General features: G+C 67.2%; 55 protein-coding genes (2 of these 55 cut by a window edge). 34 read left to right on the top strand and 21 right to left on the bottom strand.

Annotation, left to right across the window (positions count from 1 at the left end):
- The 3 genes from rapZ to AC1RQG_RS02350 form a co-directional block, all read right to left on the bottom strand.
- On the bottom strand, positions 1-691 hold the 5' portion of the coding sequence (rapZ, locus tag AC1RQG_RS02340; RefSeq protein WP_493127885.1) for an RNase adapter RapZ. Its footprint begins 173 nt before the window's first position; the window shows 691 of its 864 coding nt (coding positions 1-691); its start codon is at positions 689-691; the stop codon falls past the left edge of the window.
- Positions 692-714: 23 nt separating this feature from the next.
- The gene (hprK, locus tag AC1RQG_RS02345) at positions 715-1,650 is read right to left on the bottom strand and encodes an HPr(Ser) kinase/phosphatase (protein ID WP_182151306.1); all 936 of its coding nucleotides are present in this window, start codon (positions 1,648-1,650) and stop codon (positions 715-717) included.
- Positions 1,651-1,716: 66 nt separating this feature from the next.
- Positions 1,717-2,199 (bottom strand): PTS sugar transporter subunit IIA, encoded by a 483-nt coding sequence (locus AC1RQG_RS02350; RefSeq protein ID WP_493127887.1) that lies wholly within the window; start codon positions 2,197-2,199, stop codon positions 1,717-1,719.
- Between the two features lie 86 nt (positions 2,200-2,285).
- Here AC1RQG_RS02350 and AC1RQG_RS02355 point away from each other — a divergent pair, with 86 nt between their 5' ends.
- A complete protein-coding gene (locus AC1RQG_RS02355) occupies positions 2,286-2,696 on the top strand; it encodes a hypothetical protein (RefSeq protein ID WP_493127889.1) in 411 nt (136 codons plus the stop codon).
- Here AC1RQG_RS02355 and queF read toward each other — a convergent pair.
- Positions 2,650-3,492 carry an NADPH-dependent 7-cyano-7-deazaguanine reductase QueF gene (gene queF, locus AC1RQG_RS02360; RefSeq protein ID WP_493127891.1) on the bottom strand — a complete coding sequence of 281 codons (843 nt, stop codon included), beginning with the start codon at positions 3,490-3,492 and terminating at the stop codon, positions 2,650-2,652. The genes AC1RQG_RS02355 and queF overlap by 47 nt on opposite strands.
- A gap of 95 nt (positions 3,493-3,587) precedes the next feature.
- A complete protein-coding gene (ilvA, locus tag AC1RQG_RS02365) occupies positions 3,588-5,123 on the bottom strand; it encodes a threonine ammonia-lyase, biosynthetic (RefSeq protein ID WP_493127893.1) in 1,536 nt (511 codons plus the stop codon).
- Between the two features lie 205 nt (positions 5,124-5,328).
- Here ilvA and AC1RQG_RS02370 point away from each other — a divergent pair, with 205 nt between their 5' ends.
- From AC1RQG_RS02370 to AC1RQG_RS02385, 4 genes are all read left to right on the top strand, one after another.
- Positions 5,329-5,820 (top strand): YqaA family protein, encoded by a 492-nt coding sequence (locus AC1RQG_RS02370; protein ID WP_493127895.1) that lies wholly within the window; start codon positions 5,329-5,331, stop codon positions 5,818-5,820.
- 222 nt (positions 5,821-6,042) lie between these two features.
- Positions 6,043-10,065, top strand: coding sequence for a DUF3683 domain-containing protein (locus AC1RQG_RS02375; RefSeq protein ID WP_493127897.1), 4,023 nt, complete (start codon positions 6,043-6,045; stop codon positions 10,063-10,065).
- The gene (locus tag AC1RQG_RS02380; protein ID WP_493127899.1) at positions 10,062-10,514 is read left to right on the top strand and encodes an HIT family protein; all 453 of its coding nucleotides are present in this window, start codon (positions 10,062-10,064) and stop codon (positions 10,512-10,514) included. The genes AC1RQG_RS02375 and AC1RQG_RS02380 overlap by 4 nt, the downstream gene beginning before the upstream one ends.
- Positions 10,515-10,527: 13 nt before the next feature.
- The gene (locus AC1RQG_RS02385) at positions 10,528-10,956 is read left to right on the top strand and encodes a gamma-butyrobetaine hydroxylase family protein (protein WP_493127901.1); all 429 of its coding nucleotides are present in this window, start codon (positions 10,528-10,530) and stop codon (positions 10,954-10,956) included.
- Between the two features lie 137 nt (positions 10,957-11,093).
- Here the strand turns inward: AC1RQG_RS02385 and AC1RQG_RS02390 are convergent, their stop codons facing one another.
- Positions 11,094-11,285 (bottom strand): DUF1737 domain-containing protein, encoded by a 192-nt coding sequence (locus AC1RQG_RS02390; RefSeq protein WP_493127903.1) that lies wholly within the window; start codon positions 11,283-11,285, stop codon positions 11,094-11,096.
- Between the two features lie 247 nt (positions 11,286-11,532).
- Here AC1RQG_RS02390 and AC1RQG_RS02395 point away from each other — a divergent pair, with 247 nt between their 5' ends.
- From AC1RQG_RS02395 to yjjJ, 21 genes are all read left to right on the top strand, one after another.
- Positions 11,533-13,194 (top strand): ATP-binding response regulator, encoded by a 1,662-nt coding sequence (locus AC1RQG_RS02395; RefSeq protein ID WP_493127905.1) that lies wholly within the window; start codon positions 11,533-11,535, stop codon positions 13,192-13,194.
- A gap of 110 nt (positions 13,195-13,304) precedes the next feature.
- Positions 13,305-14,039: a bifunctional demethylmenaquinone methyltransferase/2-methoxy-6-polyprenyl-1,4-benzoquinol methylase UbiE gene (gene ubiE, locus AC1RQG_RS02400; RefSeq protein WP_493127907.1), complete on the top strand. Its 735-nt coding sequence runs from the start codon at positions 13,305-13,307 to the stop codon at positions 14,037-14,039.
- Between the two features lie 19 nt (positions 14,040-14,058).
- Positions 14,059-15,009, top strand: a complete 951-nt coding sequence (locus tag AC1RQG_RS02405; protein ID WP_493127909.1) for a Tim44 domain-containing protein — start codon at positions 14,059-14,061, stop codon at positions 15,007-15,009.
- Positions 15,010-15,177: 168 nt separating this feature from the next.
- On the top strand, positions 15,178-15,828 hold the full coding sequence (locus tag AC1RQG_RS02410) for a ubiquinone biosynthesis accessory factor UbiJ (RefSeq protein ID WP_493127911.1): 651 nt from the start codon (positions 15,178-15,180) through the stop codon (positions 15,826-15,828).
- Entirely contained in the window at positions 15,828-17,396 is a 1,569-nt protein-coding gene (gene ubiB, locus AC1RQG_RS02415; RefSeq protein ID WP_493127913.1) for a ubiquinone biosynthesis regulatory protein kinase UbiB, read from the top strand. Before AC1RQG_RS02410 ends, ubiB begins: the two co-directional genes overlap by 1 nt.
- Before the next feature lie 173 nt (positions 17,397-17,569).
- Positions 17,570-18,166, top strand: coding sequence for a methyltransferase domain-containing protein (locus AC1RQG_RS02420; protein ID WP_493127915.1), 597 nt, complete (start codon positions 17,570-17,572; stop codon positions 18,164-18,166).
- A gap of 66 nt (positions 18,167-18,232) precedes the next feature.
- Positions 18,233-18,526, top strand: a complete 294-nt coding sequence (locus AC1RQG_RS02425; protein WP_493127917.1) for an FmdB family zinc ribbon protein — start codon at positions 18,233-18,235, stop codon at positions 18,524-18,526.
- A gap of 47 nt (positions 18,527-18,573) precedes the next feature.
- On the top strand, positions 18,574-19,194 hold the full coding sequence (locus AC1RQG_RS02430; RefSeq protein WP_493127919.1) for a DUF502 domain-containing protein: 621 nt from the start codon (positions 18,574-18,576) through the stop codon (positions 19,192-19,194).
- 66 nt (positions 19,195-19,260) lie between these two features.
- Positions 19,261-21,060 carry an aspartate--tRNA ligase gene (gene aspS / locus AC1RQG_RS02435; protein WP_493128226.1) on the top strand — a complete coding sequence of 600 codons (1,800 nt, stop codon included), beginning with the start codon at positions 19,261-19,263 and terminating at the stop codon, positions 21,058-21,060.
- 160 nt (positions 21,061-21,220) lie between these two features.
- The gene (gene nudB / locus AC1RQG_RS02440; RefSeq protein WP_493127921.1) at positions 21,221-21,685 is read left to right on the top strand and encodes a dihydroneopterin triphosphate diphosphatase; all 465 of its coding nucleotides are present in this window, start codon (positions 21,221-21,223) and stop codon (positions 21,683-21,685) included.
- A gap of 159 nt (positions 21,686-21,844) precedes the next feature.
- Positions 21,845-22,660 (top strand): endonuclease/exonuclease/phosphatase family protein, encoded by an 816-nt coding sequence (locus AC1RQG_RS02445; RefSeq protein WP_493127923.1) that lies wholly within the window; start codon positions 21,845-21,847, stop codon positions 22,658-22,660.
- An 8-nt stretch (positions 22,661-22,668) separates the two neighbouring features.
- Entirely contained in the window at positions 22,669-23,832 is a 1,164-nt protein-coding gene (gene clsB / locus AC1RQG_RS02450; RefSeq protein WP_493127925.1) for a cardiolipin synthase ClsB, read from the top strand.
- Positions 23,829-24,212 carry an RNA-binding S4 domain-containing protein gene (locus tag AC1RQG_RS02455; RefSeq protein ID WP_493127927.1) on the top strand — a complete coding sequence of 128 codons (384 nt, stop codon included), beginning with the start codon at positions 23,829-23,831 and terminating at the stop codon, positions 24,210-24,212. The genes clsB and AC1RQG_RS02455 overlap by 4 nt, the downstream gene beginning before the upstream one ends.
- Before the next feature lie 234 nt (positions 24,213-24,446).
- Positions 24,447-25,646, top strand: coding sequence for a GGDEF domain-containing protein (locus tag AC1RQG_RS02460; protein WP_493127929.1), 1,200 nt, complete (start codon positions 24,447-24,449; stop codon positions 25,644-25,646).
- A gap of 258 nt (positions 25,647-25,904) precedes the next feature.
- A complete protein-coding gene (locus AC1RQG_RS02465; protein WP_493127931.1) occupies positions 25,905-26,531 on the top strand; it encodes a TetR/AcrR family transcriptional regulator in 627 nt (208 codons plus the stop codon).
- Between the two features lie 61 nt (positions 26,532-26,592).
- On the top strand, positions 26,593-28,383 hold the full coding sequence (locus tag AC1RQG_RS02470; RefSeq protein ID WP_493127934.1) for an acyl-CoA dehydrogenase C-terminal domain-containing protein: 1,791 nt from the start codon (positions 26,593-26,595) through the stop codon (positions 28,381-28,383).
- Between the two features lie 20 nt (positions 28,384-28,403).
- Positions 28,404-30,803 (top strand): 3-hydroxyacyl-CoA dehydrogenase/enoyl-CoA hydratase family protein, encoded by a 2,400-nt coding sequence (locus tag AC1RQG_RS02475; RefSeq protein WP_493127935.1) that lies wholly within the window; start codon positions 28,404-28,406, stop codon positions 30,801-30,803.
- A 55-nt stretch (positions 30,804-30,858) separates the two neighbouring features.
- Entirely contained in the window at positions 30,859-31,308 is a 450-nt protein-coding gene (locus AC1RQG_RS02480; RefSeq protein WP_492715657.1) for a PaaI family thioesterase, read from the top strand.
- 80 nt (positions 31,309-31,388) lie between these two features.
- On the top strand, positions 31,389-32,585 hold the full coding sequence (locus tag AC1RQG_RS02485; RefSeq protein WP_493127938.1) for an acetyl-CoA C-acyltransferase: 1,197 nt from the start codon (positions 31,389-31,391) through the stop codon (positions 32,583-32,585).
- 76 nt (positions 32,586-32,661) lie between these two features.
- Positions 32,662-33,441: an enoyl-CoA hydratase gene (locus AC1RQG_RS02490; protein WP_493127940.1), complete on the top strand. Its 780-nt coding sequence runs from the start codon at positions 32,662-32,664 to the stop codon at positions 33,439-33,441.
- A 150-nt stretch (positions 33,442-33,591) separates the two neighbouring features.
- Positions 33,592-34,938: a type II toxin-antitoxin system HipA family toxin YjjJ gene (yjjJ, locus tag AC1RQG_RS02495; RefSeq protein WP_493127942.1), complete on the top strand. Its 1,347-nt coding sequence runs from the start codon at positions 33,592-33,594 to the stop codon at positions 34,936-34,938.
- Between the two features lie 6 nt (positions 34,939-34,944).
- Here yjjJ and AC1RQG_RS02500 read toward each other — a convergent pair whose 3' ends face one another.
- Positions 34,945-36,303, bottom strand: coding sequence for a 3-oxoacyl-ACP reductase (locus AC1RQG_RS02500; protein WP_493127944.1), 1,359 nt, complete (start codon positions 36,301-36,303; stop codon positions 34,945-34,947).
- A gap of 84 nt (positions 36,304-36,387) precedes the next feature.
- On the bottom strand, positions 36,388-37,113 hold the full coding sequence (locus AC1RQG_RS02505; RefSeq protein ID WP_493127946.1) for an ArsR/SmtB family transcription factor: 726 nt from the start codon (positions 37,111-37,113) through the stop codon (positions 36,388-36,390).
- A 74-nt stretch (positions 37,114-37,187) separates the two neighbouring features.
- Between AC1RQG_RS02505 and AC1RQG_RS02510 the strand changes: the two genes are divergently transcribed.
- From AC1RQG_RS02510 to AC1RQG_RS02520, 3 genes are all read left to right on the top strand, one after another.
- Positions 37,188-37,535: an NIPSNAP family protein gene (locus AC1RQG_RS02510; protein WP_493127948.1), complete on the top strand. Its 348-nt coding sequence runs from the start codon at positions 37,188-37,190 to the stop codon at positions 37,533-37,535.
- Positions 37,516-37,860, top strand: a complete 345-nt coding sequence (locus AC1RQG_RS02515; protein WP_493127950.1) for an antibiotic biosynthesis monooxygenase family protein — start codon at positions 37,516-37,518, stop codon at positions 37,858-37,860. The genes AC1RQG_RS02510 and AC1RQG_RS02515 overlap by 20 nt, the downstream gene beginning before the upstream one ends.
- A gap of 128 nt (positions 37,861-37,988) precedes the next feature.
- The gene (locus AC1RQG_RS02520) at positions 37,989-40,154 is read left to right on the top strand and encodes a TonB-dependent receptor (RefSeq protein ID WP_493127952.1); all 2,166 of its coding nucleotides are present in this window, start codon (positions 37,989-37,991) and stop codon (positions 40,152-40,154) included.
- 3 nt (positions 40,155-40,157) lie between these two features.
- Here AC1RQG_RS02520 and AC1RQG_RS02525 read toward each other — a convergent pair whose 3' ends face one another.
- The 7 genes from AC1RQG_RS02525 to hisC form a co-directional block, all read right to left on the bottom strand.
- On the bottom strand, positions 40,158-40,550 hold the full coding sequence (locus AC1RQG_RS02525) for a DUF6916 family protein (protein ID WP_493127954.1): 393 nt from the start codon (positions 40,548-40,550) through the stop codon (positions 40,158-40,160).
- Positions 40,551-40,561: 11 nt separating this feature from the next.
- On the bottom strand, positions 40,562-41,083 hold the full coding sequence (locus AC1RQG_RS02530; RefSeq protein WP_493127956.1) for a GNAT family N-acetyltransferase: 522 nt from the start codon (positions 41,081-41,083) through the stop codon (positions 40,562-40,564).
- Positions 41,084-41,089: 6 nt separating this feature from the next.
- Positions 41,090-41,614 (bottom strand): phage tail protein, encoded by a 525-nt coding sequence (locus AC1RQG_RS02535; RefSeq protein WP_493127958.1) that lies wholly within the window; start codon positions 41,612-41,614, stop codon positions 41,090-41,092.
- Between the two features lie 10 nt (positions 41,615-41,624).
- On the bottom strand, positions 41,625-42,164 hold the full coding sequence (locus AC1RQG_RS02540) for a phage tail protein (RefSeq protein WP_493127961.1): 540 nt from the start codon (positions 42,162-42,164) through the stop codon (positions 41,625-41,627).
- A 24-nt stretch (positions 42,165-42,188) separates the two neighbouring features.
- The gene (locus tag AC1RQG_RS02545) at positions 42,189-42,689 is read right to left on the bottom strand and encodes a phage tail protein (protein ID WP_493127963.1); all 501 of its coding nucleotides are present in this window, start codon (positions 42,687-42,689) and stop codon (positions 42,189-42,191) included.
- 98 nt (positions 42,690-42,787) lie between these two features.
- Entirely contained in the window at positions 42,788-43,390 is a 603-nt protein-coding gene (locus tag AC1RQG_RS02550) for a PEP-CTERM sorting domain-containing protein (protein WP_493127965.1), read from the bottom strand.
- 273 nt (positions 43,391-43,663) lie between these two features.
- Positions 43,664-44,722 (bottom strand): histidinol-phosphate transaminase, encoded by a 1,059-nt coding sequence (gene hisC, locus AC1RQG_RS02555; protein ID WP_493127967.1) that lies wholly within the window; start codon positions 44,720-44,722, stop codon positions 43,664-43,666.
- Between the two features lie 150 nt (positions 44,723-44,872).
- On the opposite strand from hisC, the gene AC1RQG_RS02560 reads away from it, so the two are divergent.
- Positions 44,873-46,084, top strand: a complete 1,212-nt coding sequence (locus AC1RQG_RS02560; RefSeq protein WP_493127969.1) for a M48 family metalloprotease — start codon at positions 44,873-44,875, stop codon at positions 46,082-46,084.
- Positions 46,085-46,112: 28 nt separating this feature from the next.
- Here the strand turns inward: AC1RQG_RS02560 and AC1RQG_RS02565 are convergent, their stop codons facing one another.
- Positions 46,113-47,114, bottom strand: a complete 1,002-nt coding sequence (locus AC1RQG_RS02565; protein ID WP_493127971.1) for a zinc-dependent alcohol dehydrogenase family protein — start codon at positions 47,112-47,114, stop codon at positions 46,113-46,115.
- A gap of 150 nt (positions 47,115-47,264) precedes the next feature.
- Here AC1RQG_RS02565 and AC1RQG_RS02570 point away from each other — a divergent pair, with 150 nt between their 5' ends.
- Entirely contained in the window at positions 47,265-48,152 is an 888-nt protein-coding gene (locus AC1RQG_RS02570) for a LysR family transcriptional regulator (protein WP_493127973.1), read from the top strand.
- Positions 48,153-48,188: 36 nt separating this feature from the next.
- On the opposite strand, the gene AC1RQG_RS02575 is transcribed toward AC1RQG_RS02570, so the two are convergent.
- Positions 48,189-48,551 (bottom strand): translation initiation factor Sui1, encoded by a 363-nt coding sequence (locus AC1RQG_RS02575; RefSeq protein ID WP_493127975.1) that lies wholly within the window; start codon positions 48,549-48,551, stop codon positions 48,189-48,191.
- Between the two features lie 79 nt (positions 48,552-48,630).
- Positions 48,631-49,416 (bottom strand): response regulator, encoded by a 786-nt coding sequence (locus AC1RQG_RS02580; RefSeq protein WP_493127977.1) that lies wholly within the window; start codon positions 49,414-49,416, stop codon positions 48,631-48,633.
- 272 nt (positions 49,417-49,688) lie between these two features.
- On the opposite strand from AC1RQG_RS02580, the gene AC1RQG_RS02585 reads away from it, so the two are divergent.
- Positions 49,689-50,180 (top strand): winged helix-turn-helix transcriptional regulator, encoded by a 492-nt coding sequence (locus tag AC1RQG_RS02585; protein ID WP_493127979.1) that lies wholly within the window; start codon positions 49,689-49,691, stop codon positions 50,178-50,180.
- Positions 50,181-50,202: 22 nt separating this feature from the next.
- Here AC1RQG_RS02585 and AC1RQG_RS02590 read toward each other — a convergent pair whose 3' ends face one another.
- The 3 genes from AC1RQG_RS02590 to AC1RQG_RS02600 are packed head-to-tail and all read right to left on the bottom strand — an operon-like array spanning position 50,203 to position 52,013.
- Positions 50,203-51,135, bottom strand: coding sequence for an anti-sigma factor family protein (locus AC1RQG_RS02590; protein ID WP_493127981.1), 933 nt, complete (start codon positions 51,133-51,135; stop codon positions 50,203-50,205).
- Positions 51,132-51,638, bottom strand: coding sequence for an RNA polymerase sigma factor (locus tag AC1RQG_RS02595; protein ID WP_493127983.1), 507 nt, complete (start codon positions 51,636-51,638; stop codon positions 51,132-51,134). The genes AC1RQG_RS02590 and AC1RQG_RS02595 overlap by 4 nt, the downstream gene beginning before the upstream one ends.
- A gap of 6 nt (positions 51,639-51,644) precedes the next feature.
- A complete protein-coding gene (locus AC1RQG_RS02600; protein WP_493127985.1) occupies positions 51,645-52,013 on the bottom strand; it encodes a COG4315 family predicted lipoprotein in 369 nt (122 codons plus the stop codon).
- 162 nt (positions 52,014-52,175) lie between these two features.
- Between AC1RQG_RS02600 and AC1RQG_RS02605 the strand changes: the two genes are divergently transcribed.
- Both AC1RQG_RS02605 and AC1RQG_RS02610 read left to right on the top strand, forming a co-directional pair.
- Positions 52,176-53,132: an AEC family transporter gene (locus tag AC1RQG_RS02605; RefSeq protein ID WP_493127987.1), complete on the top strand. Its 957-nt coding sequence runs from the start codon at positions 52,176-52,178 to the stop codon at positions 53,130-53,132.
- 223 nt (positions 53,133-53,355) lie between these two features.
- Positions 53,356-55,394, top strand: the 5' portion of a protein-coding gene (locus AC1RQG_RS02610) for a diguanylate cyclase (protein ID WP_493127989.1). The gene runs 799 nt beyond the window's last position; 2,039 of the gene's 2,838 nt are visible here — the first part of the coding sequence; its start codon is at positions 53,356-53,358; its stop codon lies beyond the right edge, outside the window.

The following is a 55,394-nucleotide window of genomic DNA, read 5'->3' on the forward strand; positions in this document are numbered from 1 at the left end:
GGATGTCCTTGAGCAGCTCGGCCGCGCTGGGCTGGGCGTCGAGGAAGGCGATCACGGGCGCGTCGCGGCCCGTCAGCGGGCGCAGCGCGAGGTCATAGTAGGGGTTGGGCAGGGCGCGCACGTCGAACACGAAGTCCGCGTCCAGCGGCACGCCGACCTTGAAGGCGAACGATTCGAAGAACAGCGTGAGCGGCGCCCGTTCGATCGCCACCAGGTCCTTGATCCACGTGCGCAGCTTGTTGGCGCTCATTTCGGAGGTGTCGATCACGTGGCCCAGCTGTTCGATGGCCGACAGCCGCTCGCGTTCCTCGGTGATGCATTCGATCAGCGTGCGGCGCGAGGCCGGGTTCTGGCCCGGGCGCATCTCGTGCGACAGCGGATGGCTGCGCCGCGTTTCCGAGAAGCGCGCCACCAGCGAATGGGTGTTGGCGGTCAGGAACATGACCTTGACGTCGTGGCCGGCCGCGCGCAGTTGTTTGACGTCGCCCGGCAGCGTGGCCAGCGATTCGGCGCTGCGCGCGTCGACCGACACGGCCAGCGCCTCCGTGCCTTCATTCTGCAACGTCGTGACGAGGCTGGACAGCAGGGCCGGCGGCAGGTTGTCGACGCAGTAGTAGCCGGTGTCCTCCAGCACGTTGAGGGCGACGGACTTGCCTGAGCCGGAGATGCCGGTGATGAGGACGATGCGCATGGGGGACATGATAGCGGAAGGCCTCAATCGCCGCTCATGGCTTGTCTCTGACGCTCCATGAATTCCTGCAGCGTGTCGATGCCGCGCAGTTGCAGGATGGTGTTGCGCACGGCGGCCTCCAGCAGCACGGCGATGTTGCGGCCGGCCGCCACCGGGATGACGACCTTGCGGATCGGCAGGCCCAGCACGTCCTCGGTGGGGAACTGGAACGGCAGCCGCTCGACCTCCTCCTCCAGCGCGCTGCGGCGCACGAGGTGGACGATCAGCTTGAGGCGCATCTTGCGCCGCACGGCCGTCTCGCCGAAGATGGCCTTGATGTCGAGCAGGCCCAGGCCGCGCACTTCCAGCAGGTTCTGCAGCAGGGCCGGGCAGCGCCCTTCGATCATGTTGGGGGCGATGCGCGAGAACTCGACGGCGTCGTCGGCCACCAGGCCGTGGCTGCGCGAGATCAGTTCGAGGCCCAGCTCGCTCTTGCCCAGGCCCGAGTCGCCCGTGATCAGCACGCCCACGCCCAGCACGTCCATGAACACGCCGTGCATGATGATGCGCTGGGCCAGCTTCTTGGACAGGTAGACGCGCAGGAAGTCGATCACCTGCGCGGCCGGCAGCGGGGTCGAGAACAGCGGGATGTTCTTCTCGTCGCAGATGGCGAGGATGTCGGGCGGCGTTTCCAGGCCCTGGGCGATGATCAGGGCCGGCGGGCCGCCCGCGATCAGTTCGCCGATCACGTGGGTGCGGGTCAGCGACTTGAGGCGTTGGTAGTAATTGATTTCCTGATGACCGAACACCTGGATGCGGCCGGGGTGGATGGTGTTCAGGTGGCCCACCTGGTCGGCGGCCGAGGCCACGTCGCCGGAGATCAGGCGCTCGCCGCCGGGGAAGCCGGCGAACCAGCCGAGCTGCAAACTTTCGCGATTGTCGTCGTACAGCCTTTGTATCGTCAGCGGGGTTTGCAGCATGGGCGCTCTTTGCAAGGAGTGATAGGCAGCCCGTAGTTTAGCATGGCGGCCCGCCGCCCCAAGGGATCAGCCCGCCGCTTGCAGGCTGGGCACCCAGTTGATGATGCGCGAGTGGACCGATTTGGGGTCCGGGTCCGTCGTCAGCGCGGCGCGGAAGGCGTCGTCGGAGAACATTTCCGCGATCTCGGACAGGATCTCCAGGTGCTGCTGGGTCACGTGGTCGGGGATGAGCAGGAAGAACAGCAGGTTGACGGGCTTGCCGTCGGGCGATTCGAACGGGATGGGCTCAGCCAGGCGCACGAAGGCCGCCAGCGGCGACTTCAGGCTCTTCATCCCCTTGACGCGGCCGTGCGGCACGGCCACGCCATGGCCGAGGCCGGTGGAGCCCAGGCGCTCGCGCGCGAACAGATTGTCGGAGACGGTCGAGCGGGCGATGCCGCAGTTGTTCTCGAAGATCAGGCCGGCTTGTTCGAAGGCGCGCTTCTTGCTCGACACTTCCAGGTCGAGCAGGACGTTTTCAAGAGAGAGTATTTTGCTGAGGTTGTTCATAACACGACAAGATATGGTGCAATGCACAAGGGTGGCTTGCGAGCAGAATTATAGGCTGGTTTCGCGGCCTTGTAACATGAATTCGCTTGCACGCGTCCTCCCTGGGCGTCCGCCACGGGGCGGGCGGGGTCGCTGCTGCTGTTGTAAAAAATACACTGCGCCTGGCATACGCCATTTCCGCTCAAAAAATCGGGAAAAAGCCGCCGATTCGCCAGCGGTCGGACGGGTTCGCCGATTTTTTCCCGTTTCTGCTGCAACGATGCCGTATTCGCCACGGCATCGTCACGGGCCGCTCAGCGCGGCGCCCGTTGTCACATCATACGCCGATGTTTTATTGTCTGATTGAAAATTATATTACTTTCGCCGTCCGCGTGCGCGCCGCGCCACGGCTGGCGTGCGCGCCCTTGCGCCAGCGCAAATGGCTGGCGCTGCTTGGCGCGCCCCGCCCCTTCACTGGCGCGCGCCGCGCAGGTTGGGCGGGCGCTGGGCGCTGCTGAAGTTGCTGCGCCAGGGGTTGATGTCGAGCCCGCCGCGCCGCGTGTAGCGCGCGTACACGGCCAGCTGCTGGGGCGCGCACTGGCGCAGGATGTCGGTGAAGATGCGCTCCACGCACTGCTCGTGGAATTCGTTGTGGTCGCGGAAGCCGATCAGGTATTTGAGCAGGCTTTCCTGGTCGATCTGCGGACCGCAGTAATGGATCTGCACGCTGGCCCAGTCCGGCTGGCCCGTCACCAGGCAGTTGGACTTGAGCAGGTGCGACACCAGCGTCTCCTCGACCGGCAACTCGTCGTGGTTGGCCTTGAGCAGTTCGGGCGCGGGCCGGTAGTTGTCGATCTCCACGTCCAGCCGGTCCAGCAGCGTGCCTTCCAGTTCGCCCATGGCGATGGTGGGGAACGCGTCGGGCAGGGTCAGCACCACGTGCACGTTGGCGCCGAAGCCGGCCGACAAGTCCTGTTGCAGCAAGGCTTTCAGCGCCTCCGGGCTGTCGAGCCGGGTCTGGTTGAACGAATTCAGGTACAGCTTGAACGACTTCGATTCGATGATGTTGGGCGAATCGGCCGGCACCGTGAAGCGGGCGATGGCCACCTGCGGCTTGCCGCGCTGGTTCAGCCACGACAGTTCATAGGCGTTCCAGATGTCGACCCCGAAGAACGGCAGCGTGCCCTGCAGGCCGAGCTCGTCGCGCTTGCCCTGGCGCGGGATGGGGAACAACAATTCGGGCGCGTAGTCGGTGCGGTAGGCCGAGGTCTTGCCCAGTGGCGACAGGTCGGCGAGGGTGGCGGTCGTGGTCATGGCGGTGCGTCCATCGAAATGCAAAGGCGCATGGTAGCGCATCGGCGGCGGCCATGCCGAAAGCGGAGGGCGGGTCTCCCCGCCCTCCCGGGGCGTTAGCCGAGGAACAGCTTGTAGACGGGGTTGGCCGTCTCGTCCCAGTAGCGGTAGCCGAGCGTGGTGAGGAAGCGCGAGAACTCGCCCATTTCCTCGGGCGGCACCTGCAGGCCGATCAGGATGCGGCCCACGTCGCCGCCCTGGCTGCGGTAGTGGCACAGCGAGATGTTCCAGTTCGGCGCCATGCTGTCGAGGAAGCGCATCAGCGCGCCCGGACGCTCGGGGAATTCGAAGCGGTACAGGATCTCGTCCTGCGCCAGCGTGCTCTTGCCGCCCACCAGGTGGCGGATGTGGGCCTTGGCCAGTTCGTCGTGCGTGAGGTCGAGCGTGCGGAAATCGTTCTGCTCGAACTTGCGCGCCACGGCGCCGGACTCGCCGCGGTCGGCGATCTGGATGCCGACGAACACGTGGGCCTGGTCCTGGTCGCTGATGCGGTAGTTGAACTCGGTCACGTTGCGCGGGCCGATCAGCGAGCAGAAGCGCTTGAAGCTGCCGCGCTGCTCCGGCATCGTGACGGCGAACACGGCCTCGCGCGACTCGCCCAGCTCGGCGCGCTCGGCCACGAAGCGCAGCCGGTCGAAGTTCATGTTGGCGCCGCTGGCCACCGTGATCAGGGTGGCGTTCTCGATCGGGTCCTTGGTCAGCGCGGCGCGCTCGACGTAGGCCTTGGCGCCGGCGATGGCCAGCGCGCCCGATGGCTCGAGGATGCTGCGCGTGTCGGTGAACACGTCCTTGATGGCGGCGCAGATGGCGTCCGTGTCGACCAGGATCACGTCGTCGACGAACTGCTGGCACAGGCGGAACGTCTCCTCGCCGGCCAGGCGCACGGCCGTGCCGTCGGCGAACAGGCCGACGTCGGCCAGCGTGACGCGCTCGCCCGCCTTCAGGCTGCGCGCCATGGCGTCCGAGTCCAGGCTCTGCACGCCGATGATCTTGATGTCGGGACGGATCTGCTTGACGTAGGCGGCGATGCCGGCGATCAGGCCGCCGCCGCCGATCGGCACGAAGATGGCGTGGATCGGCCCGGCGTGCTGGCGCAGGATCTCCATGCCGATCGTGCCCTGGCCGGCGATCACCTCGGGATCGTCGAACGGGTGCACGAAGGTCAGCTTCTGTTCCTTCTCCAGTTGCAGCGCGTGGTTGTAGGCGTCCGTGTACGACTCGCCGTGCAGCACCACTTCCACGTCCGCGCCACCGCGCGCCTTGACCGCGTCCACCTTGACCTGCGGGGTGGTGGTGGGCATCACGATCACGGCCCGGCAGCCCATGCGCGCGGCCGACAGCGCCACGCCCTGGGCGTGGTTGCCGGCCGAGGCGCAGATGACGCCGCGCTTGCGCTGCGCGTCGCTCAGGTGGGCCATCTTGTTGTAGGCGCCCCGAATCTTGAAGCTGAACACGCTCTGCATGTCCTCGCGCTTGAAATAAATCTGGTTGGCGTAACGCTGCGACAGCGTGGGGGCCAGTTCCAGCGGGGTTTCGGCGGCGACGTCATAGACGCGGGCGGTCAGGATCTTCTTCAGGTAGTCGGTAGTCATAGTCTGCAAACAAAATGATTCTGGGCCGGGCTGGGGATGCCAGTCCGGTGCGGTCGATGCAAAGACTTGTCACGGGCCGGCGGGTGGCCGGGGGGCGGCATTGTGCCGGCGTGGCGCGGGTGGCGTGAGGCCGGACTGTTCCTTGGTACTGCTGAACGGGTGGGCTTAATTATAATGGACACCTTTCGCCATCCTCAAAATCACGATGATCGTTTCCGCCATCAGCTGGCTGCTGCACGTGCTGGCCGTGCCCGAAGTGGGGCTCACGTCCGTGTTCCTGATCAGTTTCGTGTCCGCCACCTTGCTGCCGCTGGGCTCGGAGCCGGCCGTGTTCGCCGTCATCAAGGCCAACGGCGCGCTGTTCGTGCCCGTGGTGCTGGTCGCCACGCTCGGCAACACGCTGGGCGGGATGGTCGATTACTGGATGGGCTACCAGGCCAAGGAGAGTTTCGCCGCCGAGCGCGAAAGCCGCTGGTTCCACTGGCTCGAACGCCACGGCGCCAGGACCATGCTGCTGTCGTGGCTGCCCGGCGTGGGCGATCCGCTGTGCACGCTGGCCGGCTGGCTGCGGCTGCCGTTCTGGCCCAGCGTCGGGTACATGGCGGCCGGCAAACTGGCGCGCTATGTTTGCATGACGACGGTGCTGTTGTACGTGCCTGACGGCCTGTGGCACCGGATCGGCGCCTGGCTGGGCTGATTTTGCTGGCAAACGTCATTTCGCGAACTATACTTAAAGCGGAATAATATTTGTCGGCGTAGTTGCTATTTGCGCAAACATGCCAGCGATCACGCCATTATGCAAATTAATTTCGGCATCGTCCGTCACGAATAGTCCTTAGGCGGGCTAAGGCTGTTCCGGCATGGTGCGGCGCAATACGCTAGAATGACCCTCCCGGGTTCAGTTTACACGTCTATCTCAATGAATGCCCCAGCACAACTCCAAGCTCTGTTAGCCGAAACGCCCCATGGTCCCGCGCCCACCCGGCTGCGCGAGATCCCGTACAACTACACGTCGTTTTCCGATCGTGAAATCGTCATCCGGCTGTTGGGCGAGGACTCCTGGCATCTGCTGGACGAGCTGCGCGGCGCGCGCCAGACGGGCCGTTCGGCCCGCATGCTGTACGAGGTGCTGGGCGATATCTGGGTGGTGCGGCGCAATCCCTACCTGCAGGACGACATGCTGGACAACCCCAAGCGGCGCCAGGAACTGATCGACGCGCTGCTGCACCGTCTGGCCGAGGTGGACAAGCGCCGCCTGCAGGTCGACACGACGGAGGCGGGCGAGGCGGCCGACGTGGCCCGCCGCCGCAGCGCCAGCGTGGAGCAGTTGCTGAAGGCGGCCAGCAAGGCCGTGGCCGACTTCGGCGAGGAATTCCGCCAGACCTGGGACCTGCGCAAGCGCACCACCAAGGTGCTGGGCCGCTACACGGAAAAACACAACATCAAGTTCGACGGCATGTCGCGCGTGGCCCACGTGACCGACGCCACCGACTGGCGCGTCGAATACCCGTTCGTCGTGCTCACGCCCGACACGGAGGACGAGATGGCCGGCCTGGTCAAGGGCTGCATCGAACTGGGGCTGACCATCATCCCGCGCGGCGGCGGCACCGGCTACACGGGCGGCGCGATTCCGCTGACGCCGATGTCGGCCGTCATCAACACGGAAAAGCTGCTCAACATGGGCGCCGTCGAGATGAAGGTGCTGCCCGGTCTCGATCATGAATACGCGACCATCCACACCGGCGCCGGCGTGATCACCAACAAGGTGTCGGAAGCGGCCGAGAAGGCCGGCTTCGTGTTCGCCGTCGACCCCACCTCGGCCCACGCCTCCTGCATCGGCGGCAACATCGCCATGAACGCGGGCGGCAAGAAGGCCGTGCTGTGGGGCACGGCGCTCGACAACCTGGCCTCGTGGCGCATGGTGGACCCGAACGGCGACTGGCTGGAAGTGACGCGCATCGAGCACAACCTGTCCAAGATCCACGACGCGCCGGTGGCCAGGTTCAAGCTCGAATGGACCCATCCGAACGGCCGCGGCGAAGCCAAGGGCCAGCCGTTCAAGACCGAGATGCTGGAGATCCCCGGCCGCAAGTTCCGCAAGGAAGGCCTGGGCAAGGACGTGACCGACAAGTTCCTGGCCGGCCTGCCCGGCATCCAGAAGGAGGGCTGCGACGGCCTGATCACGTCGGCCCGCTGGATCCTGCACAAGATGCCCAAGCACGCGCGCACCGTGTGCCTGGAGTTCTTCGGCCAGGCGCGCGACGCGATCCCGTCGATCGTCGAGATCAAGGATTACCTGGACGGCCTGCCGGCCAAGGGCGAGCAGTTCCGCACCATCCGCCTGGCCGGCCTGGAGCACCTGGACGAGCGCTACCTGCGCGCCGTCGGCTACTCCACCAAGTCCAAGCGCGGCGTGCTGCCGAAGATGGCGCTGTTCGGCGACATCGTGGGCGACGACGAGAACGCGGTGGCGCTGGCCGCCTCGGAGGTGGTGCGCTTGGCCAACACCCGCGTCGGCGAAGGCTTCGTGGCCGTCAGCCCGGAGGCGCGCAAGAAGTTCTGGCTCGACCGCGCCCGCACGGCCGCCATCGCCAAGCACACCAACGCGTTCAAGATCAACGAGGACGTGGTGATCCCGCTCAACCGCATGGGCGAGTACACGGACGGCATCGAGCGCATCAACATCGAGCTGTCGATCAAGAACAAGCTGGAACTGGCCGCTGAACTGTCGGCCTTCATCGCGGCCGGCAATCTGCCGGTGGGCAAGAGCGACGACGCCGCCGACGACCGCGTGACGGACGCCGAGATGCTGGGCGACCGCGCGCAGCAGGCCAGCGCCCTGCTGGAGCAGGTCACGGCCCGCTGGACCTTCCTGCTCAAGGAGCTGGACCAGCCGCTGGCCGCCGTGGCCGGGCAACTGGACGCGCTGGGCCTGGAGCGTCTGGCGCCGGTGCTGGCGCAGCGCCTGCAGGACCAGCCCAACGCCACGCTGTTCGACGTGGTGCAGGACCGCACCATCCGCATCTCGTGGAAGCAGGAGATCCGCGCCCAGCTGCGCCAGATCTTCAACGGCGCCGCGTTCAAGCTGATCCTCGACGAGGCGGCGGCCATCCACAAGCGCGTGCTGCGCGGGCGCGTGTTCGTGGCGCTGCACATGCACGCCGGCGACGGCAACGTGCACACCAACCTGCCGGTCAACTCCGACCATTACGAGATGCTGCAGGACGCGCACCACGCCGTGGCCCGCATCATGAAGCTGGCCCGTTCGCTCAACGGCGTGATCTCGGGCGAGCACGGCATCGGCATCACCAAGCTGGAATTCCTGACCGACGACGAGATCGGCGAATTCCGCGACTACAAGCTGCGCATCGACCCCGAGGGCCGCTTCAACAAGGGCAAGCTGCTGAACCTGGAGGGCATGGGCGCCGACCTGCGCAACGCCTACACGCCATCGTTCGGCCTGATGGGCCACGAATCGCTGATCATGCAGCAGAGCGACATCGGCGCCATCGCCAACAGCGTCAAGGACTGCCTGCGCTGCGGCAAGTGCAAACCCGTGTGCTCGACCCACGTGCCGCGCGCCAACCTGCTGTACTCGCCGCGCGACAAGATCCTGGCGACCTCGTCGCTGATCGAGGCCTTCCTGTACGAGGAGCAGACGCGGCGCGGCATCTCCGTCAAGCACTGGGAGGAGTTCGAGGACGTGGCCGACCATTGCACCGTGTGCCACAAGTGCGTGACGCCGTGCCCGGTCAACATCGACTTCGGCGACGTGTCGATGAACATGCGCAACCTGCTGCGCAAGATGGACAAGAAGAGCTTCAATCCGGGCAAGGCCGCCTCGATGTTCTTCCTGAACGCGACCGACCCGGCCACCATCAACGCCACCCGCACGGCCATGATAGGCTGGGGCTACAAGGCGCAGCGCCTGGGCCACGACCTGCTGTCGAAGTTCGCCAAGAAGCAGACCAAGGCGCCGCCGCCGACCGTCGGCAAGCCGCCCGTGCGCGAACAGGTGATCCACTTCATCAACAAGAAGATGCCGGGCAACCTGCCCAAGAAGTCGGCGCGCGCGCTGCTCGACATCGAGGACAACAAGTTCGTCCCCATCATCCGCGATCCGAAGAAGACCACGGCCGACACCGAGGCCGTGTTCTACTTCCCCGGCTGCGGCTCCGAGCGCCTGTTCTCGCAAGTGGGCCTGGCCACCCAGGCCATGCTGTGGGAGGTCGGCGTGCAGACCGTGCTGCCGCCGGGCTACCTGTGCTGCGGCTATCCGCAGCGCGGCAGCGGCGAGTACGACAAGGCCGAGAAGATGATGACGGACAACCGCGTGCTGTTCCACCGCATGGCCAACACGCTCAACTACCTCGACATCAAGACCGTGCTGGTCTCGTGCGGCACCTGCTACGACCAGCTGGCCACCTATGAGTTCGAGAAGATCTTCCCCGGCTGCCGCATCATGGACATCCACGAATATCTGCTCGAGAAACAGGTCAAGCTCGAGGGCGTGACGGGCACCCGTTATATGTACCACGAGCCTTGCCACAACCCGATGAAGATCCAGGAGTCGAGCAAGACCGTCAACGCGCTGATCGAGACGGTCGACCACGTGAAGATCGAGAAGAACGACCGCTGCTGCGGCGAGTCCGGCACGCTGGCCGTGGCCCGTCCCGATATTTCCACGCAGGTGCGCTTCCGCAAGGAGGAGGAGATGGTCAAGGGCGCCGACAAGCTGCGCGCCGACGGCTTCGGCGGCGACGTCAAGATCCTCACCAGCTGCCCGGCCTGCCTGCAAGGCTTGACGCGCTACAATGACGACTCGGGCACCACGGCCGACTACATCGTGGTCGAGATCGCCCGCCACCTGCTGGGCGAGAACTGGATGCCCGACTACGTCAAGCGCGCCAACGACGGCGGCATTGAAAGGGTGCTGGTATGACGACACACTGCGAACTGTGCAAGCTGAACGCGGCGATGGACCTGGGCACGGCGCCGGCCGGCACCGTGATCTGGCGCGACGCCCAGGTGTCGGTGATCGCCGTGGACGAGCCCGAGTATCCGGGCTACTGCCGCGTGATCTGGAACGGCCACGTGAAGGAGATGAGCGACCTGCTGCCGCGCGAGCGGCACTGGATCATGGATGTCGTGTGGCAGGTGGAACTGGCCCAGCGCGAGATCATGACGCCCGAGAAGATCAACCTGGCCAGCTTCGGCAACATGACGCCGCACGTGCACTGGCACGTGATCCCGCGCTACCTCGACGACGCCCACTTCCCCCATCCGACCTGGGCCGCCGCCCAGCGCAGCTCGCTGCCGGACGTGCTGGCCGCGCGCCGCGCGCTGCTGCCGCAGCTGCACGCCGACATCGTCGCCCGCCTGGGCGGCTGAAAGGACGCCATCGATGAGCAACAGCCCATTGCCGACCGGCTTCACGGTGCACAACAAGTCGCGCATGCTCGACGTCAGCTTCGACGACGGCGCCAGCTTCACGATTCCATTTGAACTGCTGCGCGTGTATTCGCCGTCGGCCGAAGTGCGCGGCCACGGTCCCGGCCAGGAGGTGCTGCAGCTCGGCAAGCGCGAGGTCGGCATCGCCGCGCTGGACCCGGTGGGCAACTACGCGGTCCAGCCCACCTTCACGGACGGCCACAACACCGGCTTGTACAGCTGGGATTACCTGTACAAGCTGGGCCGCGACCAGCAGCAGCTGTGGAGCGACTACCTGGCCCGGCTGCAGGCGGCCGGATTCGACGGCGACAGCGGCCGCGAACCTGGCGCCACGCTGGCCGCGCCGGCGCCCAAGCCGCACGGCTGCGGCGGCCGCCACTGAGCTCGAACGGCAGCGCCTGGCGCTGCCTTTTTTTTTCCGCCATACATGCCAGGGTGGGCCTATCCAATGAGGAGGTCGAGGCTCAGTTTGCTGCGCGTCGCATTGCTCCTCCATTGCGGAGCTGACTCACCGCCCGGCTACCGCCCCGGCCACACAACCGCCTGGCACACGATCACTTGCTTGCCGTTGAAGGTGGCGGCCGGCGCGCCGTGCAGCTGGTAGCCGAGTGCCAGTGCTTCGCTCACGCGGCGGCAGAAGGCGGAATCGTCGGGCCCGGTCAGCAGGCGGTAGACCGGCAGGTCGTTCGGTGGCGTTGCGGCTGGCGTCATGGTGCACTCCTTCAATGTGGTCGCGGGCGGGCGACTTGTCGTCCGCGCATGGTTGCTTGTTTGTCCATGATAAGCCAGGCGGACGACCTCGGTGTGACACGGTTGCCCGAATTTGCGTTTGCGGCGTAACAAATCAGTACAATCTGTATTCGCAGCAACGGCGTAAGGCGCGATCGGGCAGGTCATGGCGAGGCGGGGACGGCATATGTTGGGCTTTTTGGCGAATACTTTCAGCGAAGACGGCTTCATGCCGCACGGGCACTGCTACTTGTGGACGCCCGATTTGTTGTGGACGTATGTGCTGTCCGATGCCCTGATCGGGCTGGCGTACTACACGATCCCCGTGGCCATGCTGTATTTCGTGCGCAAGCGCAGCGACCTGCAGTTCTCGTGGATCTTCGTCTGTTTCTCGATCTTCATCTTCGCCTGCGGCACCACCCATTTCCTGGCCATCTGGACCATCTGGCACCCCGATTACTGGGTCGACGCCTTGCTCAAGGCCGTCACCGCCGCCGCGTCCGTCGTCACGGCCGTCCTGCTGTGGCCGCTCGTCCCCAGGGCGCTGCGGATCCCCAGCATGGCCCAGCTGAACGACGCCCTGCGCGACAAGGAGCGCGAGCTGGCCGAGCGCAAGCGGGTCGAGACGGCCCTGGTGGCCTTGAACGAGAGCCTGGAGTTGCGCGTGGCCGAGCGCACGGCCGAAGTGCTGGCGGCCCAGCGCGAAGTCAGCGAGTTGCTCGTCAAGGAGCGGGCCGGGCGCCGCGAGGCCGAGCGCGTGAGCCTGATGAAGGACGAATTCCTGCTCACCCTGTCGCACGAGCTGCGCACGCCGCTCAATTCCATCTTCGGCTGGACCCAGATCCTCGACAGCAACTGCGCGGACGCGGCCATCGTGCGCAAAGGCATTGAAGTGATCGACCGCAACGTGCGCCTGCAAACCCGGCTCATCGACGAACTGCTGGACCTGTCCTCGATCGCGTCGGGCAAGATCCGGCTCGACATGCAGCCCGTGGCGCTGGCCACGGTGATCCGCGCCGCCATGGAGTCGATCATGCCGGCGGCCGAATCGAAGCACATCGCGCTGGCGTGCGTGGCCGACCCGGCCGCGCCGCTGGTCAGCGGCGACCCGGCCCGCCTGCAGCAGGTGTTGTGGAATCTGCTGACCAACGCCGTCAAATTCACGCCCAAGGATGGCCGCATCAGCGTGCAGCTGGAGCAGGCCGGCGGCTACATGGTGCTCACCATCGCCGACACGGGCGAGGGCATCCCCGGGGACTTCCTGCCGTTCGTGTTCGAGCGCTTCAGCCAGGCCGATTCGTCCACGCGGCGCCGGCATGGCGGCCTGGGCGTGGGGCTGGCCGTGGCCAGGAACCTGGTCGAACTGCATGGCGGCCACATCAGCGTCAGCAGCGCCGGCGTGGGGCAGGGCACCACGTTCTGCATCAGCCTGCCCATCCGGGCCCGCAACGACGTCGAGGTGCGCGCCGTGCAGGCCCGCGCCGCCGAGCGCCCCGATCCGGCGGCGGCCATGCCCATGCTCGATGGCTTGCGGGTGCTGGTGGTGGACGACGAGGCCGATGCGCGCGGCGTGCTGCAACAGATCCTGGCGCAGCAGCACGCCCGGCCCACCTGCGCCGCCTCGGTGGACGAGGCCCTGGCCGCCGTGGCGGCGGACGATCCGCATGTGGTCATCTGCGACATCGGCATGCCGGGCCGCGACGGCTACGACTTCATCGCCGCCCTGCGCGCGCGCGGCGACATGCGGCCCGTCGTGGCGCTGAGCGCGTTCGCCCGCCCGGAGGACCGGGAGCGCTGCCTGCAAGCCGGGTTCCAGGCGCACGTGGCCAAGCCGGTGGCCCCGGCCGCGCTGCTGTCCGTGGTGGCCAGCCTGGCCGGGCACGAGCACTAGCGGCCGGCCGCGCGCGCGGCGGCGGCCCCGATGGGACGGGCCTGACGCCGCCCACGCTGCGTTTGCCCCCCGCGCTTGTATAATGCTGGCACACTAACAGGCTGCCCACCATGACCAACACCACCCATTTCGGTTACAAGACCGTCTCGGAAGACGAAAAAGTCCACGAAGTCGCCAAGGTTTTCCACTCCGTCGCCGCCAAATACGATGTGATGAACGACGTCATGTCCGGTGGCCTGCACCGCCTGTGGAAGATCTTCACCATCGCCCAGGCCGGCGTGCGCCCCGGTTTCAAGGTGCTCGACATCGCCGGCGGCACCGGCGACCTGGCCAAGGCCTTCGCCAAGCAGGCCGGCCCGTCCGGCGAAGTGTGGCTGACCGACATCAACGAATCCATGCTGCGCGTGGGCCGCGACCGGCTCTTGAATCGCGGCCTGTTGACCCCCACCATGCTGTGTGACGCGGAGAAGCTGCCGTTCCCGGACAATTACTTCGACCGCGTCAGCGTCGCCTTCGGCCTGCGCAACATGACCCACAAGGACCAGGCGCTGAAGGAAATGCGGCGCGTGCTCAAGCCGGGCGGCAAGCTGCTGGTGCTGGAGTTCTCCAAGGTGGCGGCGCCGCTGCAGAAACCGTACGACCTGTATTCCTTCCACGTGCTGCCATGGATGGGCCAGAAGATCGCCGGCGACGCGGAAAGCTACCGCTATCTGGCCGAATCGATCCGCATGCACCCGGATCAGGAAACGCTGAAGAAGATGATGGAAGAGGCGGGCCTGGAACGGGTCCAGTACTACAACCTGACGGCCGGCGTGGCTGCTTTGCACACCGGCATCAAACTGTAAGAACAAACTGAAGAGCGCGATGAACATGAAGAAGATCCTGGTCGGCGCCTTGCTGGCCGTGTCCGCCCTCTCGCTGATGGCCGAAGCGACGGCCCGTCCCATGGGCGGCGGCCGCAGTTTCGGACGCCAGTCGCAGAGCGTGAGCCGCATGGCGCCCGCGCCGGCCCCCACGGCGCCGCGCCAGGCGGCCGCGCCGGCGCCCGCACCGGTGGCGCCGCCGGCCGCGCTGCCGCCGAAACCGGCCAGCCCGTGGAAGGGCATCCTCGGCGGCGCGCTGCTGGGCCTGGGCATGGGCGCGCTGATGTCGCACTTCGGCATGGGCGGCGGCATGTTCGGCTCGTTGCTGACGGTGCTGCTGCTCGGTGGCGTGGCCTTCCTCATCATCCGCATGCTGCGCGGCCTGAGCGGCGGCGCCAAGCCGGTGCCGGCCCCCGTCTACAGCGGCAACTTCGGCGGCAACGCCGGTGCCAATTTCGGCGGCAACTCCGGCGGCCAGGGCAACGTGGCCACGCCCGAGATCGGCGCGCGGCTGCAGCCGGCAGCCTTCGACGCCCAGCCGACGGCGGCGTCGGCGGCGCCGCACACGCCATGGGGCGTGCCGGCCGACTTCGACACGGCCACCTTCCTGCGCGTGGCCAAGGGCAATTTCATCCGCCTGCAGGCGGCCTGGGACAAGGGCGACGTGGCCGACATCCGCGAATTCACCACGCCGGAGGTGTTCGCCGAGCTGAAGATGCAGATCACCGAGCGCGGCGCGCAGGCCGACTTCACGGACGTGGTCAGCATCGAGGCCGAACTGCTGGGCATCGAGACGTCGGACCACGATTACCTGGCCAGCGTCAAGTTCACCGGCATGATCCGTTCCGCGCCGGGCGCGGCGGCCGAGCCGTTCCATGAAGTATGGAACCTGGCCAAGCCCGTCAACGGCGGCATGGGCTGGCTGCTGGCCGGCATCCAGCAACTGGCCTGAGCCTCGCAATACGGGACACAGCGCAATAACCGCAATTATTGTGTTGCGTCCCGATTTTCAGCGGTTTTTGCGGTTTGCGCCGCGGCAGTTTTCCCGCAAACTGGTAAGATCAAGACCGCCCGACTTTCCGGGCGGTTTTGTTTTGTGCGGCCACCTATCGACACCATTGTGACTTCTTCCACTTCCACCTCCGCTTTCCCCGCGACGACGCTGCTGGCGCCGCTCGCCGCCACCCTCAACCATCTTCTGGCCCAGGAACCATGGGCGCGGCGCGAGCTGATGCCGCACGCGGGCAAGGTCGCCTGCGTGGACGCGGCGTCCGTCGCCGTGCGCCTGCGCGTGTCGGCCGACGGCATGCTGGCCGTGGCCGAGGTCGACGCACCGGCCAGCGTCACCATCCACGTCAAGCTGGCCGACTTGCCGCTGATCGCGCAAAACCGCGAGCGGGCGTTTTCCTACGTGCGCATCGAGGGCGACGCCGAGTTCGCCAACTGCCTGTCCAGCCTGAGCAAGTCGCTGCGCTGGGAAGCCGAGCACGACCTGGAGAAGGTGGTGGGGCCGGTGGCGGCCGTGCGCATGGTGGCCGGCGCGCGCGCCGCGTTCGCGGCCGTGCAGAGCGGGCACCGCAAGCTGGCCGAGAACGTGGCCGAATTCCTGGCCGAGGAACGGCCCGTGCTGCTGCGCCCGGCCGTGGTGGCGGAATTCTCGTCCGGCGTGACGCGCCTGCGCGACGACGTCGAGCGCGCCGCCAAGCGCGTGGCCAAGCTGGAACAACTGCTGGCCGCCCGCGCCACCAAGCAACAGACACTGGATCATTGATGATATTGAAATTTTTACGCCTGCTGAAAATCCTGCGGGTGGCGGTCAAGTACGGCCTCGATGAAATCGCCATCGCCGGCCTGAAGGTGCCGCGCACGGCCAAGCTGATCGACACCGTCATCTTCTGGCGCGACATTTCCGCGCCGCGCGGCGAGCGCCTGCGCATGGCGCTCGAGGAGCTGGGACCCATCTTCGTCAAGTTCGGCCAGGTGCTGTCGACCCGGCGCGACCTGATCCCGCTCGACCTGGTGGTGGAGTTGTCCAAGCTGCAGGACCGGGTGCCGCCGTTCGATTCCGAGCTGGCCATCGCCCAGATCCGCAAGTCGCTGGGCGATCATCCGGACCAGTTGTTCTCGAGCTTCGAGCGCACGCCGGTGGCGTCGGCCTCGATCGCCCAGGTGCACTTCGCCACGCTCAAGGATGGCAAGGAAGTGGCCGTCAAGGTGCTGCGCCCCGGCATGAAGAAGTCGATCGACGAGGACGTGGCGCTGATGCACATCGCCGCCGAGTGGATCGAGCGCATCTGGACCGACGGCAAGCGCCTGAAGCCGAAGGAGGTGGTGGCCGAGTTCGACAAATACCTGCACGACGAGCTCGACCTGATGCGCGAGGCCGCCAACGCCAGCCAGCTGCGCCGCAATTTCGCCAATTCCAGCCTGCTGCTGGTGCCGGAGATGTTCTGGGATTACTGCTCGAGCAGCGTGATCGTGATGGAGCGCATGCACGGCATCCCGGTGTCGCAGATCGACCGGCTGGAGGCGGCCGGCGTCGATCTGAAGAAGCTCTCGAGCGACGGGGTGGAGATCTTCTTCACCCAGGTGTTCCGCGACGGCTTCTTCCACGCCGACATGCACCCCGGCAACATCCTGGTGTCGATAGCCCCGGCCAGCTTCGGACGCTACATCGCGCTCGACTTCGGCATCGTCGGCACGCTCAACGATTTCGACAAGGATTACCTGTCGCAGAATTTCCTTGCCTTCTTCCGGCGCGATTACAAGCGCGTGGCCGAGGCCCACATCGAGTCCGGCTGGGCGCCGCGCGACACCCGCGTCGACGAGCTCGAGTCGGCCGTGCGCGCCTGCTGCGAACCGATCTTCGACCGGCCGCTGAAGGACATCTCGTTCGGCCAGATCCTGCTGCGCCTGTTCCAGACCTCGCGCCGCTTCAACGTGGAAGTGCAGCCGCAGCTGGTGCTGCTGCAAAAGACGCTGCTCAACATCGAAGGCCTGGGCCGCCAGCTCGACCCGGACCTCGATTTGTGGAAGACGGCCAAGCCGTATCTGGAGAAATGGATGGCGGCCCAGGTCGGCTGGCAGGGCATGCTGGAGCGCCTGAAGGCCGAGGCGCCGCGCTACACCCACGTGCTGCCGCAACTGCCGCGCCTGCTGCACCGCGCGCTGGAGCAGGCCGGCGAGCCGCCCGCCAACGACGGCGAACTGATCCGCGTGCTGATCGCCGAGCAGCAGCGCACCAACCGGCTGCTCAGTTTCGTGGTCTATTTCGCCGGCGCCTTCGGGCTGGGCGTGGCGGGTTTCCAGCTGTATCTGCGCTGGCACAACATGCATTAGCCGTCACCGTCGTTGCTCCCCCAGAGCAACGACTTCCCGCGCAGGCGGGAACCCATAGACCGCATGTTCAGATGCGCAGCATGGAGGGAATTCAGGCACTGCCTGGATTCCCGCCTGCGCGGGAATGACGATCGACTTAATATGCATCAGCTTTATGGAACGGCAGCCATACCATGCAGGAATTTAATGAACGCGATCCGCGCTCGCCAGCCTTCTGGGATGAGCGTTTCGATAAGCAATTCACGCCGTGGGAGCGCGGCGCGGTGCCGCGGGCGCTGCGCGACTTCGTGGCGGCCGCGCCGGCCCCGCTCGTCACGCTGATCCCCGGCTGCGGCAGCGCGCGCGAACTGGCCTTCCTGGCCGACGCGGGCTGGGACGCGACGGCCATCGATTTCTCGCCCGCCGCCGTGGCGGCCGGCAAGGCGGCCGCCGGCCGCTGGGCCGACCGCGTGGCGCAGGCCGATTTCTTCAGCTGGCAGCCGGCCCGCCCGCTGCAACTGATCTACGAACAAGCGTTCCTGTGCGCCATGCCGCGCGAGCGCTGGCCGGACGTGGCCGCGCGCTGGGCCGCGCTGCTGCCGCCGGGCGGCCTGCTGGCCGGCTTCTTTTTCTTCGACGACGCGCCCAAGGGCCCGCCGTTCGGCATCGCGCGCGCGCAGCTGGACGCCTTGCTGGCGCCGTATTTCGACTGCGTGGCCGATCTGGCCGTGGACGATTCGATCCCCGTGTTCCGGGGCAAGGAACGCTGGCTGCAATGGCGGCGCCGTTGAAACCGGCGGGCCGGCCGAAAAAAGCTTTATAATTCAGGGTTTTTGATTGTTTTTGCGGAGTAATAGATGCCGATCTACGCTTACCGCTGCGAGGAATGTGGTTTTGCCAAGGATGTCTTGCAAAAGATTTCCGACCCGCAGCTGACGGTTTGCCCATCTTGCGGCAAGTCGTCGTTCAAGAAACAACTGACGGCCGCCGGGTTCCAGCTCAAGGGTACGGGCTGGTACGCGACGGACTTCCGCGGCGGCACGCCGCCTGCCACGGGCGTGTCCAGCGGCCCGGCCGCGCCCAAGACCGACGCGGCACCGGCCGCGCCCGCCGCGCCGACCACACCGGCCAGCGGCACCAAGGCGGATTGATCGGCGGTGCCGCCCGGCGGCACACTTTTCCACTCTAGAGAGCACGAATGCGTAAATATTTCATTACCGGCTTGCTGATCCTGGTGCCGCTGGCCATCACGGCCTGGGTGCTGAACCTGGTGATCAGCACCATGGACCAGTCGCTGCTGTTCGTGCCGGTGCGCTGGCAGCCGCGCACCCTGTTCGGCTTCGACATCCCCGGCCTGGGGACGATGCTGACGGTATTGATCGTGTTCCTGACCGGCCTGCTCACCAACAACCTGGTGGGCAACTACGTGGTGCGGCTGTGGGAGCGGCTGTTGCAGCGCATCCCCATCGTCAACTCGCTGTATTCGAGCGTGAAGCAGGTGTCCGACACCTTGTTCTCCTCGTCCGGCAACGCGTTCCGCAAGGCCGTGCTGGTGCCGTATCCGCACCGCGACTCGTGGACCATCGCCTTCCTCACCGGCACGCCCGGCGGCGATGTGAAGAACCACCTGGTGGGCGATTACGTCAGCGTGTACGTGCCCACCACGCCCAACCCCACCTCGGGCTTCTTCCTGATGATGGCGAAGGAGAACGTGGTCGAACTGGACATGAGCGTGGACGCGGCGTTGAAGTACATCGTGTCGATGGGCGTGGTGGCGCCGGAGCACGTGCCCGGCGTCGAGACGGCCGGCAAAGCATAACAAACGGGTCCGCCCCGATAAATAAACTGAACTATTTAACCTGAACTGAGAAATAACATGTCCTCAATGCGTACTCACTACTGCGGCCTCACCACTGAAGCCCTGCTTGGCCAAACCGTCAGCCTGTGCGGCTGGGTACATCGTCGCCGCGACCATGGCAGCCTCATTTTCATCGACCTGCGCGACCGCGAAGGCCTGGTGCAGATCGTCTGCAATCCTGAGCAGGCCGAGATGTTCAAGGTGGCCGAAGCGGTGCGCAACGAGTTCTGCCTGCGCGTCACGGGCGTGGTCACGGCCCGCACCGAAGGCACCATCAACGCCAACCTCAAGTCGGGCAAGGTCGAAGTGGTGTGCTCCGAGCTCGAAGTGCTGAACGCCTCGGTGCCGGTGCCGTTCCAGCTGGACGACGACAACCTGTCCGAAACCACCCGCCTGACCCACCGCGTGCTGGACCTGCGCCGTCCGCAGATGCAGAACAACCTGCGCCTGCGCTACAAGGTGACGATGGAAGTGCGCAAGTACCTGGACGAGCTGGGCTTCATCGACATCGAGACCCCGATGCTGACCAAGTCGACCCCGGAAGGCGCGCGCGACTACCTGGTGCCGTCGCGTGTGAACGCCGGCAACTTCTTCGCGCTGCCGCAGTCGCCGCAGCTGTTCAAGCAGCTGCTGATGGTGGCCAACTTCGACCGCTACTACCAGATCACCAAGTGCTTCCGCGACGAGGACCTGCGCGCCGACCGCCAGCCTGAATTCACCCAGATCGACTGCGAGACCTCGTTCCTGAACGAGCAGGAGATCCGCGACCTGTTCGAGGACATGATCCGCAAGGTGTTCAAGAACACGCTGGCGATCGACCTGCCGAACCCGTTCCCGGTGATGGACTACGCCACCGCCATGGGCAAATACGGTTCGGACAAGCCCGACATGCGCGTCAAGCTGGAGTTCACCGACCTGACCGACGTGATGAAGGACGTCGACTTCAAGGTGTTCTCGGGCGCCGCCAACATGGCCAACGGCCGCGTGGTCGGCCTGCGCGTGCCGAAGGGCGGCGAGATGCCGCGTTCGGAGATCGACGCCTACACCCAGTTCGTCGCCATCTACGGCGCCAAGGGCCTGGCCTACATCAAGGTCAACGAGAAGGCCAAGGGCCGCGACGGCCTGCAATCGCCGATCGTCAAGAACCTGCATGACGCGGCCCTGGCCAAGGTGCTGGAACTGACGGGCGCCCAGGACGGCGACCTGATCTTCTTCGGCGCCGACAAGGCCAAGGTGGTCAACGACGCCATCGGCGCGCTGCGCGTGAAGATCGGCCACAGCGAATTCGGCAAGAAGGCCGGCCTGTTCGACGACGTCTGGGCGCCGCTGTGGGTGGTGGACTTCCCGATGTTCGAATACGACGAGGAATCGGACCGCTGGACCGCGACCCACCACCCGTTCACGGCGCCGAAGGATGGCCACGAGGACATGCTGGAAACCAATCCGGGCGCCTGCATCGCCAAGGCCTACGACATGGTGCTGAACGGCTGGGAACTGGGCGGCGGCTCGATCCGTATCCACCGCGAGGAGGTGCAGTCGAAGGTGTTCCGCGCGTTGAAGATCGACGCCGACGAGGCGCGCCTGAAGTTCGGCTTCCTGCTGGACGCGCTGCAGTACGGCGCGCCACCGCACGGCGGCCTGGCGTTCGGCCTGGACCGCATCGTGACCATGATGACCGGTTCCGATTCGATCCGCGACGTGATCGCCTTCCCGAAAACCCAGCGCGCCCAGTGCCTGCTGACCCAGGCGCCGTCGGAAGTGGACGAGAAGCAGCTGCGCGAACTGCACATCCGCCTGCGCGCCGCCGAGCCGAAAGTGGCCGGCTAAGCCGCCGGCGAAAACCGGGGTCCGACCCCATCTACCGGCGAAAACCGGGGTCTGACCCCCATCAACCGGGGTCAGACCCCAGCCGCGTGGCTGCTGGCTGCGCGGCTGGGGAGGCGAAGCAGGAAGGCGCGGGCGACTGCGCCTTTTTTATGAGCGGAACATGAAGCCCTACAAGATTCCCGTATCGGTGCTGGTGGTGATCCACACGGCCGACCTGCAAGTGCTGCTGATCGAGCGGGCCGACCGGCCCGGCTTCTGGCAATCGGTGACCGGCTCGCTGGACGCGCCGGATGAACCGCTGCCGCAAACGGCCGCCCGCGAGCTGTTCGAGGAGACCGGCATCGTGGCCGACGGCCAGCGCATCGCGCTGCGCGACTGGCGGCTGTCGAACGTCTACACCATCTATCCCGTGTGGCGCCACCGCTACGCGCCGGGCGTGACGGAGAACACGGAGCACGTGTTCAGCGTCGAGGTGCCGCGCGACATCGCCATCACGCTGGCCCCGCGCGAGCACCTGAACCATGTCTGGCTGCCCTACCTGGAGGCGGCCGACCTATGCTTCTCGTCCTCCAACGCGGAAGCCATCCTGCAGTTGCCGCATCAGCTACGGCAAGAGCGGAGCTAGCGGCCCGCACGCGAAATTGCGCGTATCATTTCCGACCACCGCCTGGAGTTCTTGAGGAGATTGCGCGGCTGTCCTGCCGCCGGCTACCAGCCCAGCCCGACGCGCCAGCCTTAACGGCGCGGTTGCCGTCTACCCATCCGATGGGGGTAGAATGACCGCATGAAGATCCGCGTCGCCACATACAACATCCACAAAGGCGTTTCCGCCATCCGCAGCCTGCCGCGCGTGCATGCGTTGAAGCAGGCCATCGGCCTGTTCGACGCGGACGTCGTGTTCCTGCAGGAGGTGCAGGGCCGCCACGACCGCAAGGCGGCCCATTACGGCGCCGAGCACCACGGCCGCCAGCACTGGCCCGAGGCGGCCCAGCATGAGTTCCTGGCCGGCGAATCGCGCCACGGGCACACGGCCTACGGCATGAACGCCATCTACGACCATGGCCACCATGGCAATGCGCTGCTGAGCGCCTATCCCATCGTCCACACCCACAACCACGACGTGTCCGACCACGCGTTCGAGCAGCGCGGCATCCTCCATTGCGAACTGCAGACCCCGCGCGCCGTCGTGCATTGCTACGTGGTCCACCTGGGACTGTTCGAAGGGGGCCGCAAGCGCCAGACGGCGGCCCTGATCGAGGCCGTGCGCACCTCGGCGCCCAAGGGCGAGCCGGTCATCATCGCCGGCGACTTCAACGACTGGCGCAATACCCTCAGCGACGAGCTGCGCGGCGCGCTGGGCGTGGTCGAGGTGTTCGACCAGATCGGCTCCAACTCCACGCTCGATGAGCTGGGCCGCGCGCTGGGCCGCAGGAACGCCGTGCGCCAGGCCCGCACCTTCCCGGCCGCGCTGCCGTTCTTCCGGCTCGACCGCATCTACGTGCGCGGCTTCGACGTGCAGGCGGCCGAGGTGATGCATGGCACGCTGTGGGCCAGGCTGTCGGACCACGCGCCCATCGTCGCTTCGCTGGCGCTGGCCTGACAGGATTTATGCGTTCCGTCAATTTCCTGGCCGATAACGAGATCGAGCTGCTCTATTGCGGCACCGAGTATTTCCCGGCCCTGATCGCGGCCATCGACGCGGCCCAGTACGAGATCTATTTCGAGACCTACATCTTCGCCGACGACGCCACCGGCGAGGCCGTGCGCGGGGCGCTGATGCGGGCCGCCGCGCGCGGCGTGCAGGTGCGCATGATCACGGACTGGTTCGGCACGGGCCGGCACCGGGTCGAGCGGCTGCACGCGGAGCTGGTGGCGGCGCGGGTCGAGCACCGCATCTTCAACCCGTGGTTCCGGCGCGGCATGACGCGCACCCACCGCAAGATCTGCGTGGTCGACCACGGCATCGCCTTCGTCGGCGGCATCAACATCAACGACGACCTGTTCTGCGACTACGACCACAACATCGCGCTGGCCGCGCCGCGCTGGGATTTCGCGGTGGCCGTGCGCGGGCCGCTGGTGGCGACCATCCAGACCGAGGCCGAGGCCCAGTGGGCGCGCCAGGGCAAGCTCGGCATCTTCAAGCGCATCGGCCTGTACCGCGATTTGCGCAAGCTGAACAAGGCCGCCAGGCGGGCGGTGGCGCAGGCCGGCTTCGTGGTGCGCGACAACCTGCGCAACCGCGTGACCATCCAGCGCGCCTACCTGCACGCGCTGGGCCGGGCCCACAAGAGCGTGCTGCTGGCCAACCCGTATTTCGCGCCGGGGCGCAAGTTCCGCCGCGCCCTGGCCGCCACGGCCGAGCGCGGGGTGGAGGTGGTGCTGCTGATCGGCGTGGGCGAGTTCTGGTTGCAGGACGCCGTGGCCCATTCGTTCTATCCGAAACTGCTGGCGGCCGGCGTGAAGGTGGTGGAATACCACAAGACCCAGTTGCACGCGAAGGTGGCCGTGATCGACGACGACTGGGCCACCGTGGGGTCGAGCAACGTGGACGGCTTGAGCCTGTTTTTGAACCAGGAGGCGAACGTGGTCGTGAAAGACGCCGTGTTCGCCCGCAGCCTGCGGGCCCACATCGAACAAGCCATCGCCGACGGCGTGGTGGTGCATGCGCACGAGTTCGCCAACGTGGGCCGCTGGCGCCGCCTCGGCTATGGCCTGGCCTACGTGGGCTACAAGCTGCTGATGCGCATCTTCGCCGTGGGGAAATACGCATGAACGAGACAGTCAGACTCGATAAATGGTTGTGGGCGGCGCGCTTCTTCAAGACCCGCTCGCTGGCCACGGACGCCGTCGACGGCGGCCGCGTCAAGCTCGGCGGCGAGAACGTCAAGCCGGCGCGCGCCCTGCGCGTGGGCGACAGGCTGCTCATCGACAACGGCTCGGACCGCTGGGAAGTGCTGGTGCGGGGCCTGTCGGACGTGCGCGCGGCCGCGCCGATCGCGCGCACGCTGTACGAGGAGACGGCCGCCAGCGTGGCGGCGCGCGCCGAGACGGCCGAGCGGCGCCGGCTGTTCCGCGAGCCGGGCGCCGACCTCAAGGGCCGGCCGACCAAACGCGACCGCCGCCAGCTGGGCAAGCTCGGCGGTCCGGACTGAGTTGGCGCCGCCGCGCCTGCCCGTGCGGCAAAAGGTCAACGGTTTACCTAACTTGCGTCAAGAAAGCCCGCCGCCCCGCTGACAGCGCCGTGGACATGGCTTAGGATTGCTAATTGGCAAAAAAGGCAAGCACTGGTCATCCCGCCATGGCCAGCCATTCCTAAGCCGGCAAGGGGGCGCCGCCGCCCCTGTCGCGGCGACCTCGAAAAGGCATGCATGAATCAGGTTACGCAAATGCTCTGGCACCGTTTGACGGGGCTGATGCCGGGTGAGCTGAAGCAAAGCGAGCTCGGCTGGTTGTTTTCGCCGCACCGCCATCTGAGCCTGCTGGCGCGGCGCCGCGCCGTGCTGATCGTCAACCGGGTGCGCCTGTTCGCCTTCCTGTTCGCCGTGCTCACGCCGCTGTGGAGCATCATCGACTTCGTCGTGTTCCCGTTCCCGCTGTGGGGCCAGCTGGCGCTGATGCGCTTCGCGGCCAGCGCCGCGTTCGCCAGCCTGCTGGTCTACTACCGCTCCAACGGCGACCTGTTCAACGCCTACCGGGCCATGGCCCTGCTGTTCGCCATCCCCACCGCGTTCTACGTCGCCTCGCACACGCTGCTCACGCACTACCAGCTGACCGGCATGTCGGCCGCGATCGGGGCCGGCTACGCTTTCCTGCCGTTCGTGCTGCTGGGCGGGCTGGCGGTGTTCCCGCTCGCCGTCGCCGAGAGCTTCGTGGTCGCCAGCCCGATCCTGGTCTGCCATGCCGTGTCCGGCTACCTGCGCTGGGCGGCCATGGACTGGCCGGCGTTCACCGGCGCGTTCTGGCTGCTGGTGCTGATCACGGGCGTGGCCGCGCTGGCCGGCATCTGCCAGCTCGCGTTCATGATCGCGCTGGTGCGCCAGGCCATCCGCGATCCGCTGACCAACGCCTTTTCCCGCAGCAGCGGCACGGAGATCCTCGACCTGCATTTCACGATGGCCGAGCGCGCCAACGCGCCGTTCGCCGTGGCCTTCCTCGACCTCGACCATTTCAAGCGCATCAACGACGGCCACGGCCACGAGGCGGGCGACCGCGCGCTGATCACCATGACCGAACGGGTCACCCAGCACATGCGCCACGGCGACGTGCTGGCGCGCTGGGGCGGCGAGGAGTTCCTGCTGATCATGCCGGGCACGGGCCTGGAGCAGGCCCGCACGGCCATCGAGCGGCTGCGCGGCGGCGGCTTCGGCGAGCGCCCCGAGGGCGGCCCGGTGACGGCCAGCATCGGCCTCGCCGAGCGCCGCGCCGACCACGCCGGCGACTGGAAACGGCTGGTCGAGCTCGCCGATCAGCGCATGTATGCGGCCAAGCAGGGCGGCCGCGACCGGGTGGTCAGCGGCGAGCCGGCGCCGGCCCCCGCGCCGTGCCGCGACGCCATGGCGCCGATCGCCACCGCGGCATCGGCGTGACCGTCCGGCGGCGGCCGGGCCGGCCCGCCGGCGGGCCGGCGACCCCGCCGGCGTGCCCATTTCCCCACAATGCTGCTGCGACGCAGCAATAGAACCGCGCCTCTAACGGTACTGTTTGACTTTTACCCCCCGCTGGATAATAGTACGAGCGTTCGCAATTCTTTTCACACGAAGTAAATTCAACTGCGAGAGAATGATTGTTTCTCCGTCAGACGAATTTTTACCTTGGGTGGTCTTATTAATACTTCTATCAAATTTATGCGTAAGGGTGAACTGACTCGCGCGGCCATTCTCGATGTGGCGCTGGACCTGGCCAGTCGTGACGGGCTCGAAGGACTCACCATCGGCTTGCTCGCGGACAGGATGAACATGAGCAAGTCGGGGGTGTTCGCGCATTTCGGTTCGCGCGAAGACTTGCAGCTGGAGGTGCTCAAGCTGTATCACCACCGCTTTGAGCAGGAAGTGTTTTTCCCCAGCATGAAGGAACCGCGCGGCTTGCATCGTCTGAAGGCGATGTTCGCGCGCTGGGTCAAGCGAGTGAGCGTGGAAGTCGCATCGGGCTGCATTTACATCAGCGGCGCGGTGGAATACGACGACCGCCCCGGTCCCATCCGGGAGGAGCTGATGTCGATGGTCAACGCGTGGCAGGGCGCCTTGCTGCGCTGCGCGCGCCAGGCCATCGAATGCGGCGACCTCAAGCCGGATACCGACCCGCAGCAGCTGGTTTATGAGATGTACGGCCTGATCCTGGCCCTGCACCACGATGCGCGCTTCCTGCGCATCCCGGGCAGCCTGGACCGCGCCAGCATCGGCTTCAACCGGCTGATCGAGAATTACCGGAACCCGCATGCGCCCCACCCGGCGGATGCGATAGAGAAATCGTAAGCGGCCGCCTTGCCCGCAGCCATTCAACACTAATTTAGCTTTACGCCATCAGGAGAAAATCATGGGTCAATACGTCGCGCCAATCCGGGATATGCAATTCGTGCTGCACGAGTTCCTGAAAGTGGAAGATGAACTCAAGCAAATGCCATACTATGGCGATGTCGACGCCGACATCATCAACCAGGTGCTGGAGGAGGGCGGCAAGTTCACGTCGGAAGTGCTGTTCCCGCTGAACCACTCGGGCGACCGCGAAGGCTGCCACCACGACGCGGCGACCCAGACCGTGACCACCCCGAAGGGCTTCAAGGAAGCCTATAAGCAGTACGTCGAAGGCGGCTGGGCTGCCCTGTCGTGCTCGCCCGATTTCGGCGGCCAGGGCCTGCCCATCGTGCTCAACAACTCGTTCTACGAGATGCTGAACTCGGCCAACCAGGCCTGGACCATGTACCCCGGCCTGTCGCACGGCGCCTACGAGTGCCTGCTCGAGCACGGCACCGACGAACAGAAGAAGATCTACCTGCCGAAGCTGGTGTCGGGCGAGTGGACCGGCACCATGTGCCTGACCGAACCGCACTGCGGCACCGACCTGGGCATGCTGCGCTCGAAGGCCGAGCCACAGGCCGACGGCTCCTGGCTGATCACCGGCAACAAGATCTTCATCTCGGCCGGCGAACACGACATGTCGGAGAACATCCTGCACCTGGTGCTGGCCCGCGTGCCGGGCGCGCCGGAAGGCTCGAAAGGCATCTCGCTGTTCCTGGTGCCCAAGTTCCTGCCGACCGCCGACGGCAAAGTCGGCGAGCGCAACCCGATCACCTGCGGCGCCATCGAAGAGAAGATGGGCATCCACGGCAACTCGACCTGCCAGATGAACCTGGACGGCGCCCGTGGCTGGATCATCGGCCAGCCGAACAAGGGCCTGAACGCCATGTTCGTGTTCATGAACGCGGCCCGCCTGGGCGTGGGCATGCAGTCGCTGGGTCTGACGGAAGTGGCTTACCAGAACGCGCTGGTGTACGCCAAGGACCGCATCCAGATGCGCTCGCTGACCGGCCCGAAAGCGCTGGACAAGCCCGCCGACCCGATCATCGTGCACCCCGACGTGCGCCGCATGCTGCTGACCGGCAAGGCCTACGCCGAAGGCGCGCGCGCCTTCACCTCCTACGTGGCGCTGCAGATCGACCGTGAACTGCACCACCCCGACGAGGACGTGCGCAAGGCAGCGGCCGACGAAGTGGCCCTGCTGACCCCCGTGATCAAGGCCTTCATCACCGACAACGCCTGGATCGCCACCTCGGAAGCGATGCAAGTGTACGGCGGCCACGGCTACATCTCCGAATGGGGCATGGAGCAGTATGTGCGCGACGCCCGCATCAACCTGATCTACGAAGGCACCAACACCGTGCAATCGCTGGACCTGCTGGGCCGCAAGATCCTGGGCGACAACGGCGCCAAGCTGCGCAAGTTCGGCGAGAAGGTCAAAGCCTTCGTCGAAGAGAACGGCACCGATGAGGCGATGAGCGAATTCGTCACCCCGCTGGGCGACCTGGGCGACAAGGTCACCAAGCTGACCATGGAAATCGGCATGAAGGCGTTCCAGAACCCGGACGAAGTGGGCGCCGCCAGCGTACCGTACCTGCGCGTGGTCGGCCACATGATCTACGGCTACCTGTTCGCCCAGATGGCCAAGATCGCGCTGGAAAAAGAAGGCTCCGGCGACAACTTCTACAAAGCCAAGCTGGCCACGGCGCGCTTCTACTTCGCCCGCCTGATGCCAGAAACCGCCACCTTGATTCGCCAGGCCCGCGCCGGCTCCGCCAGCCTGATGGCACTCGACGCTGACCTGTTCTAAGTAGAGACTAAGGATACGACATGACCAATTTCATCGTTAAAAAAGTAGCCGTCCTCGGCGCCGGCGTGATGGGCGCGCAGATCGCCGCCCACTGCGTCAACGCCAAAGTGCCGGTCGTGCTGTTCGACCTGCCCGCCAAGGAAGGTCCGAAGAACGGCATCGTGCTGCGCGCCATCGAGAACCTGAAGAAGCTGTCGCCCGCGCCGCTGGGCAACAAGGAGCACGCGTCGCTGATCCAGGTCGCCAACTACGAGGACAACCTGGACCTGCTGGCCGGCTGCGACCTGATCATCGAAGCGATCGCCGAGCGCATGGACTGGAAACACGACCTGTACCAGAAGGTCGCCCCGCACATCGCCCCGAACGCCATCTTCGCCTCGAACACCTCGGGCCTGTCGATCACCAAGCTGTCCGAAGGCTTCGACGCCGACCTGAAATCGCGCTACTGCGGTGTGCACTTCTTCAACCCGCCGCGCTACATGCACCTGGTCGAGATCATCCCGACCGCCGCCACCAAGCCGGAGATCGCCGACCAGCTGGAAGGCTTCCTGACCACCACCCTGGGCAAGGGCGTCGTGCGCGCCAAGGACACGCCTAACTTCATCGCCAACCGCGTGGGCGTGTTCGGCATCCTGGCCATCGTCCATGAGGCCGAGAAGTTCGGCCTGTCGTGCGACGTGGTCGACGATCTGACCGGCGCCAAGCTGGGCCGCGCCAAGTCGGGCACCTTCCGCACCGCCGACGTGGTCGGTCTGGACACCATGGGCCACGTGATCAAGACCATGCAGGACTACCTGCCGAACGATCCGTTCGCCGCCGTCTACAAGACCCCGGCCGTGCTGGCCAAGCTGGTCGAGAAGGGCGCGCTGGGCCAGAAGACCGGCGCCGGCTTCTACAAGAAAGTGGGCAAGGAGATCCAGCGTCTGGACTTCGCCACCGGTGAATACGTGACCGGCGGCGGCAAGGCCGCCGACATCGTGGCCCGCATCCTGAAGGAAAAGGATCCGGTCAAGAAGATGAAGGCTCTGCGCGAATCGACCAACCCACAGGCGCAGTTCCTGTGGGCGATCTTCCGCGACGCCTTCCACTACATCGCCATCCACCTCGACACCGTGGCCGACAACGCGCGCGAGATCGACTTCGCCATGCGCTGGGGCTTCGGCTGGAACGTCGGCCCGTTCGAAACGTGGCAGGCCGCCGGCTGGTCGCAAGTGGCCACCTGGGTCAAGGAAGACATCGACGCCGGCCAGGCGCTGTGCAACGCACCGCTGCCAGCCTGGGTGTTCGAAGGCCCGGTCGCTGAAAAAGGCGGCGTCCACACCCCAGAAGGTTCGTGGTCGTCGGTCTCGAAATCGTTCGTGCCGCGTTCCGACCTGGCTGTGTACAAGCGTCAGGAATTCCGCGCACCGGTGTTCGGTTCCGGCGCCGTGGATGGCCGCACCGCCGGCACCACCGTGTTCGAGGACGACTCGGTACGCCTGTGGCACTCGGGCGATGAAGTGCTGGTGATCTCGCTCAAGACCAAGATGCACGTGATCGGCGACGGCGTGATCAAGGGCCTGAAGATGGCGCTGGAAGAAGCGGCCAAGAACTTCAAGGGCCTGGTGATCTGGAGCGCCGACGCGGCCGAAGGCGGCGCCTTCTCGGCCGGCGCCGACCTGCAATCGGCACTGCCTGCGTTCATGCAGGGCGGCGCGAAGGCGGTCGATCCTATCATCCGTGAACTGCAAGACACCTTCATGGCGATGAAGTATTCGAACGTGCCCGTGGTGGCTGCCGTGGCCGGTCTGGCCCTGGGCGGCGGCTGCGAGATGGCGCTGCACGCCTCCAAGCGCGTGGCCTCGATCGAATCGTACATCGGCCTGGTGGAAGTGGGCGTGGGCCTGATCCCTGCCGGCGGCGGCCTGAAAGAAGCGGCCGTGCGCGCCGCCAAGGAAGCCAAGGGCAACGACATCCTGCAATTCCTGAAGGCCGGCTTCACCAACGCCGCCACCGCCAACGTGTCCAAGTCGGCACTGGAAGCGCAGGCCATGGGCTACCTGAAGGAAGACGACGTGATCGTGTTCAACGCCTATGAGCTGCTGCACGTGGCCAAGGTGGAAGCGCGCGCCATGTTCGACAAGGGCTACCGTCCGCCAATGCAGGCTCCGGTGCAGATCACCGGCCGCTACGGCTACGGCACCATCAAGGCGCAACTGGTCAACATGCGCGACGGCGGCTTCATCTCCGCGCACGACTTCAAGCTGGGCGAGATGATCGCCGAGATCGTGTCGGGCGGCGACATCGACCAGGGTCAGTTCGTGAGCGAGCAGTGGTTCCTGGACATGGAGCGTAAAGCGTTCCTGGAACTGCTGAACCATCCGAAGACGCAAGAGCGGATCATGGGCATGATGCAAACCGGTAAGCCGGTGCGCAACTAAGGTCATGTCGGTCCTGTCCCTGGTATTCAAAGTTTTACTGCGCGTGAGGCCAAGCATGGTGTACGAACGTATCAAGCAACAGATGATGGACACCCTGCCTTTCGTGCGCCTGCTGGGGATCCGGATCGATGAAATCGGCAACGGCACCGCCAAGGTGTCGATGCCGGAAGACCCGAAGCTCAACAACCACCTGGGCACGCAGCACGCCGGGGCCTTGTTCACGCTGGCCGAAACGGCTTCCGGCGCGGCCATGGCGGGCGGCTTCGCGGACCTGATCGTGGGCTTGCGCCCCGTGGCCAAGGAGTCGCGCATCCAGTACCAGAAGGTCGCCAAGGGCGCCACCCGCGCCGAAGGCCGGGTGCCGGGCGATCTGGCCGCGCTCAAGGCCGAGCTGAAAGCGGCCGGCAAGGTGGCGTTCCCGGTGGAGGTCGACATTTTCGACGCCGCCGGCACGCTGGCCGCGCAGGTCCAAGTGGACTGGTATTTGTCCGAGAAGCGCGCCTGATCGCAGGCGGCCCCGGGCTGGTGAAACAGATTCGACAGAACTTCGACAGAACTTCGATCAAAAATTTTTGAAAGAATAAAATGAGCAAACAACTTCAAGACGCATACATCGTCGCCGCTACCCGCACCCCGATCGGCAAGGCGCCGCGCGGCATGTTCAACAAGACCCGTCCGGACGACCTGCTGGTGCGCGTGCTGCAAAACGCGCTGGCCCAGGCGCCCGGCCTGGACCCGGCCCTGATCACCGACGCCATCATCGGCTGCTCGTTCCCGGAAGCGGAGCAGGGCTTCAACATCGCCCGTCAATCGGTGCTGCTGGCCGGCATGCCCAAGACCATCGGCGGCGTGACCGTCAACCGCTACTGCGCCTCGGGCATCACCGCCATCGCCATGGCCGCTGACCGCATCCGCGTGGGCCAGGCCGACGCCATGATCGCCGGCGGCGTGGAATCGATGTCGATGGTGCCGATGATGGGCCACCACCCATCGATGAACCTGAACATGTTCACCGACGAGAACGTGGGCATGGCCTACGGCATGGGCCTGACGGCCGAGAAGGTCGCCCAGCAGTGGAAAGTGTCGCGCGAAGCGCAGGACGCGTTCTCGGTCGAATCGCACCGCCGCGCCATCGCCGCCCAGCAGGCCGGCTTCTTCAAGGACGAGACCACTCCGGTCGAGATCATCACCCGCACGCCCAACCTGGCCACCGGCGAGATCACCATCAAGAAGCGCACCGTCGACACCGACGAAGGCGCCCGCACCGACTGCACCATCGAATCGCTGGGCAAGCTGAAGCCCGTGTTCGCCGCCAAGGGTTCCGTCACGGCCGCCAACAGCTCGCAGATGTCCGACGGCGCCGGCGCGCTGCTGATCGTGTCCGAGAAATTCCTGCGCGAGCACAACCTGACCCCGCTGGCCAAGTTCTCGTCGTTCGCCGTCAAGGGCGTGCCGCCGGAAATCATGGGCATCGGTCCCAAGTTCGCCATTCCCGAGGCGTGCCGCCTGGCCGGCATCACCCAGGACCAGCTGGACTGGATCGAGCTGAACGAAGCGTTCGCCGCGCAGGCGCTGGCCGTGATCGGCGACCTGGGCCTCGATACGGCCAAGGTCAACCCGATGGGCGGCGCGATCGCCCTGGGCCACCCGCTGGGCGCGACCGGCGCGATCCGTGCCGCCACCGTGGTGCACGCCCTGCGCCGCAACAACCTGAAGTACGGCATGGTCACGATGTGCGTGGGCGCCGGCATGGGCGCGGCAGGTATCTTCGAGCGCGTATAAACACGGCACGATAAACTAGATGCATCAAGGGCGCTGCGGATTTTCCCCGGCGCCCTTTCCTCATTGTGGAGACGACATGGAAATTTTGAGCAGCAAGGCCGACGGCATTCTTACCATTGAATTCAACCGCCCCGAGCGCAAGAACGCGATCACCAGCGCGATGTACCAGAGCATGGCCGACGCCATCAACGACGGCGAGCGCGATGCTACCGTGCGCGCCATCCTGATCACCGGTAAGCCCGAGATCTTCACGGCAGGCAACGACCTGGAAGACTTCCTGAAAAGCGCGCGCAGCACCGATGGCGTGGCGCTGGAAGACCGCGCCGTGTTCCGCTTCATGCTGGCGCTGAGCGGCGCCACCAAGCCCGTGGTGGCGGCCGTGGCCGGCGCCGCCGTCGGCATCGGCACCACGCTGCTGATGCACTGCGACCTCGTGTACGCGGCCGACAACGCCAAGTTCTCGATGCCGTTCTCGCAGCTGGGCCTGTGCCCCGAGTTCGCGTCCAGCCTGTTGCTGACGCAGCTGGCCGGCTACCCGCGCGCGGCCGAGAAGCTGATGCTGGGCGAGGCGTTCCCGGCGCAGGAGGCGCTGGAGATGGGCCTGGTGTCGAAGGTGCTGCCGGTGGCCGAGCTGCCCGCGTTCGCGCGCGCGCAGGCGGCCAAGCTGGTAGCCCTGCCGGCCAGTTCCGTGCGCGCCACCAAGCAGTTGATGAAGGCTTCCCGCAACGCCGCCATCACGCAGACCATGACCGCCGAGAACAAACTGTTCGGCGCCATGCTGGAAGCGCCGGAGGCGAAGGAAGCGTTCACCGCCTTCTTCGAGAAGCGCAAACCGGATTTCTCGAAGTTCGCTTGAGTGTGACCGGGGCCGGCGCGCCGGCCCTTTACATCGCATCGTCATTGATTGTGCGAAAATCTATTCAAGTATCTATTCAAGAAACCATGCAAAAGCGGTGGGTTTACCTATAGAATATCCAATTGAGAATCTATTCACGGTTGGATATTTATGCCCACTCAGGAGCAACAACTGGCGGCGCTTCGCAGGCTGTTGCAACGGCCTGGGGACAGCGCCGCGATCATCGCGGCGCTGGGCGTAGCCCAACCCACAGTGTCGCGACTGCTGCGCAAGCTTCCCGGGGTGATTCCCTTCGGCGCGGCGCGCGCCCGCAAGTACGCGCTGGCGCGTCCGGTGCCCGGCGTTGATCAACCTGTTCCCGTCGCCGAGATATCCACTGATGGTGAACTTCGTGCCATCGGTTCATTGCATGCATTGCAGGGCGGCTGGTACGGCTTTACGTGGCTAGACAGCCATGCGTACCGGCTTTACCAGGGCTTGCCATTCTTCTTGTCCGACCTGCGTCCCCAAGGATTCCTGGGCAGGGCGGAGCCGCTCCGGCACGCCGATCTGGAGTTGCCGAAGGACGTCTTGCAATGGAGTGCCGAGCATTTCTTGAAATATGTCTGCCGGCGGGGAGAGAATGCGCCGGGTAATCTCGTTCTCGGCAATGAAGCGCAAGCGAGGTACTTGCTGGAGCGGCGCGACTGGCGAGACGCGGTCATCGCGGACGGTGACCGCATGACCCGCTACCCGCAACTCGCGCAGGCAGCGATGCGTGGTGATCCGCCTGGTTCGTCGGCGGGCGGCGAGCAGCCCAAGTTCACGGGCGTCATCGGGCGTGACGCGGACATCAACGAACACGTCATCGTCAAATTCTCTCCTCCCGTCGATAGCGCGAACGGCAGGCGGTGGGCTGATTTGCTGATCTGCGAGCACCTTGCCTTGAATGTACTCGCCGCTAACGGCATCGCGGCGTCAACCACCACAATTCTGGCATCCGAAGGGCGGGTGTTTCTGGAGGTAGTGCGTTTTGATCGACAGGGCATGTTCGGACGCTCGCCCATGGTGACATTCTCCGCACTGGATGGCGACTTGGGCATGGCCGATCAAAGCTGGAGCGCGGTTGCGCAAACTTTGCACGCCCAAAACCAGTTGCCTGCGGAGGATGTGAGCATGGTCGAGATTCTCGATCTGTACGGCGCGTTGATCGGCAACGAGGACAAGCACCACGGCAATATTGCCGTGTCCTGGACCTTCGATGAGCGCTTCCGGCTGCTGCCTTGCTACGACATGCTGCCCATGCTCTATCGCCCGAATACGCACGGCGAAATCGTGCATCGGGATTGGAGCATCGCGTCGACGAAAAAACTTCAGCTGGTCCATTTGCCATTGTGCTTCCGCATGGCGCAGGAATTCTGGAATCGGGTGCTGGCCGATCCGCGCATTTCCCCCGGCTTCAAGGAATTGGCCACCCGGCACGCTGCGGCGATCGAGGTGCTCAATCCCAGGAACTAATGCCGGTCAAGCCCCGATCAAGCCCTGCCCGCACACCCGCACCGTATTGCCCGTGATGCCGCAGGCGCCCGGCGTGGCGAGGAAGGTGATCAGCTCGGCCACGTCGCGCGGCAGGCCGGCCTGCTTCAGTGAGTTCAGGCGGCGGCCCAGTTCCCGTGGCAGGAACGGCATCTGGTCCGTCATGGCGGTCTGGATGAAGCCGGGCGCCACGGCGTTGATGCAGATGCCGTGCGGCGCCAGCAGCGGCGCCTGCGCCGCCACGTAGCCGATCAGCGCGGCCTTGCTGGTGGCGTAGTTGGTCTGGCCGAAGTTGCCGGCCACGCCGCTGACGGACGACAGGCAGACGATGCGCCCGCCGTCGCGGAGGATGCGCCGTTCCAGCAGCTGCGCGTCGATGGCCATCACGGCCGCCAGGTTGATCTGCATGACCTGGTCCCAGTGCTGCGGCGCCATGTTGGCCAGGGTCTTGTCGCGCGTGATGCCGGCGTTGTGGACGATGATGTCCACGCCGCCGAATCGCTCGGACAGGAAGCTGGTCAGTTGTTCGGGCGCCGTGGCCGATGCGATATCCATCGTCAGCGCCACACCGCCGAACGTGGCGCACACACGCCCCAATTCTTCCGCCGCCGCCGGCACGTCCAGCGCCACCACGGTGGCCCCTTCCTGCGCCAGCCGTTCGGCCGTGGCGCGGCCGATGCCACGGGCCGCGCCCGTCACCAGTGCCACCTTGCCGGCCAGCGCCTGGCTGAACGGCGTCGCCGCTGGCGCCGCCGCCTGCGCCGTCAGGTGCAGCACCTGGCCCGTCACATAGGTCGACGGCACGCCACAGAAGAAGCGCAACGGGCCGTCCAGCCGGTCCAGCGCGGCGCGCGCCACATACAGCTGGTTGACGGTGATCCCTTTCGGCCCCAGTTCCTTGGCCAGGCTGCGCACAAACCCTTCCATGCCGCGACTGATGGCGGCGGCGGCCGGCGTGCCGCATTCGACCGGGCTGGCCGCCACCAGCAGCACGCGGCCGTTGCGGGCGATGCGCCGCATGATGGGATGGAACGCGTCGTACAGCGCACGGGCATCGGCCGGTGTGGCGCAGCCGGTGGCATCCATCACCACCAGTTCCGGACGCAAAGCGCCCTCCGGCGGCAGCAGGTCGACGACGCTGGCGCCGGCCTGCTCCAGACCGCGCCGCAGGGCGTCGGCCGCGTAGCCGCCGGGGCTGTGGCACAGCAACGCATGTTTGCCTTCAAACGGCCGCGCCACGTAGCCGCCGTCGGCGCGCGCCAGCACGACCGGGTGGGGCAAACCGAGCGCCTTGACCAGCGGCGAGGTGAGGGGATTGCGGTGCAACTTCATCAGCATATCTGCCATACATGACCCATGTTTGTTCGTCAGCGACGCCATGATAGCGCCGGGGCGATAGACGCCGGACTCTATTTATTCCGTGGCGGGCGTCTACGGCGCGAACGTGGCCATGTCCTGCGGTGCCGCTGCCGCTGCCGCCGCCAGCCAGCGATGCAGCGCTTGTTCGCCGGCCGCGGTGAAGGTGATGACGCGCGATTCCTTTTCCCGCCGGGCCCAGCCCAGCGCTTCGAAGCGCATCAGCATGGCGCTGGCGAGCGAACCGGCGAGGTGGTGGCGTCGTTCGCTCCAATCAAGACAAGTGCGGCACAGGGTCCGCCGTTTGTTGGCGCTTAGCGCCGCCGTATCGATGCCCAAGGCGCCCATACAGCGATGGCCCGCCGGCGTCAGTTGCATGCCATTGGCGCCGACAGTGAAGGCGCCGGAAGCCAGCAGCTGATCGTAGACGAGCACCCCCATCTCGCCGGCAAGATGGTCGTAACACGCGCGCGCCTTGCGCAGCGCGGGCTCGCGCGGGCTGGAGCGCGTGCGCACGGCGCCGGTGCGGAACGCCACATTCATCAGCGATTCGAGCAACTGGGCGACGTCATGATCGGCGAGGCGGAAGTAGCGATGCCGGCCCTGCGCTTCCACGCTCAGCAGGCCGGCATCGACCAGCTTGGCCAGGTGGCTGCTGATGGTCTGCCTGGTCACGCCGGCCTTTTCCGCCAGCTCGGTGGCGGTGAGCGCCATGCCGGACATGAGCGCGGTCAATACCTCCGTGCGCGCCTGGTCGCCGATCAGCGCGGCGATGCCGATGATGTTAGGTCCGTCTTTCATGCTTCGATCTTAGTCGAAGCAATACGCACCTACAAGCTCGTATAGTGACCGCTCTACACAGCCGCGAGGACATCATGACCATCACCTGCTTTATCCGCTATCAGATCGATCCGTTCCAACGCGAGGAATTCCGGGCCTACGCCGAGAACTGGGGCCGCATCATTCCCCGTTGCGGCGGCAATCTGATCGGCTACTTCCTGCCGCACGAAGGCAGCAACGACGTGGCCTGGGGCTTGATCGCCTTCGACAGCCTGGCCGCGTACGAGGCTTACCGCGCGCGCTTGAAAACCGACGAGGAAGGGCGCGCCAACTTCATGCTGGCGCAGGAAAAGCGCTTCATCCTGCGCGAGGAACGCAGTTTCCTTGAAGTGGTGGAAGGCACGTTGCACAAGGAGGCCTGCGATGATCGCCGTGATCTTTGAGGTCGTGCCGCACGCGTCGCACATGCAGGACTATCTGGACGGGGCGGCGCTGTTGCGGCCGCATCTTGAACAGATGGATGGCTTCATCTCGGTCGAGCGTTTCGAAAGCTTGTCCCGGCCGGGGAAGATCCTGTCGCTGTCGTTCTGGCGCGACGAGGCGGCGGTGCGCGGCTGGCGCGATGTCGAGGCGCACCGCGCACTGCAAGCCCGGGGGCGCGCGCAGCTGTTCGCGCACTACCGGCTGCGGGTGGCGGATGTGGTGCGGGATTACGGCCTCGACGAGCGCGGCGAGGCGCCCGCCGATTCGCGCGCGCGGCACGGATAGGGCGTAACGCCGGGCGCCGCCCGGCCCGATGCGATGGCACCTTGACGCCGGGCTGGCATTAAAGCTTGCTCATCGTTAAAATTTGAATGATAATGCGATTCATTCTCATTTAGATTAAGGAAGCAATCATGTCGCGCCGCGCTCCCGCCGCTCCCGTTGTTCTCGCCGCCCAGCCCCGCCTGTCCACCATCGCCCACGCCGCCCGGCTGGCGGCCGGCGCCGCGTGCGCGTCCATGTTGCTGGCCCATGGCGCCGCCCGCGCCGACGACGACATGCCGATGCAGCAGATCACGATCACGGGCACGGCGGAATCGGGCTACGGCGCCAGCCACAGCACCACGGCCACCAAGACCGACACGGCCCTGCGCGACACGCCGCAAGCCATCACGGTGGTGACCAGGGAACTGATCCGCGACCAGGCCATGCAATCGATGGCCGACGTGATCCGCTACGTGCCCGGCGTGGTGCCGGCGCAGGGCGAGGGCAACCGCGACACGGCCGTGTTCCGTGGCAACAGCTCGACCGGCGACTTCTTCATCGACGGCATGCGCGACGACGTGCAGTACTACCGCGACTTCTACAACATCGAGAGCGTCGAGGCGCTGAAAGGGTCGAACGCGATGATCTTCGGTCGCGGCGGTTCGGGTGGCGTGATCAACCGCGTCAGCAAGCAGCCCGAGTGGAACAACGTGCGCGAAGCGTCGCTCACGCTCGGTTCCTGGGCCAACCGCCGCCTGACGGCCGACGTCGGCCAGGTGGTCAACGACAACGTGGCCGTGCGCGTGAACGGCCTGTACGAAAAGTCGGGCAGCTTCCGCGACGGCGTGACCGTCGAGCGCTCCGGCATCAACCCGACGGTGGCCATCCGCGCCGGCGCCAACACCAACGTGGTGCTGGGCTACGAGCACTTCGACGACGACCGCACGGCCGACCGCGGCATCCCGTCCTACCAGGGCAAGCCGTTCGACACCGATCCTTCCACCTTCTTCGGCAATGCGAAGCTGAGCCGCGCCAAGGCCAGCATGGACGCCTTCTCGGCCGTGATCGAGCATGACCTCGGCCACGGCGCCCTGCTGCGCAACCGCACCCGTTACGCCAGCTACGACAAGTTCTACCAGAACGCCTTCTCCGGCGCCGTCAACGCGGCCGGCACCAGCGTCGACATCAAGGCCTACAACAACGCCACCGAGCGCAGCAACCTGTTCAACCAGACCGACTTCACATTCGACGTGCGCACCGGCGCGCTGCTGCACAAGCTGGCCACGGGCGTGGAGCTGGGCCGCCAGGTGACGGACAACTACCGCAACACCGGCTACTTCCCGAGCGTGGGCGCGAACGCCACCAGCATCAGCGTGCCGACCGCCGATCCCGTCATGACGGCGCCGATCACCTTCAGGCAATCGGCCACGGACGCCGACAACCACGGCACCTCCACCGTCGCCTCGGTGTACGTGCAGGACCAGGTGCAGCTGTCGCCGCAATGGCAAGCCATCGCCGGCCTGCGCTACGACCGCTTCAAGGTGGACTTCCTGAACCACCGTAGCAACACGGCCATCACCGTGACCGACACCCCCGTCTCGCCGCGCGCGGGGCTGGTGTACAAGCCGGTGGAAGCGGTGGCTATCTACGGCAGCTACAGCCTGGCCTACCTGCCGCGCGCGGGCGACCAGTTGGCGTCGCTCACGCCGACCAACGCGGCCTTCGACCCCGAGCAGTTCAAGAACCTGGAAGTGGGCGTGAAGTGGGATGTGCTGCCCAAGCTGGCGGCCACGCTGGCCATCTACCGGCTCGACCGCAAGAACGTGGTGGTGGCCGATCCCGCCGACGCCACCAGGTCGGTGCTGGTGGACGGCCAGCGCAGCAAGGGCGTGGAGCTGGGCCTGAGCGGCAATGTGTGGAAGAACTGGAGTGTGATGGGCGGCTATGCCTACCAGGACGCGAAGCTGACGGCCGACGTGGCCAGGACCGGCCCGTTCGCCGGCGCCGTGCTGGCGCAGGTGCCCAAGCACAGCGCCTCGCTGTGGAACCGCTACGACTTCAGCGACGCGCTGGGCGCCGCCGTGGGCATCGTGTACCGCGGCAGCATCTTCCCGTCCACGGCCAACAACGTCACGCTGCCCGGCTTCACCCGCTTCGACGGCGCGCTGTACTACACCGTCAACCGCAACCTGCAGCTGCAGGTCAACGTCGAGAACCTGTTCGACAAGAAGTACTACGCGGCGGCCAACAGCAACGACAACATCTCGCCCGGTTCGCCGCGCGCCGTCAAGCTGGGTTTGAACGCGAAGTTCTGAGCGTCACACCAGCAGGTTGAAGTCGGCGCGGTAGGTGGCGCCTTGCGCGTCCGCACCGGCCGCTTCCAGGTACATGGGCACCTGGCCGATGGCCGCGTGCTCGACCGTGTAGGTGCCGCTGGGCAGGGTGGCGCCGGCGCCGTGGAAGGTCAGGCGGAACTGCTCGTGGTTGGCGGCCGACGGTTGCTGCTTGACCGCCACCAGTTCCATGGCCACGCCGCGCTGGCTGGCGTACACGTTGAAGGTCTGGTTGACCAGGCGCGCGAAGCTGGCCGCGCGCAGGGCCGTGGCCGATGCCGGGGCCGGGGTGGCCAGGGCCGCCAAGGGGGCCGCGTGGGCGGCGCCGGCCGTGCCGAACAGGCCGCCCGTGGCCAGGATGAAGGTACGCCGTTCCATAGTGTTGTCCTTTACGAAGTGTGGGTGGTGGCGCGCTGCACGGCGGCGGCGGCCTCCTGCTGCGCCGCCTGCCATTCCATGGCGCGGTGCATGCCGCGCAGGTCGACCGGCATGAAGCCGAGGCGCTGGTATAAGTGGATGGCCGGATTGTCCATCGCCACCAGCAGCCGCACCGGCAGCGCCGTCGCGGCGCCCTCGTCCTGCAGCCCGCGCAGCAGCGCCGCGCCGATGCCGTGGCAGCGGTATTCGGGCAGCAGGCAGATGTCGATCAGGCGGATCTCCTCGGTGCCGCGCGCCACGTACAGGCGGCCCACCGGCACCCCGTCGGCCAGGATCAGGTTGACGTCGGCCTGCGGATACTGGGCGCGGTACCAGCTCTGCTGGGCCTCGAACTGCATGCGCACGATCAGCTGGCGCGTCGTCTCCGAATCGAGCTGGGCCAGGTCGGCGCGCGTGCTGGCGTACAGCTCCAGCAGGAACGGCAGGTCGGCCTCGGCGGGCGGGCGCAGGGTGATGGCGTGGTCGATGTCCATGGTCGCTTAGCCGCGCGGCGGGAAGATGCCCTGCAGCGCGATGATGAAGTTGATGGTCAGGTAGGGCTGCATGTTGTTGTGCGGGGTGCCGCCGCCGGCGTTGCCGATCACGCCCGGCGCCATCGGCTGCAGCGCGACCGGGTCGTGGTAGGGCGGGGTGGGGCAGGTGGTCTTGGCCAGCATGCCGCCATTGGCCGCGCCGCTGGCGGCCGGCGCGCCCGAGGCCTGCGGCGCGTGGTTGTGGGCCGGCAGTTCCGCCGTGCTCAGCGTGTGGTTCGCCTCGCCGTCCATCTCGCCCAGCAGGCGCTCGGTCAGACCCGGGCCCGGACCCTGGCCCGCGTGCAGCGGCACGCGCTGCTGCAGGTTGGGCAGGGCGAAGGTGCTCCTGCCGTCGCCGCCGTAGGTGGTGCCCAGCAGCGAAAACAGGGCCGTGTTCTGGGCGATGGGCATCAGCTGGCCATTGCACATGGCCCAGCCGGTGGGCGGGAAATTGCCGGCGAACATGCGTATCTCGGCGACGAATGGATCCATGACGAACTCCTCAGCTTTGGCTCGGGAAGATGCCGAACAGCGAAATGATGAAATTGACGCCCAGGTAGGGCGCCATGTTGTTGTGCGGCTGGTTGCCGCCGCTGGCCGTCACGGCGCCCGTGAACATGGGGGCCGGCATGCCGGGGGCCACGTACAGCTTGGGCTTGGCGCCGGGCGAGGCCGGCACGTAGGGCACGCCCCCCGTCACGTTGACGCCGGTGCCGGTGGCGGTCGGCGCGGCAACGCTGGCGCCCACCATGTGGTTGTGGGGCGGCACCTGGCTGTTCATCAGCGTCACCGTTTCGGTGCCGCCCTGCTGGCCCAGCACGTAGAAGTTGCCGCCCAGGTTGCCCTGGTGCACGGGCACCCGGCCGCGCATGTCGGGCAGCGCGAACGTGGACTGGCCGTCGCCGCCGTAGGTGGTGCCGATCAGCGCGAACAGCGCATCGTTCTCGGCGATGGACAGGATGGCGCCGTCGCAAAAAGCCCACCCCTGGGGCGCGAAGTTGCCGCCGAACATGCGGATTTCTCCGACAAATGGATCAGCCATGAATACTCTCCTGGGTAGTGCCGCTCAATTGCGCGACGGGTAGATGCCCTGCAGCGCGATGATGAAATTGGTGACGCTGTACGGTTGCATATTGCTGTGCGGCTGGCCGCCGCCGGCCTGGCTCAGCGTACTCGGGTGCAGCGCGGCCGAGCCGTCGGCCGGGTGGTAGACGTTGAGCGCGCCCGCCTCGACCGAACCGAGCACGCGGCCGGTGGGATCGGCCGCGTGGCTGACGGCCGTGGACGCCAGCATGGCGTGGCTGTGGGCCGGCATTTCATTCTGCGTCAGCGTGTGCTGGGCCTCGCCGCCGCGGTCGCCGATGAGGGGGCCGTGGATGGGCATGCGGCCGCGCAGGTCGGGCAGCCCGAAGGTGACGCGGCCGTCGCCGCCGAAGTTGGTGCCCAGCAGGCTGAACAGCGCCTGGTTCTGGTTGATCGACAGCAACTGGCCGTTGCAGAAGGCCCAGCCGCGCGGCGCGAAGCCGAAGCTGGTCATTTTAATTTCGCCGAGAAAGGGTTCCGACATTGCGCGCTCCTCGTGGATGGCGGCGCCGCGCGGCTAGCGCCGGCACGGACCGTTGATAAATGGGGGAAAGCGGGGCCGCGCCGGGGCGCGTACCGGGCTCAGAACGGTGGCGAACGGCGGAAGCGGCGCGCCGCCATCAGCACCAGGCCGCCCATCAGCATGAGGGCGGTGGCCGGTTCGGGCACGGCCGACATCACCAGCGACACGTTGTCGAGCTGGTTGTAGTCGTAGTGGTTGCTGTCGCCAAATTGCAGCAGCGTGTGGGCGCCGCTGGCCGTCAGGTCGGTCACCGTGTAGTGGGTCCAGTCGCCGCTGGTGTTGGTCTGGTGGAACACCGTGTTGCCGCCGAACGTGACCAGCACTTCGTTGCTCAAACTCTGGCCCTGGCCGCCGTCCGCGGTGTTGATGCGCTGCAGGTCGAAATCGAGCGTGTATTTGGCGCCGGCCACGGTGGCGATGTCCTGGCCCAGGTAGCCGAGGCCGGGATAGGCGCCGTCGGCGAACACCGTGTTGGCGGAGTTGGACAGCGGCGAGCCGCTCCAGTCGCCGGTGAAATACTGGGCCGAGGTGTCGCCCGACAGCAGCCACATGCTGGTGTCGGCGTCTTCGAAGTCGCCGTTGACGACGAGATTGCTGGCCAGCGCGGCGGGCGCGGCCAGGATGAACGCCAGGCTGGCGAGGGCGGAGCGGACGGTGGGCATAGCGGCACTTTCTATCGTAAAAAAGGTGCGATGACAGGGCCCCGGACCGGCGCCGCCGCGCGTGGGCGCGGGCGACGACGGGGCCGGAATTGTCTGGAGGCACCGATCATACCGCCATTCCGTTATCAATTACATATTTCTTGTTGTCAACGTGGTATTTCTAGAACAATTGCAAAATTGCATTTGACAATTGGCATCGGAGTTGTGATTAGTTTCACACAGGCACGTCCGCCGCCCCGTCTCTGGCAGCGGGGCGGCGGCCGGGACTGGCCGTCAGGCCGTCAGGCCGGTCAGCGCGGCCACCAGGCGCGCGCATTCGTCGTCGGTGCCGATGGAGATGCGCAGGAACTGGTCGATGCGCGGCTGGCGGAAGTGGCGCACCAGGATGCCCTGCGCGCGCAGACCGGCCGCCAGTTGCGCGCCGTCATGGCCGGGATGGCGGGCGAACACGAAGTTGGCGGACGAGGGCAGCACCTCGAAGCCGAGCGCGGCCAGTTGCGCGGTCAGGCGGGCGCGGGTGGCCATGATGGCGTCGCGGGTCTGCGCGAACCAGGCGCCGTCCTCCAGCGCGGCCACGGCGCCGGCCTGGGCCACCTGGCCCAGCGGATAGCAGTTGAAGCTGTTCTTGACCCGCTCCAGGCCGGCGATCAGGTCCGGATGGCCGGCCGCGAAGCCGACCCGCAGGCCGGCCAGCGAGCGCGACTTGGAGAAGGTCTGCACCACCAGCAGGTTGTCGTAACGGTCGAGCAGGGCGATGGCGCTGTCGGCGCCGAAATCGACATAGGCCTCGTCGATCACCACCACCTGGTCGCGGTGGGCGGCCAGCAGACGTTCGATCTGGTCCAGGCCCAGCGCGCGGCCGGTGGGGGCGTTGGGATTGGCCAGGATGATGGCGCCGCATGGCTGGGCGTAATCGTCGACGTCGATCTCGAAGCGCGCGTTGAGGGGCACGGCGCGGTGCTCGATCCCGTACAGGCTGCAGTAGGTGGGGTAGAAGCTGTAGCTGATGTCCGGGCTCAGCAGCGGCAATTCGTGCTTGAGCAGGGCGTGGAAGGTGTGGGCCAGCACCTCGTCGGAGCTGTTGCCGACGAAAATCTGCTCGCGCGCCAGGCCGTGGTGGCGGGCCAGCGCGTCCTTGAGCGCGGTGCCGTTGGGGTCGGGATACAGGCGCAGCTGGTCGCCCGCGGCCTGTTGCATCGCGGCCACGGCCTTGGGCGAGGGACCGTACGGGTTTTCGTTGGTGTTGAGCTTGACGAGGTTGGGCAACTTGACCTGTTCGCCGGGCGTGTAGGGGGTGAGACTGTGGACGACGGGACTCCAGAAACGGCTCATGATGGATTTGGATAGGTTGGAAGGGCGGATAACAGCAAAATCATACAGCATCGTCGCTGTTCCATCGCGACAGGGAAGTTAGCAAAAACAGTTGTCTTTTTCCTAAATAATCAATTAAAATACCATACGGAAACTTTTTGACGCCCCGCTATGGAACTGATTTACAAGAACGAACGCACACTGTTCGGCTGGATGCTGGCCATCTCCCTGCTGATCTGGCTGGTGCTCATCGTCGGCACGGTGGGCATGGCGCTGGTGTACCTGCTGCTGTTCTTCGTCGCCTACTGTTTCGCGCAGTCGGCCCTGATCTCCTACCTGAAGGGCACGGCCGTCAAGATCACGTGGCAGCAGTTCCCGGACCTGAAGGAGCGCATCGAGCAGTGCTGCCAGCGGCTGGGCCTGGAACAAGTGCCCGATGCCTACCTGCTGCAGATGGGTGGCGTGTTCAACGCCTTCGCCACCCGCTTCCTCGGCACCAATTTCATCGTGCTGTATTCGGACGTGGTCGACGCGCTGGAGGCCAAGCCCGACGCGATCAACTTCTACATCGGCCATGAGCTCGGCCATATCAAGCGCAACCACCTGCGCTGGTCGGCGCTGCTGATGCCGGCCTCGCTGGTCCCGCTGCTGGGCGCGGCCTACGCGCGGGCGCGCGAGTACACGTGCGACCGCCACGGCTTCCACGCCTGCGACGACCTCAAGAGCGCCCAGCTGGGCCTGGCCGCGCTGGCGGCCGGCGGCAAGCGCTGGCGCCAGATCAACGTGGCCCATTACTCGGCCCAGGCCGAGGAGACGTCGGGCTTCTGGATGTCGTTCCACGAGCTGGTCAGCGACTATCCATGGCTGGTCAAGCGCATGGCCGTGATGCGCGGGCTGGCGCACGGTACCGAGGTCAGGCAGCCGGGCCGCAGCGGCCTGGCCTATGCGCTGGCCCTGTTCGTGCCGCGCCTGGGCGTGGGCGGCGCCGGTTCGGTGCTGGCCGTGTTCGCCATCGCGGGCATGCTGGCGGCGGTGGCCATCCCGGCCTACCACGACTACACGGCCAGGGCCCGGCTGGCCGAGGCGGCCGGGGTCGGGCGCGAGGCCGCCGCCGCCGTCGAGCGCTATTTCTACGCCAACGGCAGCGGCCCGGCCACGCTGGAGCAGGCCGGCTTCGCGCTGGTCGATCCCAACCACGCCGTGCAGGACGTGAAGGTCGATCCGGGCAACGGCGTGGTGCGCGTGTTCCCTGCCGATCCATCGCTGCGCGGCAAGGCGATCGCCTTCACCCCCAGCATCAACGACAACCGCAAGGTGGCCTGGCGGTGCGGCAGCGACGACATCGCCGCCACGCTGTTGCCGCCCGACTGCCGCCGCAACTGAGCGGCGGCCGCCGGCGCGGCCGGCGCGCTCAGGCCAGCGTCACCACCAGCTTGCCCTGCGCCGTGCCGGCCGCGGCGGCGGCGTGGGCTTGGTTGACCGTCTCCAGCGTGAAGTGGGCCGGATCCAGCTTGGCCTTGACCTTGCCGGCCTCGATCAAGCGGGTGGCCGCGCGCAGGATCGCGCCATGGTGGGCGCGGCCCCGGCCCGACAACAGCGGCAGCAGCGTGAACACGCCCGAATAGCTGGCCGCCCGGAACGACAGCGGCGCCAGCGCGTGCGTGCCCCAGCCCAGGCAGCTGACCACGTGGCCGTGGTACGCGCGCACGGCGGCGAACGCGGCGTCCAGCGTGGCGCCGCCGACCGTGTCGTAGATCACGTCGAAGCCGATGCCGTCCGTGTGGCGGGCCACGTATTGCTCGACCGGCTCGGCGCGGTAGTCGATGGCCGTCGCGCCGTAGCCCTCGATGGCCGTGCGCTGGCCGGCGCTGCCGGTGGCGAACACGTGCGCGCCGTGGGCCAGCGCGATCTGCACCGCGATGTGGCCGACGCCGCCGGCGCCGCCATGCACCAGCACGCTCTGGCCGGCGGCCAGGCCGGCGCGGTCGACCAGGCCTTCCCAGGCCGTGATGAAGATCAGCGGCAGCGCGGCCGCCTCGCGCATGGTGAGGTTGCGCGGCTTGATGGCCAGCAGGTCGGCGTCGACGGCCGCGTATTCGGCCAGCGAACCCTGGATGCCGCCGACGCCGCCCGTCATGCCATACACTTCATCGCCGGGCTTGAAGCCGCTCACGCCGTCGCCGACGGCGACCACCACGCCGGCCAGGTCGATGCCGAGCACGGCCGGCGGCACGGTGCGCGCGTGGGCCGCCTGGCCGGCCGCGATCTTGAGGTCGAGCGGATTGATGCCGCTGGCCTTGACCTGCACCAGCACCTGGCCGGGGCCGGCTTCGGGGCGGGCGATGCGCTCCAGCACCAGGGGAGCGCCATAGGTGCGCAGGACGGCCGCTTGCATGAGGGGGACGGTGGACATGATGGTTTCCTTTTCTGTGGTTGAGAACCGCGCCGGGCGGAGCGATGAGGCCAGTGTAGGCGGCGGCGCGCGGCGGAAAAACGGGGCGCGGCGCGTTACTGTGTTGCGAAACCGTGGATAATCGTCGGCACGACGGGATGAGGAGAGGGCATGGACAGGCTGGAGGCGCTCAGGGTGTTTTGCGCGGTGGTGGAGGCGGGCGCGTTCGCGCGGGCGGCGCAGCGGCTCGGGGTGTCGACCTCGTCCGTCACCAACCAGGTGGCGGCGCTGGAGGGGCACTTCCAGGTCCGGTTGCTGAACCGCACCACGCGCAGCATGTCGCTGACCGACGAGGGCCGGCGCTGCTACGAGCAGGCGCTGCTGCTGGTGGACGGCATGGGCGAGCTGGAGGGCAGCCTGCGCGAATCGGCGCAGCGGCCGGGCGGCACGCTGCGGGTCGACCTGCCCGGCATCCTCGGGCGCCTGTACCTGGCGCCGGCGCTGCCGCGCTTCCTGGCGGCGTACCCGGAGATCGCGCTCAGGGTGACGGCGTCCGACCGCCTGATCGACATGGTCGAGGAGGGTGTGGACGTGCTGCTCAGGATAGGCAAGCCGCAGGACACCGGGCTGGTGGCCCGCACGGTGGGCCGCACCGAGTACGTGACGTGCGCGGCGCCCGAGTTCCTGCGCCGCCACGGCACGCCGGCCACGCCGGACGACCTGCCGCGTTACGACTGCCTCAATTTCCTCTACCCGAAGTCGCGCCAGGTGCGGCCGTGGCAGTTCCAGCGCGACGGCGCCGTGTTCCACAGCACGCCGGCCGGCCGGCTGGCGATGGACCATGTGGACACGCTGATCGCGGCCGGCGTGGCCGGGGCCGGCATCATCCAGCACCTGTCGGTGTCGCTGCGCGAGCCGCTGCGCAGCGGCGCGCTGGTGCCGCTGCTGGCGCCGTGGCAGGCGCCGGGGCCCGACATCGTCGCCATCTTCCCGCCGCGCCATCTGCGCGCGGCCAAGGTCAAGGCGTTCGTGGAGTTCGCCGCGCAGCTGTTCGCGTGAGCGGCCATGGCGGCCGGACCGCCGCGCGTGGCGCGGTCAGCCGCCGGTCCGCTTGGGCTGGTGGCCGAGTTTGTGCAGCGTGGCCATGACCAGTTCGCAATGGTCGCCCTGGATCTCGATCACGCCATCCTTGACGGTGCCGCCGCTGCCGCAGGCCGTGCGCAGCTGCTTGCCGAGCGCGGCGAGGGCGGCGGCGTCCAGCGCCACGCCCTTGACCACGGTGACGCACTTGCCGCCCCGGCCCTTGGTCTGGCGCGCCACGCGCACCACGCCGTCGCCCAGCGGGGCGGCCATGGCGCCGGCCTTGCAGGTGCAGGCGGCCACTGGTTGGCGGCAATCGGGACACATGCGGCCGCTGTCGGTCGAGTAGACCAGGCCGCTGGTGGAACGGGATTTCATGTTGAGCTCGGATCGATGGTGTCGGTGCCCGGACGACGGCGTCGTCCCGGCGGGGCAAGACCGGCAGTATAGCCGCGCTTCAGGCGTCCGGCGTCTTTTTCGCCTGCGCGGCCTGGCGGGCCTGGCGATAGGCGCTGGGCGTGACGCCGTTGCGCTCGCGGAAGGCGGTGGCGAAATTGCCGGCGCTGTTGAAGCCAATCAGCAACGCTATGTCCTGGACATCCATGTCGGACTCGCTCAGCAGCTGTTCGCCGCGGCGCAGCCGCTGTTCGCGGATGTGGGCGAACACGGTCATGCCGGTCTGGGCGCGGAACGCCTGCGACAGCTTTTCGCGGTAGGTGCCCACGGCGCGCGCGATCTCGGCCAGGCCCGGCACGTCGGCCAGGTTGTCGGCGATCAGGCGCTTGGCGGCCGCCACCAGCACGGCGTCGGGATCGGACGGCGGCGCCGGCGCGGCGCTGGCCGGTTCGGGCGCGGCGGGCGGCGGATGGTTGCGGCGGGCCAGGTTCAGGTGGACCTGGATGCGCGCGGCCAGCTCGCCCGGCGAGAACGGTTTGGACACGTAGTCGACGCCGCCGATCGACAGCCCCATGATGCGTTCCTCGTCGGCGCCCGCGCCGCTGAGGAAGATGACGGGGATGTTGTGGGTGGCCGGGTTGGCCTTGAGCAGGCGGCACGCCGTGTAGCCATCCATGTTGGGCATGCGCACGTCCAGCAGGATCAGGTCGGGCTGGTTGGCCAGGGCCAGCTGGTAGCCCTGCAGGCCGTTGAAGGCGACCGAGATCCGGTAGGGCTGCTCGCTGAGCAAGTCCATCAGCATGCGCTGCTCGAACGCGGAGTCATCCACGACGAGTATGTTGCGCATGGGCGGGGCGCTGGTCGGTTGCATGGGTGGTGGTCAGGTACCTGTCGGATAAGTAGCCAATTTATAAATCGCCGCGCTGGCCACGCGCAGTGACTAGCATTTGGTGTTGCTTATTATGCCTATCTTTCCAAAATTTTTAATAGTTTTCTCCGCCCGCAAACATGCCGTCGCTTGCAGCAAAAGCATGATTTTCGCGGAAGGCCAATAATGGAATGGCGGCGCGCCTGCGCCCAGTCACTCTCACCTGGACTGAAACTGCTACGGAGTCAATTATGAAACATACTGATTTTGGCCGCATGCCTTGCCCCATCGCCCGCAGCCTGGGCAAGGTGGGCGAGTGGTGGAGCATTCTGATCCTGCGCGACGCGTTCTATGGCATGACGCGCTTCGACGAGTTTGAGAAGAGCCTGAAGATCGCCCCCAACATGCTGACGCGCCGCCTGGCCGGGCTGGTCGAGGGCGGCCTGATGGAGCGGCGCCAGTACAGCACCCGTCCGCCCCGCTACGAGTACGTGCTGACCAAGGCCGGGCGCGACTTCAAGCCCGTGCTGCTGGCCTTCATCGCCTGGGGCAACGACCATCTGGCGCCGGAGGGGGCCAGCCTGCTGGTGGTGAGCCGCGAGACGGGCAAGCCGGCCGACCAGGTGCTGGTGGACGCCAACAGCGGCTTGGCCATCAACGACGAGGACTACATGTTCGCGCCCGGCCCGGCCGCCAGCGAGATGATGCGCTCGCGCCTGATCGAGGTGGGCAAGCACGCCTGAGTCCGCTTCAAGGGAGCCGCCCTCAGCCGGGCGGTTCCAGCTGGGCGTACACGGCGTCGGCCAGTTTGGCCAGCGCCGCGCGGTCCAGCGACCCGGACAGGGCGTAACCGTAGCGCCCGTCTATCCAGTAGAACACGCCGACCTGGCCTTCCTGCGCGAAGCGGAAGGCCGTGCTGCGGTTGTGGCGCTGTTCCGTCGACACATACAAGGTCAGGCGCCCGCCGCCGGCATTGTCATACATGAATTGCGCGACCGGGCCGCTCTGGCCCGGCAGCAGCCGTCCCCCGATCAGTTCGTAGCCGAGCGCGCCCAGTTGCGGCGGGTGCAGCGGCGCGCCGAGCCGCTTGGACAGCCACGCGACCAGGTGCTGTTGCTGGTCGGCGCCGACCTCCACCGGATGCCGCTGCTCGGGGCTGTAGACGGCGTGCGCCACGGCCGCGCTGCGGGCCAGCGCCTGGCCTTCGGCCGTGGCCGGCAGGTCGGCCGCCGCCAGCCGGGTGGCGGCCGGTGTGGACTGGCCGGGGGCCGGTGTGGCTTGGCCGGGCGATGGCGTGGCCGGGCCGGGTGCCGGCGTGGCGCGCGGCGCGGCCGCCAGCAGTGGCGGTGCCGCCGGGGTGTCCGGCCGCAGGTCGTGCAGCCACCAGCCGGCCGCGCCGCCGGCCAGCGTCAGGGCCAGCGTGGCCACGTGGCGCCACGGGCCGTTGGCGGCCACCAGCGCGCGCGCGGCGCGCCACAGCGGGCCGCGCGGCCGGGCCGCCAGCGCGGCCGGCACGGCCTCGTCGAGCACCGGGTTGTAGCGCGCGCGCAGGGCCGCGCTCTGCTGGCGGTAGGCCTGCAGGCGGGCCGCCTCGTCCGGATGCAGCGCCAGGTAGCCGTCCACGGCCGCGCGGCGGGCGGCCGGCAGGCAGCCATCGACCCAGGCTTGCAGTTCGGCTTCGACGACGGGTGCGCTCATTTGATCACTTTCAGCGTGGCGGGCACGGGCTGGCCCAGCATCAGCAGGCGCAGGCGTTCGCGCCCGCGCGACAGGCGCGACATCACCGTGCCCAGCGGGATGCCCAGCGTGGCCGCCGTCTCCTCGTAACTCAGTTCCTCGACCGCCACCAGCAGCAGCACGGCGCGCTGCTCGGGCGGCAGTTGCTGCAGGGCGGCGTCCATGTCGCGCACGGCCAGCCGGTCGGACGGCTGGGCCGGATCGGCCGGCTGCGGCGCGTCCTCGTCCAGCGGCACGGTGGGCGGGCCGGGCTGGCGCAGGCTGTCCACATGCAGGTTGTGCATGATGGCGAACAGCCAGGCCCGCATGTCGCTGCCGCGGCGCCACGTGGCGAGCCGGTCCCAGCCGCGCGCGACCGTGTCCTGCACCAGGTCGTCGGCCTCGGCGCGCTCGCCCAGCAGCGCCCGCGCGTAGCGGCGCAGGCGCGGGATGCAGGCCACCAGGCGGGCGCCGTCGTCGTGCATGGGCGCTTAGTCCTTCACCACGTGCCAGATGGTCTTGAAGTTGTCGCCGTTGCGCTGGCCCGGCGCGTCCTTGCCGTACACGTACAGCGGCTTGCCCTTGTAGGCCAGCTGCTTGGCGCCGTCGTCGCGGGTGACGATGGAATAGGGCGGGCTGACGCTGGCCGGGGCCGACACGGCCGGCCACAGCTCGGCGCACGGGCCGTTGCAGACGCTCTTGCCGCTGTCGGCCACGTCCTTGTCGAAGGTGTAGACGGTCATGCCGGTGGCGGTGACGAGCACGCCGTCCTTTTTCATCAGGACGTCGTTGGCCTGGGCGGCGCCGCACAGCAGCAGGGCGGCCACGGCGGCCACGGTGGAACGGGTGAGGGTGTGCATGATGGCTTCCTTGTTGTTGGTGAAGTGGGGGACTTGCACTGACGTATACGAAGCGGCGCCGGCCTTTATTCCGGTCCGGCGCAAATATATTGTAGCCGCCGCGCCGCGCCTTGCCGGTTCCGTTTGCGTGGCCGGCGGCGCCAGCGGCTACAATGGCTGGCCATGCTCGCCATCCTCTCCATCACCTTCCCCTTTTTCGCGCTGGTGCTGTGCGGCTACCTGGCCGCCCGGCGCGCCCTGCTGCCGCTGGCCGCCATCCCCGGCCTGAACGCCTTCGTGCTGTATTTCGCGCTGCCCTGCCTGCTGTTCCGCTTCGGCGCCGGCACCCCCATCGCCCGTCTGCTCGACGGCGGCGTGGCCGGGGTCTACCTGCTGGGCGCGCTGCTGATGGTGGGGCTGACCGTGGCCGTCACGCTGAGCCACCGCATCAGCTGGAACGACGCCGCCTTCGGCGCCCTGGTGGCGGCTTTCCCCAACACCGGCTTCATGGGCGTGCCGCTGCTGCTGGCGCTGCTGGGGCCGGCCTCGTCGGGGCCGGTGATCGTCACCATCGCCATCGACATGGTGGTCACCAGTTCGCTGTGCATCGCGCTGTCGCGCGTGGGCAGCGGCCACGGCCGCGACGCCCTGCGCAACGCCCTGCGCGGCATGCTGCGCAACCCGCTGCCGTGGGCCATCGCGCTGGGGGCGCTGGCCTCGGCCGCCGGCTGGACCCCGCCGGGGCCGCTGATGCGCACCGTGGGCCTGCTGGCCGACGCCGCCTCGCCCGTGGCCCTGTTCACCATGGGCGCCGTGCTGGCCCGCTCGCAGATGGGCAGCGCGGCCGCCACCCACTGGCGCGACTATGTGCCGGTCGCGTTCAAGAAGCTGCTGCTGCACCCGTTGCTGATGCTGGGCCTGGGCCTGGGCGCGCGCGCGCTCGGCGTGCCGCTCGAGCGGCAGGCGCTGGCCGCGATCGTGCTGGTGGCCTGCCTGCCCAGCGCCAGCAACGTGGCCATCCTGGCCGAGCGCTTCGGGGCCGACACGGGCCGCATCGCGCGCATCATCCTGGTCTCGACCGCGTTGTCGTTCCTGACATTCTCGGCCGCCGTGGCGCTCGCGCGCCAATGGCTGCAATAATTCTTAGAATAAATCTTCATTTCACCAGGGAATGAATTTCGCCTTGCGAATCAAGGGCTTGTGGCGTGGCCGCCATAGCGGGCGCGGCGCGGCGGCGGCGCGGCGGGCAAACTGTGGAATAATGCTGACGGACGCATACATGCGTTAAGGCAATAGCGCCGCGCCACCGGAACCCGGGGCGGGGCACAACAGGTTGACAGGCTGAGGAACGGAATCGGTGGACATGTTTGCGCTCGATCACGAGTTGGCGCAATGGGAGGCGGACTTGTCCGGCGCCCAGGGGGAGCTGCGGCTGACGCTGCTGATGCGGCTGGCCTGGCACACGCGCCAGCGCGACCCCGTGCGCGCGGCCGCCTGGTCGGCCGAGGCGGCCGTCGGCCTGCACCGGTTGTCCGACGCCGAACGGGCGCCGCTGGCGGCCCGGCTGCAATTGGTCGAAGCGGAAACGACCTGGCTGCGCGGCCAGCTGGACGGCGCCGAGCGCCTGGCGCGCGCCGCGCTGGCCACGCTGGAGCGGGCCGCCGACCACGCCGGCCAGGCCGACGCGCTGTGGCTGCTGGCCTGGATCGCCAACGACCGTGGCGGCTCGGTGCAAGCGCGCGCCTGCCTGACGCAGGCGGCCGCCGCCGCCCGCGCCGGCGGCGACGCCGTGCGGCTGGACGTGATCGAGGCGGCCACCGCCATCACGGCCGCCTTCGCGGACTGGCAAAGCGCCAGCGCCCGCTGGGCCAGCCGATTCGAGGAGGCGCTGGACGGCAAGCCGGTGGCCGCCGCCGGCTGGATCAGCGACTATTTCGGCACCTGCGCCTACCAGGCCTGCGACTTCGGGCGCGCCATCGGCCACCTGATGCGGGCCTACGAGGCCACGCTGGCCACCGGCCAGCTGCGGCGCGCCATCATCGTGGCCACCAACATCGGCAACGCCTTCACCAGCCTGAACGCGCACGAGGCGGCGCTCGAATGGATGCAGCGCGGCCTGGACCTGGCGCGCCCCACGGGCTGGCCGCTGAGCGTGGGCCTGTGCCTGATGCAGACCGGCGAGACGCTGCGCCACCTGGGCCAGCGCGAGGCGGCCCAGCACCTGCTGCGCGAGGCGCTGCACACGCTGGCGCCGCTGTCGGGCTCGCGCGCCTACGCGGTGGCGCTCGAATACCAGGGCGACCTGGCGCTGGACCTGGGCAACTACCCGGCCGCGCTGGAGAGCTTCAGCCGGCTGGCCGAGCGCGGCGACGCGCTGTGCCAGTCCGACTTCCAGAGCAGCGCCCGGCGCGGCCAGGCGCACGCGCTGTCGCAGCTGGGCCGGCCGGCCGACGCCGTGGCCGCCGCCGACGCCGCGCTGGCGCTGGCGCGCGAGCATGGCGACGCGGCCAACCAGATCGCCGCGCTCGACGTGCTGGCCCGCATCCACGCGCGCCACGCGCTGCCCGATCCGCAGCCGATGAACGCGCCCAACGCCGTGCTGCACTATCTGCAGCTGGCGCTGGGCATCGCCGCCACCATCGACGGCTACATCGTGCCCGGCGCCCTGCTCGACGCGGCCGCGCGCGAGTACGCGGCCACCGGCGACCATGCGCGCGCCTACGAGATCGCGTTGCAGGCCAGCGCCGCGCGCGAGCGCATCCACAACCAGCAGGCCACCAACCGCGCCATCGCCATGCAGGTGCAGTACCAGACCGAGCGGGCCCAGACCGAGGGCGAGCACCACCGCCAGCTGGCGGCGGCCGAGGCGCAACGGGCCGAGGTGCTGCAACAGACCAGCGCCACGCTCGAACACCTGAGCGCGATCGGCCAGGAGATCACGGCCCACCTGGACGCGGCGGCCGTGTTCGGGGCGCTCGACCGCCACGTGCACGGCCTGCTCGACGCCACCCACTTCTCCGTGTTCCTGCTGGGGCCGGACGGCGAGACGCTGAGCTGCGTGTTCGGCGTGGAGGCCGGCCAGCCGCTGCCGGCCATGCGCGTGCCGCTGTCCGAGCCGAACGCCAACTCGGCGCGCTGCGTGCGCGAGCGGCGCGAAATCCTGGTCGAGATCGACGACGCGCGCGCCACCCCCAACCTGATCCCCGGCACCCTGCCGACACTGAGCCTGCTGTTCGCGCCGCTGCGGGTGGGCGAGCGGGTGCTGGGCGTGATGACGGTGCAATCGCTGCAGGCGCACGCCTACGGCGAACGGGAACGGCTGATCTTCCGCACGCTGTGCGCGTATGGCGCCATCGCGCTCGACAACGCGGCCGCCTACCGCCAGGTGGCGGCCACGCTCAA

This window comes from Rugamonas sp. GW822-FHT03B10 (genome assembly GCF_058801745.1).

Excerpts from the sequence above, each read along its gene's own strand:
- AC1RQG_RS02575 (WP_493127975.1), bottom strand. The coding sequence starts at position 48,551 with ATGAAATCCCGTTCCACCAGCGGCCTGGTCTACTCGACCGACAGCGGC.
- AC1RQG_RS02540 (WP_493127961.1), bottom strand. The coding sequence starts at position 42,164 with ATGGCTGATCCATTTGTCGGAGAAATCCGCATGTTCGGCGGCAACTTC.
- AC1RQG_RS02455 (WP_493127927.1), top strand. The coding sequence starts at position 23,829 with ATGAACGAGACAGTCAGACTCGATAAATGGTTGTGGGCGGCGCGCTTC.
- clsB (WP_493127925.1), top strand. The coding sequence starts at position 22,669 with ATGCGTTCCGTCAATTTCCTGGCCGATAACGAGATCGAGCTGCTCTAT.
- aspS (WP_493128226.1), top strand. The coding sequence starts at position 19,261 with ATGCGTACTCACTACTGCGGCCTCACCACTGAAGCCCTGCTTGGCCAA.
- AC1RQG_RS02380 (WP_493127899.1), top strand. The coding sequence starts at position 10,062 with ATGACGACACACTGCGAACTGTGCAAGCTGAACGCGGCGATGGACCTG.
- ubiB (WP_493127913.1), top strand. The coding sequence starts at position 15,828 with ATGATATTGAAATTTTTACGCCTGCTGAAAATCCTGCGGGTGGCGGTC.
- AC1RQG_RS02580 (WP_493127977.1), bottom strand. The coding sequence starts at position 49,416 with ATGCGCAACATACTCGTCGTGGATGACTCCGCGTTCGAGCAGCGCATG.
- AC1RQG_RS02425 (WP_493127917.1), top strand. The coding sequence starts at position 18,233 with ATGCCGATCTACGCTTACCGCTGCGAGGAATGTGGTTTTGCCAAGGAT.
- AC1RQG_RS02530 (WP_493127956.1), bottom strand. The coding sequence starts at position 41,083 with ATGGACATCGACCACGCCATCACCCTGCGCCCGCCCGCCGAGGCCGAC.
- hisC (WP_493127967.1), bottom strand. The coding sequence starts at position 44,722 with ATGAGCCGTTTCTGGAGTCCCGTCGTCCACAGTCTCACCCCCTACACG.
- AC1RQG_RS02570 (WP_493127973.1), top strand. The coding sequence starts at position 47,265 with ATGGACAGGCTGGAGGCGCTCAGGGTGTTTTGCGCGGTGGTGGAGGCG.
- AC1RQG_RS02395 (WP_493127905.1), top strand. The coding sequence starts at position 11,533 with ATGCCGCACGGGCACTGCTACTTGTGGACGCCCGATTTGTTGTGGACG.
- AC1RQG_RS02465 (WP_493127931.1), top strand. The coding sequence starts at position 25,905 with ATGCGTAAGGGTGAACTGACTCGCGCGGCCATTCTCGATGTGGCGCTG.
- nudB (WP_493127921.1), top strand. The coding sequence starts at position 21,221 with ATGAAGCCCTACAAGATTCCCGTATCGGTGCTGGTGGTGATCCACACG.
- AC1RQG_RS02490 (WP_493127940.1), top strand. The coding sequence starts at position 32,662 with ATGGAAATTTTGAGCAGCAAGGCCGACGGCATTCTTACCATTGAATTC.
- AC1RQG_RS02565 (WP_493127971.1), bottom strand. The coding sequence starts at position 47,114 with ATGTCCACCGTCCCCCTCATGCAAGCGGCCGTCCTGCGCACCTATGGC.
- AC1RQG_RS02420 (WP_493127915.1), top strand. The coding sequence starts at position 17,570 with ATGCAGGAATTTAATGAACGCGATCCGCGCTCGCCAGCCTTCTGGGAT.
- AC1RQG_RS02520 (WP_493127952.1), top strand. The coding sequence starts at position 37,989 with ATGTCGCGCCGCGCTCCCGCCGCTCCCGTTGTTCTCGCCGCCCAGCCC.
- AC1RQG_RS02470 (WP_493127934.1), top strand. The coding sequence starts at position 26,593 with ATGGGTCAATACGTCGCGCCAATCCGGGATATGCAATTCGTGCTGCAC.
- AC1RQG_RS02485 (WP_493127938.1), top strand. The coding sequence starts at position 31,389 with ATGAGCAAACAACTTCAAGACGCATACATCGTCGCCGCTACCCGCACC.
- AC1RQG_RS02515 (WP_493127950.1), top strand. The coding sequence starts at position 37,516 with ATGATCGCCGTGATCTTTGAGGTCGTGCCGCACGCGTCGCACATGCAG.
- AC1RQG_RS02595 (WP_493127983.1), bottom strand. The coding sequence starts at position 51,638 with ATGCACGACGACGGCGCCCGCCTGGTGGCCTGCATCCCGCGCCTGCGC.
- AC1RQG_RS02370 (WP_493127895.1), top strand. The coding sequence starts at position 5,329 with ATGATCGTTTCCGCCATCAGCTGGCTGCTGCACGTGCTGGCCGTGCCC.
- queF (WP_493127891.1), bottom strand. The coding sequence starts at position 3,492 with ATGACCACGACCGCCACCCTCGCCGACCTGTCGCCACTGGGCAAGACC.
- AC1RQG_RS02385 (WP_493127901.1), top strand. The coding sequence starts at position 10,528 with ATGAGCAACAGCCCATTGCCGACCGGCTTCACGGTGCACAACAAGTCG.
- AC1RQG_RS02405 (WP_493127909.1), top strand. The coding sequence starts at position 14,059 with ATGAACATGAAGAAGATCCTGGTCGGCGCCTTGCTGGCCGTGTCCGCC.
- AC1RQG_RS02600 (WP_493127985.1), bottom strand. The coding sequence starts at position 52,013 with ATGCACACCCTCACCCGTTCCACCGTGGCCGCCGTGGCCGCCCTGCTG.
- AC1RQG_RS02460 (WP_493127929.1), top strand. The coding sequence starts at position 24,447 with ATGCTCTGGCACCGTTTGACGGGGCTGATGCCGGGTGAGCTGAAGCAA.
- AC1RQG_RS02445 (WP_493127923.1), top strand. The coding sequence starts at position 21,845 with ATGAAGATCCGCGTCGCCACATACAACATCCACAAAGGCGTTTCCGCC.
- hprK (WP_182151306.1), bottom strand. The coding sequence starts at position 1,650 with ATGCTGCAAACCCCGCTGACGATACAAAGGCTGTACGACGACAATCGC.
- AC1RQG_RS02605 (WP_493127987.1), top strand. The coding sequence starts at position 52,176 with ATGCTCGCCATCCTCTCCATCACCTTCCCCTTTTTCGCGCTGGTGCTG.
- ubiE (WP_493127907.1), top strand. The coding sequence starts at position 13,305 with ATGACCAACACCACCCATTTCGGTTACAAGACCGTCTCGGAAGACGAA.
- ilvA (WP_493127893.1), bottom strand. The coding sequence starts at position 5,123 with ATGACTACCGACTACCTGAAGAAGATCCTGACCGCCCGCGTCTATGAC.
- yjjJ (WP_493127942.1), top strand. The coding sequence starts at position 33,592 with ATGCCCACTCAGGAGCAACAACTGGCGGCGCTTCGCAGGCTGTTGCAA.
- AC1RQG_RS02500 (WP_493127944.1), bottom strand. The coding sequence starts at position 36,303 with ATGGCAGATATGCTGATGAAGTTGCACCGCAATCCCCTCACCTCGCCG.
- AC1RQG_RS02475 (WP_493127935.1), top strand. The coding sequence starts at position 28,404 with ATGACCAATTTCATCGTTAAAAAAGTAGCCGTCCTCGGCGCCGGCGTG.
- AC1RQG_RS02375 (WP_493127897.1), top strand. The coding sequence starts at position 6,043 with ATGAATGCCCCAGCACAACTCCAAGCTCTGTTAGCCGAAACGCCCCAT.
- AC1RQG_RS02525 (WP_493127954.1), bottom strand. The coding sequence starts at position 40,550 with ATGGAACGGCGTACCTTCATCCTGGCCACGGGCGGCCTGTTCGGCACG.
- AC1RQG_RS02560 (WP_493127969.1), top strand. The coding sequence starts at position 44,873 with ATGGAACTGATTTACAAGAACGAACGCACACTGTTCGGCTGGATGCTG.
- AC1RQG_RS02550 (WP_493127965.1), bottom strand. The coding sequence starts at position 43,390 with ATGCCCACCGTCCGCTCCGCCCTCGCCAGCCTGGCGTTCATCCTGGCC.
- AC1RQG_RS02590 (WP_493127981.1), bottom strand. The coding sequence starts at position 51,135 with ATGAGCGCACCCGTCGTCGAAGCCGAACTGCAAGCCTGGGTCGATGGC.
- AC1RQG_RS02480 (WP_492715657.1), top strand. The coding sequence starts at position 30,859 with ATGGTGTACGAACGTATCAAGCAACAGATGATGGACACCCTGCCTTTC.
- AC1RQG_RS02505 (WP_493127946.1), bottom strand. The coding sequence starts at position 37,113 with ATGAAAGACGGACCTAACATCATCGGCATCGCCGCGCTGATCGGCGAC.
- AC1RQG_RS02535 (WP_493127958.1), bottom strand. The coding sequence starts at position 41,614 with ATGGATCCATTCGTCGCCGAGATACGCATGTTCGCCGGCAATTTCCCG.
- AC1RQG_RS02390 (WP_493127903.1), bottom strand. The coding sequence starts at position 11,285 with ATGACGCCAGCCGCAACGCCACCGAACGACCTGCCGGTCTACCGCCTG.
- AC1RQG_RS02585 (WP_493127979.1), top strand. The coding sequence starts at position 49,689 with ATGAAACATACTGATTTTGGCCGCATGCCTTGCCCCATCGCCCGCAGC.
- AC1RQG_RS02545 (WP_493127963.1), bottom strand. The coding sequence starts at position 42,689 with ATGTCGGAACCCTTTCTCGGCGAAATTAAAATGACCAGCTTCGGCTTC.
- AC1RQG_RS02350 (WP_493127887.1), bottom strand. The coding sequence starts at position 2,199 with ATGAACAACCTCAGCAAAATACTCTCTCTTGAAAACGTCCTGCTCGAC.
- AC1RQG_RS02510 (WP_493127948.1), top strand. The coding sequence starts at position 37,188 with ATGACCATCACCTGCTTTATCCGCTATCAGATCGATCCGTTCCAACGC.
- AC1RQG_RS02430 (WP_493127919.1), top strand. The coding sequence starts at position 18,574 with ATGCGTAAATATTTCATTACCGGCTTGCTGATCCTGGTGCCGCTGGCC.